This window comes from Lactiplantibacillus fabifermentans DSM 21115 (assembly GCF_000498955.2).
GTDB lineage: Bacteria > Bacillota > Bacilli > Lactobacillales > Lactobacillaceae > Lactiplantibacillus > Lactiplantibacillus fabifermentans.
The window spans coordinates 1-57671 of the sequence record NZ_AYGX02000081.1 but is presented as its reverse complement, the minus strand read 5'-3'; the positions used below and the strand labels follow the sequence as shown (position 1 = coordinate 57671).

At 46.3% G+C, this 57671-nt stretch carries 51 protein-coding genes, 1 tRNA gene and 2 pseudogenes (1 of these 54 running past the window's edge); 43 read left to right on the top strand and 11 right to left on the bottom strand.

Translation table 11 applies throughout. The annotated features are described in order from the left end of the window. From DY78_RS07580 to DY78_RS07535, 10 genes are all read left to right on the top strand, one after another. Nucleotides 1–740 carry the 3' portion of a hypothetical protein gene (locus DY78_RS07580; protein WP_024624673.1) on the top strand. The gene continues 169 nt to the left of window position 1, outside the view, so only the last 740 of its 909 coding nucleotides appear in the window; its start codon lies beyond the left edge, outside the window; its stop codon occupies nucleotides 738–740. Between the two features lie 215 nt (nucleotides 741–955). Continuing rightward, a complete protein-coding gene (gene tuf / locus DY78_RS07575) occupies nucleotides 956–2143 on the top strand; it encodes an elongation factor Tu (RefSeq protein ID WP_024624672.1) in 1188 nt (395 codons plus the stop codon). 250 nt (nucleotides 2144–2393) lie between these two features. Then, nucleotides 2394–3713: a trigger factor gene (tig, locus tag DY78_RS07570; protein ID WP_024624671.1), complete on the top strand. Its 1320-nt coding sequence runs from the start codon at nucleotides 2394–2396 to the stop codon at nucleotides 3711–3713. Between the two features lie 424 nt (nucleotides 3714–4137). After that, complete coding sequence (locus tag DY78_RS07565; protein ID WP_024624670.1) at nucleotides 4138–10224, top strand: mucin-binding protein; 6087 nt, start codon at nucleotides 4138–4140, stop codon at nucleotides 10222–10224. Between the two features lie 19 nt (nucleotides 10225–10243). After that, nucleotides 10244–10720: a DUF1390 domain-containing protein gene (locus DY78_RS07560; protein ID WP_024624669.1), complete on the top strand. Its 477-nt coding sequence runs from the start codon at nucleotides 10244–10246 to the stop codon at nucleotides 10718–10720. A gap of 140 nt (nucleotides 10721–10860) precedes the next feature. Next, nucleotides 10861–12351 carry a Mur ligase family protein gene (locus tag DY78_RS07555; RefSeq protein WP_024624668.1) on the top strand — a complete coding sequence of 497 codons (1491 nt, stop codon included), beginning with the start codon at nucleotides 10861–10863 and terminating at the stop codon, nucleotides 12349–12351. Between the two features lie 5 nt (nucleotides 12352–12356). Continuing rightward, on the top strand, nucleotides 12357–12551 hold the full coding sequence (locus DY78_RS07550) for a hypothetical protein (protein WP_024624667.1): 195 nt from the start codon (nucleotides 12357–12359) through the stop codon (nucleotides 12549–12551). 360 nt (nucleotides 12552–12911) lie between these two features. Continuing rightward, on the top strand, nucleotides 12912–14177 hold the full coding sequence (clpX, locus tag DY78_RS07545) for an ATP-dependent Clp protease ATP-binding subunit ClpX (protein ID WP_024624666.1): 1266 nt from the start codon (nucleotides 12912–12914) through the stop codon (nucleotides 14175–14177). A 153-nt stretch (nucleotides 14178–14330) separates the two neighbouring features. Next, entirely contained in the window at nucleotides 14331–14924 is a 594-nt protein-coding gene (gene yihA / locus DY78_RS07540; protein WP_024624665.1) for a ribosome biogenesis GTP-binding protein YihA/YsxC, read from the top strand. Nucleotides 14925–14926: 2 nt separating this feature from the next. Then, nucleotides 14927–15220, top strand: coding sequence for a nucleoside triphosphate pyrophosphohydrolase family protein (locus tag DY78_RS07535; RefSeq protein WP_024624664.1), 294 nt, complete (start codon nucleotides 14927–14929; stop codon nucleotides 15218–15220). A 414-nt stretch (nucleotides 15221–15634) separates the two neighbouring features. Here the strand turns inward: DY78_RS07535 and DY78_RS07530 are convergent. Beyond that, nucleotides 15635–16944: pseudogene (locus tag DY78_RS07530) on the bottom strand (MFS transporter). Nucleotides 16945–17228: 284 nt separating this feature from the next. Between DY78_RS07530 and DY78_RS07525 the strand changes: the two are divergent. The 12 genes from DY78_RS07525 (at nucleotide 17229) to DY78_RS07470 (ending at nucleotide 27498) form a co-directional block, all read left to right on the top strand. Beyond that, nucleotides 17229–17807, top strand: a complete 579-nt coding sequence (locus tag DY78_RS07525; RefSeq protein ID WP_024624663.1) for a flavodoxin family protein — start codon at nucleotides 17229–17231, stop codon at nucleotides 17805–17807. Then, nucleotides 17808–18464: an NAD(P)H-binding protein gene (locus tag DY78_RS07520; RefSeq protein ID WP_024624662.1), complete on the top strand. Its 657-nt coding sequence runs from the start codon at nucleotides 17808–17810 to the stop codon at nucleotides 18462–18464. 11 nt (nucleotides 18465–18475) lie between these two features. After that, nucleotides 18476–18883: a MerR family transcriptional regulator gene (locus tag DY78_RS07515; protein ID WP_024624661.1), complete on the top strand. Its 408-nt coding sequence runs from the start codon at nucleotides 18476–18478 to the stop codon at nucleotides 18881–18883. A 122-nt stretch (nucleotides 18884–19005) separates the two neighbouring features. Then, entirely contained in the window at nucleotides 19006–20346 is a 1341-nt protein-coding gene (locus DY78_RS07510; RefSeq protein ID WP_024624660.1) for an MFS transporter, read from the top strand. 138 nt (nucleotides 20347–20484) lie between these two features. Continuing rightward, on the top strand, nucleotides 20485–20994 hold the full coding sequence (locus tag DY78_RS07505) for a hypothetical protein (RefSeq protein ID WP_024624659.1): 510 nt from the start codon (nucleotides 20485–20487) through the stop codon (nucleotides 20992–20994). Between the two features lie 245 nt (nucleotides 20995–21239). Continuing rightward, nucleotides 21240–21452: a helix-turn-helix transcriptional regulator gene (locus tag DY78_RS07500; RefSeq protein WP_024624658.1), complete on the top strand. Its 213-nt coding sequence runs from the start codon at nucleotides 21240–21242 to the stop codon at nucleotides 21450–21452. Next, a complete protein-coding gene (locus tag DY78_RS07495; RefSeq protein ID WP_024624657.1) occupies nucleotides 21449–22087 on the top strand; it encodes a response regulator transcription factor in 639 nt (212 codons plus the stop codon). Before DY78_RS07500 ends, DY78_RS07495 begins: the two co-directional genes overlap by 4 nt. Further along, nucleotides 22077–23186 carry a sensor histidine kinase gene (locus DY78_RS07490; protein ID WP_024624656.1) on the top strand — a complete coding sequence of 370 codons (1110 nt, stop codon included), beginning with the start codon at nucleotides 22077–22079 and terminating at the stop codon, nucleotides 23184–23186. The genes DY78_RS07495 and DY78_RS07490 overlap by 11 nt, the downstream gene beginning before the upstream one ends. A 92-nt stretch (nucleotides 23187–23278) precedes the next feature. Further along, the gene (locus tag DY78_RS07485; RefSeq protein WP_024624655.1) at nucleotides 23279–24217 is read left to right on the top strand and encodes an ABC transporter ATP-binding protein; all 939 of its coding nucleotides are present in this window, start codon (nucleotides 23279–23281) and stop codon (nucleotides 24215–24217) included. Nucleotides 24218–24228: 11 nt separating this feature from the next. Further along, nucleotides 24229–25308 (top strand): ABC transporter permease, encoded by a 1080-nt coding sequence (locus DY78_RS07480; protein WP_024624654.1) that lies wholly within the window; start codon nucleotides 24229–24231, stop codon nucleotides 25306–25308. Next, on the top strand, nucleotides 25309–26451 hold the full coding sequence (locus tag DY78_RS07475) for an ABC transporter permease (RefSeq protein ID WP_024624653.1): 1143 nt from the start codon (nucleotides 25309–25311) through the stop codon (nucleotides 26449–26451). A gap of 639 nt (nucleotides 26452–27090) precedes the next feature. Next, entirely contained in the window at nucleotides 27091–27498 is a 408-nt protein-coding gene (locus DY78_RS07470; RefSeq protein ID WP_024624652.1) for an iron-sulfur cluster biosynthesis family protein, read from the top strand. Between the two features lie 51 nt (nucleotides 27499–27549). On the opposite strand, the gene DY78_RS16410 is transcribed toward DY78_RS07470, so the two are convergent. Continuing rightward, entirely contained in the window at nucleotides 27550–27717 is a 168-nt protein-coding gene (locus DY78_RS16410) for an SPJ_0845 family protein (protein WP_169817075.1), read from the bottom strand. A 543-nt stretch (nucleotides 27718–28260) separates the two neighbouring features. Here DY78_RS16410 and DY78_RS07465 point away from each other — a divergent pair. Both DY78_RS07465 and DY78_RS07460 read left to right on the top strand, forming a co-directional pair. Then, nucleotides 28261–29745, top strand: coding sequence for an ABC transporter substrate-binding protein/permease (locus DY78_RS07465; protein ID WP_024624651.1), 1485 nt, complete (start codon nucleotides 28261–28263; stop codon nucleotides 29743–29745). Continuing rightward, nucleotides 29738–30478 (top strand): amino acid ABC transporter ATP-binding protein, encoded by a 741-nt coding sequence (locus DY78_RS07460; protein ID WP_024624650.1) that lies wholly within the window; start codon nucleotides 29738–29740, stop codon nucleotides 30476–30478. The genes DY78_RS07465 and DY78_RS07460 overlap by 8 nt, the downstream gene beginning before the upstream one ends. Before the next feature lie 551 nt (nucleotides 30479–31029). Here the strand turns inward: DY78_RS07460 and DY78_RS07455 are convergent. Beyond that, complete coding sequence (locus tag DY78_RS07455) at nucleotides 31030–31647, bottom strand: L,D-transpeptidase (protein WP_024624649.1); 618 nt, start codon at nucleotides 31645–31647, stop codon at nucleotides 31030–31032. 410 nt (nucleotides 31648–32057) lie between these two features. Between DY78_RS07455 and uvrC the strand changes: the two genes are divergently transcribed. Further along, on the top strand, nucleotides 32058–33872 hold the full coding sequence (gene uvrC, locus DY78_RS07450) for an excinuclease ABC subunit UvrC (protein WP_024624648.1): 1815 nt from the start codon (nucleotides 32058–32060) through the stop codon (nucleotides 33870–33872). A 72-nt stretch (nucleotides 33873–33944) separates the two neighbouring features. On the opposite strand, the gene DY78_RS07445 is transcribed toward uvrC, so the two are convergent. The 4 genes from DY78_RS07445 to DY78_RS07430 all read right to left on the bottom strand — a co-directional run bounded on the left by DY78_RS07445 (nucleotide 33945) and on the right by DY78_RS07430 (nucleotide 39090). Next, a complete protein-coding gene (locus DY78_RS07445; protein WP_051385217.1) occupies nucleotides 33945–35267 on the bottom strand; it encodes a metallophosphoesterase family protein in 1323 nt (440 codons plus the stop codon). 161 nt (nucleotides 35268–35428) lie between these two features. Beyond that, on the bottom strand, nucleotides 35429–37393 hold the full coding sequence (locus tag DY78_RS07440) for a PTS fructose transporter subunit IIABC (RefSeq protein ID WP_024624646.1): 1965 nt from the start codon (nucleotides 37391–37393) through the stop codon (nucleotides 35429–35431). 27 nt (nucleotides 37394–37420) lie between these two features. Further along, a complete protein-coding gene (pfkB, locus tag DY78_RS07435; RefSeq protein ID WP_024624645.1) occupies nucleotides 37421–38338 on the bottom strand; it encodes a 1-phosphofructokinase in 918 nt (305 codons plus the stop codon). Beyond that, nucleotides 38335–39090, bottom strand: a complete 756-nt coding sequence (locus tag DY78_RS07430; protein WP_024624644.1) for a DeoR/GlpR family DNA-binding transcription regulator — start codon at nucleotides 39088–39090, stop codon at nucleotides 38335–38337. Before DY78_RS07430 ends, pfkB begins: the two co-directional genes overlap by 4 nt. Nucleotides 39091–40198: 1108 nt before the next feature. On the opposite strand from DY78_RS07430, the gene obgE reads away from it, so the two are divergent. After that, nucleotides 40199–41494 (top strand): GTPase ObgE, encoded by a 1296-nt coding sequence (gene obgE / locus DY78_RS07425; RefSeq protein ID WP_024624643.1) that lies wholly within the window; start codon nucleotides 40199–40201, stop codon nucleotides 41492–41494. Between the two features lie 57 nt (nucleotides 41495–41551). Here obgE and DY78_RS07420 read toward each other — a convergent pair whose 3' ends face one another. Next, on the bottom strand, nucleotides 41552–42058 hold the full coding sequence (locus tag DY78_RS07420) for a hypothetical protein (RefSeq protein ID WP_024624642.1): 507 nt from the start codon (nucleotides 42056–42058) through the stop codon (nucleotides 41552–41554). Between the two features lie 13 nt (nucleotides 42059–42071). Next, nucleotides 42072–42353, bottom strand: a complete 282-nt coding sequence (locus DY78_RS07415) for a hypothetical protein (RefSeq protein WP_024624641.1) — start codon at nucleotides 42351–42353, stop codon at nucleotides 42072–42074. A gap of 263 nt (nucleotides 42354–42616) precedes the next feature. Here DY78_RS07415 and rnz point away from each other — a divergent pair, with 263 nt between their 5' ends. The 9 genes from rnz (at nucleotide 42617) to DY78_RS07370 (ending at nucleotide 49911) form a co-directional block, all read left to right on the top strand. After that, nucleotides 42617–43552 (top strand): ribonuclease Z, encoded by a 936-nt coding sequence (rnz, locus tag DY78_RS07410; protein WP_024624640.1) that lies wholly within the window; start codon nucleotides 42617–42619, stop codon nucleotides 43550–43552. A 9-nt stretch (nucleotides 43553–43561) separates the two neighbouring features. Continuing rightward, complete coding sequence (locus tag DY78_RS07405; RefSeq protein ID WP_029778957.1) at nucleotides 43562–44356, top strand: SDR family NAD(P)-dependent oxidoreductase; 795 nt, start codon at nucleotides 43562–43564, stop codon at nucleotides 44354–44356. A gap of 12 nt (nucleotides 44357–44368) precedes the next feature. Continuing rightward, nucleotides 44369–44725: a LapA family protein gene (locus tag DY78_RS07400; RefSeq protein ID WP_024624638.1), complete on the top strand. Its 357-nt coding sequence runs from the start codon at nucleotides 44369–44371 to the stop codon at nucleotides 44723–44725. Between the two features lie 23 nt (nucleotides 44726–44748). Next, nucleotides 44749–47082 (top strand): single-stranded-DNA-specific exonuclease RecJ, encoded by a 2334-nt coding sequence (gene recJ, locus DY78_RS07395; protein WP_024624637.1) that lies wholly within the window; start codon nucleotides 44749–44751, stop codon nucleotides 47080–47082. Between the two features lie 18 nt (nucleotides 47083–47100). Continuing rightward, on the top strand, nucleotides 47101–47619 hold the full coding sequence (locus DY78_RS07390; RefSeq protein ID WP_024624636.1) for an adenine phosphoribosyltransferase: 519 nt from the start codon (nucleotides 47101–47103) through the stop codon (nucleotides 47617–47619). A 144-nt stretch (nucleotides 47620–47763) separates the two neighbouring features. Continuing rightward, entirely contained in the window at nucleotides 47764–48444 is a 681-nt protein-coding gene (locus DY78_RS07385) for an ATP-binding cassette domain-containing protein (protein WP_024624635.1), read from the top strand. A gap of 1 nt (nucleotide 48445) precedes the next feature. Further along, entirely contained in the window at nucleotides 48446–49066 is a 621-nt protein-coding gene (locus DY78_RS07380) for an ABC-2 transporter permease (protein WP_024624634.1), read from the top strand. A gap of 116 nt (nucleotides 49067–49182) precedes the next feature. Continuing rightward, nucleotides 49183–49605: a MarR family winged helix-turn-helix transcriptional regulator gene (locus DY78_RS07375; RefSeq protein WP_024624633.1), complete on the top strand. Its 423-nt coding sequence runs from the start codon at nucleotides 49183–49185 to the stop codon at nucleotides 49603–49605. 6 nt (nucleotides 49606–49611) lie between these two features. Next, a complete protein-coding gene (locus DY78_RS07370; protein ID WP_024624632.1) occupies nucleotides 49612–49911 on the top strand; it encodes a DUF2316 family protein in 300 nt (99 codons plus the stop codon). A gap of 37 nt (nucleotides 49912–49948) precedes the next feature. Here the strand turns inward: DY78_RS07370 and DY78_RS07365 are convergent, their stop codons facing one another. Further along, nucleotides 49949–50533: a winged helix-turn-helix domain-containing protein gene (locus DY78_RS07365; RefSeq protein WP_024624631.1), complete on the bottom strand. Its 585-nt coding sequence runs from the start codon at nucleotides 50531–50533 to the stop codon at nucleotides 49949–49951. Between the two features lie 116 nt (nucleotides 50534–50649). On the opposite strand from DY78_RS07365, the gene DY78_RS07360 reads away from it, so the two are divergent. The 3 genes from DY78_RS07360 to DY78_RS07350 all read left to right on the top strand — a co-directional run bounded on the left by DY78_RS07360 (nucleotide 50650) and on the right by DY78_RS07350 (nucleotide 54219). Beyond that, a complete protein-coding gene (locus tag DY78_RS07360; protein WP_024624630.1) occupies nucleotides 50650–51876 on the top strand; it encodes an MFS transporter in 1227 nt (408 codons plus the stop codon). Nucleotides 51877–51944: 68 nt separating this feature from the next. Continuing rightward, the gene (locus tag DY78_RS07355; RefSeq protein ID WP_024624629.1) at nucleotides 51945–52367 is read left to right on the top strand and encodes an Rrf2 family transcriptional regulator; all 423 of its coding nucleotides are present in this window, start codon (nucleotides 51945–51947) and stop codon (nucleotides 52365–52367) included. 100 nt (nucleotides 52368–52467) lie between these two features. After that, nucleotides 52468–54219 (top strand): thiamine pyrophosphate-dependent enzyme, encoded by a 1752-nt coding sequence (locus DY78_RS07350; RefSeq protein WP_024624628.1) that lies wholly within the window; start codon nucleotides 52468–52470, stop codon nucleotides 54217–54219. A 60-nt stretch (nucleotides 54220–54279) separates the two neighbouring features. Here DY78_RS07350 and DY78_RS07345 read toward each other — a convergent pair whose 3' ends face one another. After that, on the bottom strand, nucleotides 54280–54612 hold the full coding sequence (locus DY78_RS07345) for a heavy metal-binding domain-containing protein (RefSeq protein WP_024624627.1): 333 nt from the start codon (nucleotides 54610–54612) through the stop codon (nucleotides 54280–54282). 246 nt (nucleotides 54613–54858) lie between these two features. On the opposite strand from DY78_RS07345, the gene DY78_RS07340 reads away from it, so the two are divergent. The 5 genes and pseudogenes from DY78_RS07340 to DY78_RS15770 form a co-directional block, all read left to right on the top strand. Next, nucleotides 54859–55278: a hypothetical protein gene (locus tag DY78_RS07340; protein ID WP_024624626.1), complete on the top strand. Its 420-nt coding sequence runs from the start codon at nucleotides 54859–54861 to the stop codon at nucleotides 55276–55278. A 104-nt stretch (nucleotides 55279–55382) separates the two neighbouring features. Then, nucleotides 55383–55470: transfer RNA gene (locus DY78_RS07335), tRNA-Ser, on the top strand. A gap of 464 nt (nucleotides 55471–55934) precedes the next feature. Further along, a complete protein-coding gene (locus DY78_RS16120; RefSeq protein ID WP_156093455.1) occupies nucleotides 55935–56090 on the top strand; it encodes a hypothetical protein in 156 nt (51 codons plus the stop codon). 570 nt (nucleotides 56091–56660) lie between these two features. Further along, nucleotides 56661–57458 (top strand): hypothetical protein, encoded by a 798-nt coding sequence (locus DY78_RS07330; RefSeq protein WP_024624625.1) that lies wholly within the window; start codon nucleotides 56661–56663, stop codon nucleotides 57456–57458. Between the two features lie 18 nt (nucleotides 57459–57476). Next, nucleotides 57477–57611, top strand: a pseudogene (locus DY78_RS15770) (terminase small subunit); the annotation flags it as partial. Between the last annotated feature and the right edge of the window lie 60 nt (nucleotides 57612–57671).

Genomic DNA, 57671 nt, shown 5'->3' with positions numbered 1-57671 from the left:
CTTATGCGATGGAATTTGAGGCGGCATACCTGGCTAATGATACGGCGGCCACGTTATATTTGACGGCCGCTTTAGGGAGTCATCAACTAATTGATGCCCGTATTTTTGTGGCGCAACGGCCCAGTGGCTCATGGCAAACGACGGCGTTTGAACGCATCACGGCCGCTGAAGCGACTGCTGAGGAGACCCTGCAAGCCACGCTAACAACGACCATGCGACAATTTTATCATTTGTCAGAACTACCGGTACCGGCGCAGACTGAACGGCTGCATGCTGCCAAGCAGTTAACTTTAACGAAATATTTAACGGCGGCGCAATTTTTGCTGGTCGACCCGTTTTTGCATCAGTTGACGCGCGTAGAGGTCTTATACACCTTACACGAGTTACGAGTGACCCAGCCCGTTGATTTTATTTGGTTGGATGGAACCAAACAGACGGTCGTTCCGGCGGACTTGCCGGCGTTAGCAGCCGATGCCACTAGTCAGCAGGTAGTGGCAGTTTTGCAACAACCGTTGGCGCAACAAGATGCCAGCTTAACTGAAAATTTACAAGCATTTTTACCTTTACAATTAATGTATTTATATCCATTCTCTGAAAAGGCCATCAGCGATGCGGAACAATGGGTGCAATTAGTTGTCGCTGACCAAATGGGGGCGTTACCGGAAAAAATCTCGGCTGACCAACAAAAAATGCTTGACATTCAGCACAAAATCCAGCAACTTAACTTGGATTTGGGCTGAAAAATTGAAACAATTAGCTTTAACTTACAAAAATTCAATTTTTTGAATAATATCTGTTTACAAATCCGAGAGCACTATATATAATGTTTAAGGATTCCTAGTGATGGGTGAGCAATTTGGCCTTTTCACTAGGATGTAGTATAATATTAACTAAAGAATTGTCGGGCCATTAAGCCATGACATAATTCTTGCGAAAATCACAGGAGGTTTCATTAATGGCAAAAGAACATTATGAAAGAACAAAACCCCATGTAAACATTGGTACTATTGGCCACGTTGACCATGGGAAGACTACTTTGACAGCTGCAATCACTAAAGTGTTATCTGAAAAGGGCTTAGCACAAGCTCAAGATTTCGCTTCAATTGATGCCGCTCCTGAAGAACGTGAACGTGGTATTACTATCAACACTGCCCACGTTGAATACGAAACGGAAAAGCGTCATTACGCTCATATCGATGCCCCAGGACATGCTGACTACGTTAAGAACATGATCACTGGTGCCGCTCAAATGGACGGTGCGATCTTAGTTGTTGCCGCAACTGATGGTCCTATGCCACAAACGCGTGAACACATCCTCTTGGCTCGCCAAGTTGGTGTTGACTACATCGTTGTTTTCTTGAACAAGACTGATCTTGTTGATGATGACGAATTAGTTGACTTAGTTGAAATGGAAGTTCGTGAATTACTTTCAGAATACGATTTCCCTGGTGACGATATTCCTGTTGTCCGTGGTTCAGCTCTCAAGGCTCTTGAAGGCGATCCAGAACAAGAAAAGGTTATCTTACACTTAATGGATGTTGTTGATGAATATATCCCAACTCCAGTTCGTGATACTGACAAGCCTTTCTTAATGCCTGTTGAAGATGTCTTCTCAATCACTGGTCGTGGTACGGTTGCTTCAGGCCGTATCGACCGTGGGGTTGTTAAAGTCGGTGACGAAGTTGAAATCGTTGGTTTACATGACGACGTTTTGAAGTCAACTGTTACTGGTCTTGAAATGTTCCGTAAGACACTTGACTTAGGTGAAGCCGGCGATAACGTTGGTGCTTTGTTACGTGGTGTTAACCGCGAACAAGTTGTCCGTGGCCAAGTGCTTGCACAACCAGGTTCAATCCAAACTCACAAGAAGTTCAAGGGTGAAGTTTATATCTTGAGCAAAGAAGAAGGTGGCCGTCATACGCCATTCTTCTCAAACTATCGTCCACAATTCTACTTCCACACCACTGATATCACTGGTGTTATCGAATTGCCAGACGGTGTTGAAATGGTTATGCCTGGTGATAACGTTACATTCACTGTTGAATTGATTCAACCAGCTGCCATCGAAAAGGGTACCAAGTTCACGGTTCGTGAAGGTGGTCATACTGTCGGTGCCGGTGTTGTTTCAGAAATTGATGACTAATCTCTAACTGATTTTCATTGATTCATTTAAGAGACTTGGAAGATTTCTTCCGAGTCTCTTTTTTTAAAGTCATTCTTGCCAGTGGTATACGAAAAGTTGGCCGCTAAAATTATATAAAATTGATAATAAAAGGCCTTATCGCGCGCTTTTTTAACTGATTTGGTTTACTTTATGAAAGCGATAGGTTAAACTTAACAAGTATGCAATTGACTAGAATTGTAGAAAATATTAATGTTTCGGAGGGAATACAATGGCTGCAAAGTGGGAAAAGAAAGAAGGCAACCAAGGCGAATTAACATTCGAAATTGGTGCTGACAAGATCAAAGAAGGAATCGACAAAGCCTTCCAACGGACTAAGAAAAACTTAAACGTACCTGGTTTCCGTAAGGGTAAGGTTCCTCGTCAAATCTTCAATCAAATGTATGGTGAAGAAGCATTATACCAAGATGCTTTGAACATCGTGCTCCCAGAAGCATACGAAGAAGCGATTAAAGAAACTGAAATCGAACCAGTTGATCAACCTCAAATCGACGTTGACAGCATGGAAAAAGACCAACCTTGGGTATTAAAAGCGGTTGTTACCGTTAAGCCAGACGTTAAGTTAGGCGACTACAAGGAACTTAGTGTAACGCGTCAAAACACGCGGGTTTACGCTAAGGACGTTGACGCTGAATTAGAATCACGTCGCGAAAAGCAAGCTGAATTAGTCTTGAAAGAAGACCAACCGGCTGAAAATGGCGACACGGTTGTTATTGACTTCAAAGGTTTCGTCGATGGCGAACCATTTGAAGGCGGCGAATCAGAAAACTACTCCCTTGAATTGGGCTCAAACTCATTCATCCCTGGCTTCGAAGACCAATTAGTTGGTGTTAAAGCTGGCGAAGAAAAAGATGTTGTGGTAACTTTCCCTAAAGATTACCAAGCTGAAGATTTACAAGACAAGGAAGCTACTTTCAAGGTTACGGTTCACGAAGTTAAGACTAAGGAACTCCCTGAATTAGACGACGAATTCGCTAAGGACGTTGACGAAGATGTTGACACCCTTGAAGAATTGAAGGCAAAGATCAAGGATGAACTTAAAGAACAAAAGGAAAATGCTGCCCATGACGCCATTGAAGACGAAGCTTTAAACCAAGCTGTTGACAATGCCGAAATCCAAGCAATTCCTGATGCCATGAAAGAAGACGACATTCATCGTCAAATGGACCAATACTTGGCTAACATGCAACAACAAGGTATCGACCCTAAGACTTATTACCAATTAACTGGGACGAGCGAAGAAGATTTGCACAAGCAATTTGCTGCTGATGCTGATCGTCGTGTTAAGACTAACTTAGTCTTAGAAGCCGTCGTTGAAGCTGAAAACATCAAACCATCTAAGGATGAAATTGATGCTGAAGTTAAGGACTTAGCTGGTCAATACAACATGGAAGAAAGTGCTGTTCGCGGTGCTTTAACTGATGACATGTTGTCACATGACATTGCAATCCGCCAAGCCGTTGATTTGATTGCCAACTCAGCTAAGCAAACTGCTAAAGCTGACGACAAAAAAGATGACGACAAAGACTAATTTTAACGATTAGCACGTGAGAGACGATCACGTTTAGCCCGAATACCGGTTGCCGGTATTCGGGCTTTTTTTACTTGGGACGCGCCGCTGAATAAGCAATGCCATCCCGGCTGAAGTTGTCAGCCAATCTGATTTCGACTGTCCCGATGAGCAAGCAAACTAACTGCTCATCGGGACATTTTTAGGCGATGCTTAAAGCCGAATAAACATTCATACTATTAATAACTTCCAGCATCAATTGAACTTGGCCCTTAATCAATTTTTTATTGGCGATTAGCTTGTTATTTAAAAAAGTCTGACCATATACTTATGATTAAGGGGCTGAATTGAGTAGTAGTTATACTTTTCAGCAGCAACCGTTATTAATAAAGAATCGTAACTAACATTGCAAAAGTTAATTAGGGTTAATTTTGGAGGCATTGTTATGAGTAGGGACTATCGGAAATATGGTATTGAGGGTAAGACGCATTACAAACTTTATAAGTCCGGGAGAAATTGGGTTACGGCCGGCATCACTTTATTTTCATTAGGATTGGGCTTAACGTTTACCCAACTTGATCAAGTGAAAGCGGCGACGGCAAGTGGGGCAACGGATGCTGACAGTAGTTCGAGTGTCAGCAGCGCCGCATCGGTGACTAGTGGTCAAACGGTCGTTTTGAAAAATAGCAGTACGTCGACATCGACGAGTCAATCGAGTAGCAGTACGTCGGCAGTTGCTAGTGACGCAGGTACCGCCACCGCGACGACCAAAGCAACGCAAACGAGCAGCGCCGCTAGCGGTGACACTACCACGGCCGCTTCGGCAACGTCCAGTACTGGTACTAAAGTCGCTGTTGCAACCACCTCGACAACCTCGACAGCTAGTGTGGCCCCGACCAGTGCGACTAGTAGTAGTAGCCAAGCTAGCACCGAGGTAACCGCTAGCACTACGAGTAGCAGTAGCACGACCAAGCCGGAAGCCACAGTAACAAGTAGTGGCTCGACGACCAGTACGGTGGCAACTCCGGTTGTGAGTGCGGCCACGACTGATAATCAAGCTACTAATAATCAAATTACTGACGATCGTCAAGCTAACCCGGCAACGGTCACCGTTGATGCTTCGATGACGACTGACAGTGTGGATGCGACGACCACGTCATTACAAACGACCACGACTCCGCTGGCGTTAACGACGGCTCAAACTGCGATGGCGGCAGTTGTGGCTACTAAGCAAAAGCGGGCAAGCTTACTACGAGCCACCGCCACGAATACGGTTGAATTTGTAACTACCGGTACGATTAGTTTTCCGTATGACGAGCTCATCAAAGCGACGTCCCAACTCGCTAACGTTATTAGTGGCCCCACTTATACGGTGGCTAGTGGTGATCCGGATATTGCCATGTATGCGAAGAATGCCAATGGCGATTATTTATACGATGTTAATGACAATAAAGTCAATTTGTTGTATGCGCTATTTTCATATGGTGATCCGAACGATGACTTTGTGGGAACTTATACGGACGAGGCGGGAACGACAGTCGATATTTCAAACGTCGATTTAAGTGCAACCTTAAACGCTGGGACGTATAACTTGAGCTTGTCAGATGATGGTAAAGCTGAATTGGAAAAAGGCAGTGCGCTGCAAGATTCTAGTTTTGCGGCTACGACTGACCAATATTCATATTTGCCAACGGATGCGAGTTTTTCCGGTACTTATAGTTTCGAATTTGTCGTGACGCCGGTCGCCATCCAACTTGGCAAATCCGTGAATAGCGATACCATCGTAGTGGGCGGGGGTGAACAACAGTATAATAAGCAAGCAGTGTCCTTTTTGCCAGGGATAAATATGTTTACTTATCAAAAAGAAAAAGTCTTTATGGAAAGTGCCACTGGTAAAGTCTTGGTGGCGGTAAATCTGAACGTTAAAGCAGGCGATATGGGACTAACGGCGGATGACTTTGATATTTTTGATGCGGCTGGTAATCTGACAACTATTCAAGATGCTGGCACTTACACCGTGAAGCTAAATGCCGACGGGGTTACCGCGCTTCAAAATATGATTGGTCAAAATTATACTTTAGTGGGTTATGATGCGGATAACAATTTGGCCATCACCACGTCCTATACGGTTGATAAGGCGCCATTGAGCGTTCAAGCGAATGCGACCACGGTGGTCTACGATGGTACTGCGCACGGGACCACGGTCAGCGTCAAGAACGGGACTAATTATGATGATTTAACTTTTACGGCCGTCGCACAAGCTGACCAAACCACGCAAGCTTATACGAATGCTGGGACTTATGAGATGACGGCGACGGTATTAGATGCGGATGAGGCCGCCATTTTAGCTAAAAATTATACGGTAACGTCAACCGATGGCACGCTGGTCATTGAACAGGCGCCATTAACGGTCACCACGGCCGATGCCACCGTAACGTATGATGGTCAGGCTCACGAAACCACGGCGACAGTGACGAGTGGGACTAATTATGATAATTTAACTTTCAAGGCGGTTGCTAAAGCCGATGATGCGACAACTACATACACGGACGCGGGGTCATATACGATGACCGGCACGACTACGGCCGCAACGAGTAATTATCAAATCACTTACGTTGATGGCACATTGACTATTGAACCCGCGGCCGCGACGATTACAATTCCTAGTCAAACTTACTGGGTCGATGGGACGACTAAAAACTTAACGGCGACCGTAACGGGGACCGTCAATGGCGAGACGTTAAATTATACCTTGACGGATGGTTTGGCGACGGTTGGGAGTCAGACAGTTACCGCGACTTATGATAAAACCGATGCCGTTGATAAGAATTATGTCATTACGGTGGTCCCCGGAACTTTAACGATTGGCGATGTCACTGTCGAATACGATTATGATTATTTGGATGCATCCGGCCAGCTCGTCACGGTAGCGACCGCGACGGGGACGGCGAGTCATGATACCGACGCGACCGCAAGTGATTATTTAAGCTATACGACGACCCCATTACCAAAAACGGGTTATACGTTAGCGAGCGACAATACCGGTTTGGCGGCGAATGGCACGTTAAGTGGGACGGGTGGCGTCGTCAAGTACGTCTACTTGGCTAACACCGAAAAGGCGACGGTCACTTATTTCGACGAAACGACCCAACAAACCTTAAAGACGATTGCGTTGAGTGGTCAATACGGAACGACGGATGCTTATAATGCTGCGACCACGATTACCGACTATGAAAAAGCGGGCTATCAACTCGTTAGTTCAACTATTCCTAGTACGGGGATTAGTTACACGACGGATGGCACTAGTCAAAGTTATCAAGTCAACTTAACGCATCAAACCATGACGGTGGATGTTGATCATCCGGGAACTCCCGGTGAACCGATTGATGCGACCAATCCCAATGGACCAAAATATCCCGACGGTACGGCGGTATCTGCGCTTAAATCGACTAGGACACGGACGATTGATTATGTTTACGCCACCACGGGTCAATCAGTCTCGGCAGCGGTGACGCAAAATGTCATCTTCACGCGCACGGCGACGATTGATGAAGTTAGCGGTACCGTGACTTACGGTGCTTGGACGACTGATACAGGAACCTTTGCGGCGGTCACTTCACCAAGCGTGACTGGTTATACGGCCGATAAGACTAGTGTTGCCGCGGCCACAGTTGCTGAAGATACGCCTGACAGTACCGTGACGGTAACTTATACGCCTAATTTAGAAACAGCCACCATCACGTTTGCTGATGCGACCACTGGTGAAACGTTGGGGACCCCGACGACGATTAGCGGGGCGTATGCATCGACCAGTACTTATTCACCACAAACGACGTTGGCGACTTATTTAGCAGCTGGCTACCAATTAGATCATTCGGATGTGCCAACCACGGGGATTGTCTTCGATGAAGATGGCAGCGTCAAAGCCTATACGGTGACGTTATCGCATCATCTAACGACCGTCGATAGCGACCATCCCGGGACGCCCGGCCAACCGATTGATCCGGATAATCCCACGGGACCAAAATATCCCGCTGGCACCGCGGCCGAATCATTGACCACGGCGGTTACGCGGACGATTAATTATCAATACGCGGATACGACTAAAGGCGCCGCAGCCGCCACGGCTTTGCAAACGGTCACGTTTGACCGCACGGCGACGATTGATGATGTCACGGGCGTGGTGACGTATACCGCTTGGCAAACGACTGCTGGCGATGCTCAAGGAAATTTTGCGACGGTGGTTTCACCAACCATTACTGGATACACGGCGGACCAAGCCCAAGTCGCCAGCGCGCCAGTAACGGTGACCAGTCCGGCAGTGACTGTCACGGTGACGTATGCGGCGAATGCTGAAGCGGCGACGGTGACCTTCATTGATACCACGACCGACCAACAACTTGCTAAAATTCCGTTAACTGGGACCTATGGTGAAACGAGCCCTTATAGCCCGCAAGCGACTATTGATAAATATGTGCAAGCAGGTTATCAACTGGCTAGTTCGACCGTACCGGCAACGGGAATCGTCTTTAATCAAGATGGCGTCGAGACGGCTTATCTCATTAAGCTGGCCCATGCCACGGCAAGTGTGAGTGTTGATACTCCCGGAACGCCTGGCCAACCAATCGATGCGAACAATCCGACTGGTCCTAAATATCCAACCGGGACGACGGCCGCTGATTTGACGAAGACGATTACACGAACGATTAATTATCGTTATGCGGATGCCACTACTGCGGCGCCAGCGACGACGCAAACGGTGACCTTTACGCGGACGGCGACCATTGATGAAGTGACTGGGGCCGTGACTTATACGACTTGGACGACGCGTGATAGCGCTGCTAAAACCGGGACTTACTCGGCGGTACTGTCACCAACGTTAACTGGTTACACGACCACCCAAAAGTTAGTTAATGCGGATACGACGGTGCTGCCAACTGATGACGACCAGACGATTAATGTCTTATATACGGCTAATTCAGAAACGGCCACGGTCACCTTTGTTGACACGACTACTAATCAAGCACTTGGTGACGTGGTAACGGTGACCGGTGACTTTGGCACGGCGAGTTCTTATACCGCCCAACCAACGATTGCCAAATATGTTGCAGCTGGTTATCGGTTCGTAACATCCACGATTCCGACTACGGACATTCAGTTCACGACGGATGGTCAGCCAGTTAATTATGTCGTCTACTTGGGTCACCAAATTACCGCCATTTCAGAGAATCAACCTGGTGTGCCGAATACCCCGATTGATCCGGATAATCCGACGGGACCAAAATATCCAGCTGGAACGGATGCCCAAGCGTTGACGAAACAAGTTAAACGCGTCATCACTTATACGAATATGGACGTCCCAGCAGTCACGCAAACGGTGACCTTTGAACGGACAGCTGTCGTTGATAATGTCACGGGTCAGGTGACCTATGGGGCTTGGACGGTCGCTGGCAGCGAGACACCAACGGGGACGTATGCGCAAGTAACCTCACCTAAAGTTACCGGTTATACGGCGACTACTGCGGTCGCCGCGCAGTCGGTCACCGGCAATGATGCCGACACCCAAGTAACGGTTGCGTACCAAGCTGATGCCGAACAAGCGACAGTTACTTATATTGATGCGACGAATGATCAAGTTTTGAAGACCCAAACGTTAACCGGATTGTTTGCGGAACCGACCGCTTATCGAACTGGCACCACGATTGCGCAGTATACGGCGGCTGGCTATGTCTTAATGAAAGATACGTTCCCGACTGATGGGGCAGTCTTCCAACAAGCAGGGCAAGTTGCGGCCTATTCGGTTTACCTCGTGCATGGCAAGACCGCGGTAACCGATGCAGCGCAATTAACCCGCGTTGTGACCCAAACGATTAACTATCAAGATCAACAAGGTGCTACCTTGCAACCAGCGACTAGCCGGCAACTGACATTTAGTCGTTCCGGCATCGTTGACAAAGTGACGGGAATCGCCACGTATAGTGCTTGGCAACCAGTTACGGGCACTACCTTTACTAGCATTGAGGCGCCAAATATTACCGGCTACACAGCGGAAACATCTGCTACGACGGCGGTGACCGTCAATGCGACGAGTCAAGATGATGCTCAAACGTTGGTTTATCAAAAAGTCGGCCAACCCGTTGGCCAACCAACGACACCCGCAACTAAACCGGGTGCTGGTCAACCGACGACACCGGCAACTAAACCGATTGTTGGTCAACCAACGACGCCCGCAACTAAGCCGAGTGCCGGTCAAACGCCGGTTTCGCACCCGCAACTAGCAACGATGGTCAAGACGAGCCAAAATGATTTAATCACGCCGACGAAGGCTTCACCGCGGAAACTCGCAGCGCCGGTCAAAACGAGTCGCAATGATTTGGCGACACCAACTAAGTCAGCGCCATCCGCAACTGCGAAGACCTTACCACAAACTAATGACAATCATCAGGCGAGTCTCGTAGCCGAATTGGTGGGCTTATCATTAGCTAGCTTATTAGCCGGCTTCGGGTTGGTCACCCGCAAACGCCATGAATAAACTAGGGAAGTGAGCATTCATGACGAGAGCAATTGATTTAACACAGCAGACGTTTGGGCGCTTGACCGTGCTGAAAAAAGTGGCATGCAACCCGCTGAACGGCAATGCGCAGTGGTTGTGTCAGTGTCGTTGTGGCCGGCAGACGGTCGCGGATTCTTATGCATTACGGCATGGCAAGGTGAAAAGCTGTGGTTGCTGGGCGCGCGAAAAGAGTGCCGAAGTGATTCGGCATAATCCGAAAACCCGGGCGAGCATGGGGCATTCCAGCAACTTAGGGATTCAAAATCATCATACTGATTTACCTTCGCGAATTAAATCCAAACGGAATAAGAGCGGGGTGATTGGGGTGAGTTGGAACAAAAGTAATCAACGGTGGGTCGCCCATTTCTATTACAAAGGCCAGTACTTGTTGAACAAACAGTTTGTGCACTTTGAAGATGCGGTGGCGGCGCGCCGTGCTTACGAGCAACGCTATTTAGCGGCCAACCAGCAGTAAGTCGGTGACGAATCGCTAAAAGGTCGGTGAAAATTTAACGATTTTCGCCGACCTTTTTTAGCGTTTGCCTTTGTTAGACATCAGTAATAGTTTATGGTATAAATAGACTGACAATTTTTGCACTCGGAGGCTTGAGAAGTATGAAATTAGATGAACGTGATTTTCGCCGCTTTGACGGCAAGTTTTATCCGCAAGTGCCGACGGATTTGATCGTCGACTGTTTTGGGCATAAGCAAGTGCATTTTAGACAAACGCATGGTCATGGCGCCTTTGTGTATTTGAATGCCAAGCGGCGGCAATTCTTACATGCGCAACAATACAGTGATAGTTTTGATTTAGTCGCTTGGGTGCGGCAGCATCAAGCGCAACTCAGTTTGTTGATTACCGAAACCCCGATTCCTGAATTAAAAGACGAGTTACCGCAATTCATCGTGCCTAACGCGTGGGAGTTTTATAAAGCAGCCGCGAGCTACAGTCGCCAGCTTTATGATGGCAACGTAATTGCGATTACGGGTTCCGTTGGTAAATCGACGACTCGTTTAATGACCGTCGAATTATTGCGGGCGTTAAAACGCCACGTGAATACTAATATTGGTAATGAAAATGTGCGCCAAGTGGTGATTCCACTGTTAGCAACTACTTTACAAAATCCGGACGACTTAGTGGCGGAAATCTCAATCAACGCCTTGAACAACCGCGATGGTCGGCAAGGCGTGACGGCGCGCTACTATGCGGCCGATGCGGCCATTATTACGCAAGTTGGTGGCGCCCATTTAGCGGAATTGAGTAATGTCGACGATCCGTTGATGTTTTTAGCTGAACGCAAATCGCGCATCTTTGACGAGATGCCGGCGACGGGCCGCGCCATTTTAAATTATGATATGGAACCGCGGGTGTATCGCTACTTAGTTGACGTTGCGCACCAACATACTGACCATTTGTATGCCTACAGTTACGCAGATCAACATGCCGATGCATATGTCGTCAAGACGGAAGATTTCCGTGACCATACCGCCGTGACGATGGCGATTCTCGGCGAAACGGTGACCGCCAACTTATCGATGCCCGGTAAAGGGGTCATTTTAGATTTATTAGCGGCATGTTTAACGCTTAAATCGCTCGGGTTACCATTACCGGACGTCACTAATTTATTTATGAATTTTGAAGCGCTCAATAGTGAGTTGAAATTTTATGAAATTCCAACTAGCCATGGTAAAGTAACGATTGTCGATGACACCCACGGCTCAACGTTACATTCAGTGAATAATGTGATCTCAGTCTTCAAAGCTCGGGGCCAATTTTACGCTGGTCAAAAAGTGCTCGTGATGGAAACGGGTGAAGACTTAGGGGAAGATGCGGCCGCGTATAATTTGCGGTTTAAAGACCCCCTGTTAACGAGTCACGTCGATGCGTTGATTGGTTATCGTGACGACGCCATCAAGCCACTCGTTGATGCGGTGCAACCACAACTCAAAACCGGATTTTATCAGGAATTAGCGCCAGTGCAAGCGGCCATTGACGACTTACCGAACGACTCGTTAGTCATTATCAAGTCGTCGGATGGTCGTAAATATGGCTCAGACTTATGGACATTACCGGAGAAACTCTTACACGCCACCTCGGAGGTTTAAGCTAAATGCTACTACTCACAATTTACGGTAGTTTAAAAATGGCAATCCGTCTCGTTATTTATCTCGTGCTCGGCGGCTTAGTTATTTTTATGCGTTATCGCCATCGCAAAAAGACGCGTAAACGGATTGACAAGGGGACTGAACGTCTCATGGCCAAAACGCCCAAAGATGAAAATGGCAAATACCCGTGGGAAAAATAACCCCGGGCGGCTTGATGAAGGCGGCTTGCGGCCGGGCTTTTGATGCGAATAGCACGAAAAATAGTCGTCACTCAAAATGGTGACGGCTATTTATCTGCATCAATGCGATTAGGTGGCAGTTATAAAAATCAGTCCGAGACCGCTGGCGATGTCAAGACTGGTCGGCATGGCGGTTAGCGTTATGGTCAGTTATTAGCCGCGCGTGTTTTGATGAGTGTTGGTAAGTTTATAGACAAATCGTTTCGAGTTTTACGGTCTGCATGTTATAGTAATGGACGAAGCAACCGGGGCAATGCTGGTTTTAGCACCGGTTTTCTGTTATGATTAATCCATGTAAATACATCGATGAGGTGAGAATGAATGTTTGAAAATACCGAGACAAACGGCCCAGTTAACTGTTCATTTTGTGGTAAATCACAAGATCAAGTTAAGAAAATTGTTGCCGGCCCCGGCGTTTATATCTGTAATGAATGCATCGATTTATGTAAAGAAATTATCGATGAAGAATTTAGTGAAGAACAATCACACGAATTAACGGATATTCCAACGCCGAAGGAAATTGTAGACGAATTGGACCAATATGTTATCGGCCAAAATGAAGCCAAGCGCACTTTATCAGTAGCGGTATATAACCACTACAAGCGGGTAAAAGCCATGACTGAAAGTGACCAAGAAGACAACAACGGTCCTGAATTACAAAAGAGTAATATCAGCCTAGTTGGTCCAACTGGTTCAGGGAAGACGTTCTTAGCCCAAAGCTTAGCCCGGATTTTAGATGTGCCATTTGCGATTGCGGATGCCACGACCTTAACTGAAGCGGGTTATGTTGGTGAAGACGTTGAAAACATTTTGCTAAAACTTTTACAAAATGCGGATTACGATGTGGAACGTGCCGAAAAGGGTATCATCTACATTGATGAAATTGATAAGATCGCCAAGAAGAGCGAAAACGTTTCGATTACCCGGGACGTTTCTGGTGAAGGGGTCCAACAAGCCCTCCTTAAAATCTTGGAAGGCACGATTGCTAATGTGCCGCCGCAGGGTGGTCGGAAGCATCCCCAACAAGAATTTATTCAAATTGACACAACCAACATCTTATTTATCGTTGGTGGGGCCTTTGACGGTATCGAAGATATTGTCCGGCGTCGCTTAGGTGATAAGACAATCGGCTTCGGGACAGATACTGATGGTAAGAATGCCGTCTTAGATGACTCGAAGAGCTTGATGCAACAAGTGGTTCCAGAAGACTTGTTACAATTCGGGTTAATTCCTGAATTCATCGGCCGGTTACCAATCTTGACGGCCTTGGAACGTTTGACGGAAGACGATTTGGTACGGATTTTAACCGAACCAAAGAATGCTTTAGTTAAACAATATCAACGCTTAATCGCTTTAGATGGCGCGGAACTTGATTTCAAGGATGACGCCTTGCGCGCGATTGCCCAAGAAGCTTTAGCTCGTAATACCGGTGCCCGGGGTTTGCGGTCAATTATTGAAGATACGATGCGTGATATCATGTTTGATATTCCAAGTCGTAATGATGTCAAAAAAGTTATCATTAATCAGGCGACGGTTGAAGATCATGCCGAACCTGAATTAGTGTTAGAAGATCAAAAAGCATCATAAAAAACTAAAAATTATTTAGTGGCAATTCAGGGCCGCGGTGGCGTAAGTTTATCGCGGTCCTGTGTGCTGTTTGCATCATTTTACACCGCTAGTTATGATTGGCAAGTGTGTTAGAATGGACAAAGACTATATGATTAAGAGGGAGTTATTTAGATGGAAGTGCATAACGTCGAACTAGTGATGAGCGCCGTGGCGCCAAGCCAATACCCAACGACGGGGTATCCTGAAATTGGGTTAGCGGGTCGTTCCAATGTTGGTAAATCGTCACTTATTAACGTGTTGATCAATCGTAATAGCTATGCGCGGACGTCGAGTCAGCCGGGCAAAACGCAAACCTTGAACTTTTACAAGGTGGAAGAACAGCTGTATTTTGTCGACGTGCCAGGTTATGGTTATGCGAAAGTTTCGAAAAAGGACCGCGAAAAGTGGGGCCAAATGATCGAAACTTATTTAACGAGCCGAGATACCTTGCGTGGCGTCATTATTTTAGTGGACGCTCGGCACGCTCCTACCAAAGATGATGTGGCGATGTACGAATGGATGCGGTATTACCACATGCCATTACTGGTCGTGGCAACTAAGAGTGACAAAATTCCACGCGGTAAGTGGAATAAGCAAGAAAGCTTAATAAAAAAGACTTTGAATTTCCAAGCCAACGATGACTTTATCGCCTTTTCTGCCAAGACTAAGGAAGGTAAGGACGCCGTTTGGCAATGGATTGAAGCACATACAGTAGGGGGCAAATAACATTGGAATTTAACGAATATCAATCCTTAGCAAATCGGACCCTTTATGGGAATGAACAAGTATTAACGAACTTGTCATTGGGCTTAGCTTCAGAATCTGGACAAGTCATCGATTTAGTTAAGAAATACACCTTCCATGGTGAAAGCTTGAATAAGGACCAACTCACCAAGCAAATGGGTGACGTGTTATGGTATCTTTCCCAAGTTGCTGAATGGGCTGATATTCCTTTTGATGAAGTTGCCCAACAAAATATCGCCAAACTTAACCAAAAATACCCTAACGGTAAAAAAGGCTAAGCGATATGTCGGATAGTGGGCCGCTAGTTCAGCGGTGCTGACTATTAGCGTGGCGGTTGGTAATTTGATCAGTTTTGATTAAGTTACGCCACCTCACATATTTATGAAGTATATCAAAATATAAATCACACCTAAAAGCGAGCCCTAGAACTCAAATTTAGGTGTGATTTTTTATTTATAACAAATTTTATAAAAATGGGTTTCTACTTGAAATGCGCGTTGGCAAAATGTGACGGTGCCTACTCAGTTGAACAGAGTTATGGCACACGTACTTGTTTCAATAACTTCCTAATTCGTTCTATTGCCGGCATAAAAGGCGCACTAGTAGTTGTGTTAGCTAGTCACCTTTAAATTAACCACAGCTCTCAATAGCAGAAAATCCCAGCGAATTACGCATCGCTGGGATCGGATAAATTATTTTGAAAATGTTGCTTTGCTAGGATTTTGGATCATCAAAGCCAGTACCAAGCCGATGACTGCCAGCAAGCCAATAAACCAAAAGCCAGCGTGGATACCGGCCATGAATTGGTTTTGCTTGGCCATCAAACTTGTGGCAATCGCAGTGGCGAGGGCGCCGACGATGATACAAGTTGAGCCCCTGTCAAAATCGTGATGTGCCCGATGATGACGTGACTGATGGTACTATGCGTATTCGCCGAGAGTAGTATGAATACGCCGATTAGAATTAACAAAAATCCGCCACGGGTTAACCATTTGGCCCCATGAGTATCATAAAGTCGGCCGGCAATGGCCGCGGTAATTGCATTGGCGACACCCCCAGGTAGCATGACTAAGCCAGTGAGAGCAACCGGTAAGCCTAAACCATTGCGTAAATACAATGGCAGTAAATACATGGTTGCGAGAATCACCCCAAAGTCGAGCATCACTAAGATTGTGCCAAGCGTGAATGGCCGCTTAGCAAAAACGCGTAAGTCCAGCATGGGCCGGGGCGATTGGAGTTGTCGGTGCGCGTAGGTTCCGAGCATGACAATACCGATAATCAGCGTTACTAATACTCTGCTAGCAAGCCAGCCGTATTTGGCAGCTAGCGATGAGCCGATGACAATGCCACTAAACCCGATGGCCGAAGCGATGATGGACCACCAATCGATTGGGATATGAGTCTGCTCGTAAATATTTTCCATGGTCAAAGTACATAATAGCAACGCAATTATGAGTACTGGAATAAATAGCCAAAAAATCAGTCGCCAAGAGGCAATTGACAGTATCAGTCCGGTCACAGTCGGTCCTAACACGGGGGCTAACATGATTACCAGTGAGGCTAACCCCATAACCGTGCCTAATTTATGGGCGGGAAAGATTTGCATCGCAATTGAAAACATCATTGGTAAAATTAAACCGGTCCCAACGCCTTGAATCATCCGACCGAGCAAGACCATCGTGAAATTTGGACCAAGCGCCGAAATTAATGCGCCCACAATGAAGGTACTCAGCGCAAAGGCAATGATTTGTTTAGTTGAGCGCCAGCGGGTCAATAAGCTGGTCATTGGCATGCAAATTCCGATGATGAGCATATAACCGGTGATGAGCCATTGAACCGTACTTTGTGAAATTGAAAAGGCTTGCATCAACGAAGGTAAGGCAATATTGAGCGCTGTTTCTGAAAACATGCCGACAAACGAGCCCAGCATCAAACCTAACAGAATCAATCTGGGATGTGACACGGGGACGCTGGCAGTAGTTAAAACTTGTTCAGATTTCATGATTTCTCCTATTTTGACGTCATTAAATAAACAGTGGTAGACCTGAGCGCTCAAGAATGCTGCTGTTTGCTTGATTAGCTTAACAGAAAAGATTTTAAAATGTCAGTGAAAATTTTTGTCCCATGATAAACCCAAGCAATTCGTGCAACCGGTGCACTGGCGGTGAGGCGACGGACTAAAAGCATCGTTTAAAAATAAAAGGCATTTTTTTGAACTTTCAGCTTGCCTTGAAGTGCGCTTTAAGGTTTAAAGTATGGTCATTGAGTTGGAAAGTAGGTGTTCAAATGACGTTACCAAAAGGTCGTGGGGCCCGTTCGGATGGGGCTGACACGAATCAAAATCAGATGCCGGTGCGACGCTTGACGCCGGCTGCCACGACGTTAGTGATTTATTTTTCGCGGAGTGGTAATACCGAAGCACAAGCACAATTAGCGGCACAGACGTTAGGTGCTGATGAATATGAACTGGTTGTTCAAAATCCTTATCCGGCCAATTATGCGGCTAGTGTGAGTCGGGCAACGGCGGAACGCGAAGCAGCGACTTGGCCGGAATTACGGCTGACAGATTTGCCAGATTTACGGCAATATCAGCTGATTTTGTTGGGGCATCCGATTTGGGCGATGACCCCAGCTAATCCGATGCGGCGCTTTTTACAAGTGGCCGGGAGCCAGCTGGCCAATAAGGCGGTCGCCTCGTTTTCGACCAATGCCGGTTATGGCGCAGGTGATACCCAAACGGTCCTACAACGTTTGACCCCTAACAGTACGCAGATCTTACCGAACTACACGATTCATGATATTAATTTAGAAAATACAACTGGCGCTTTTAAGCACTGGTTACAACAGACAAAGGAGTTTTTATAAATGAGTAAAAAAGTTCTAATTTTAGCAGCAAATGGGCAAATTGCCCGGTTAGTCGAACAACGTATTTTAAACGAATCCGCTTTTAAAGATGTTGAATTAACGTTGTTTTTGCGGCAAGCCAGTCGGTTGAATGATTTGGCACATCAAGCACGGGTGACATTAGTTGATGGTGATATTACTGATGCGCAGGCCGTTGATGCGGCGATTGCCGGGCAAGATATCGTGTTTGTGGCCGTCGTTGGCCATGATACGAAAAATCGTTTAACCAATAATGTCATTGCGGGTATGCAAGCTCACGATGTGCAACGGGTGTTATTTACGAATGTACTCGGCTTATACAACGAGGTTCCTGGAGAATTTGGCCGCTGGAATGCGGAAATGATTGGTGGGGGCATGGCCCCTGCCCGTAAGTCGGATGAGTTATTAGCAGCATCTGGCTTGGATTATACGACGTTGCGGTTACCGTGGTTGAATGACCGCGATGAAGTCCAATATGTGGTGACGACTAAGACAGAAACCTACAACGGCGTGTCTGGTTCGCGTCAAAGCATTGCTGACGTGGTGTTGCAACTTATTGCGGACCCTAGCAAGTATAATCGCGATAGTATTGGGATTGCGGATCCGGCGACCCAAGGTGAAGACCGGCCAGTTTACTAGGAGGTTTTGGCATGAATATTAAAGAAGCCAGCACGCAAACGGGGGTCTCGTCCGCGGCCATTCGGTATTATGAAAAAGAGTCGTTGATTCCACCAATTGACCGGACCGAAGTCGGTAACCGCGATATTGATGAGCGTATTTTACGCCGCATTCGCTTTGTCACCCAAATGCGGGCGGCCGGGATGAGTATTGAGAGTTTACGGCGCTATATTGAATTGTTCGATGCGCAGGAAGACAATACTAAGGAACAAAAGGCGTTGTTACAAGCACAGTTAGCCGTGATGGAAGAAAAACGCGATGACTTACAGGCGGCGATTGATCACCTGAATTATAAATTGAATCATTTTTATGATCACATGGTGACGACTGAGGAAGAATTACGGGCCTTAGAACGGCAGCATGTCGACAAAATGGAATAATTGTTAACGTCGATTGAAAAATCGGCGTTTTTTTTGAAAAAAAGTGCTTTTTTCGCTTGCCTTGAAGTGCAGATGAAGGTCTAAACTACTTTTATTCACTTGAAAGAAAGAGGTATTTAACAATGAACAAAGCAAAACGCTGGGATTGGATTTTATTAATTATCTTATTCAGCTATTTCATGATTTTGTTAGACAATTCGATTATTTTTACGGGGACCGTCAAAATTGCGCAAGATTTGAGTTTGAATCAGCAGACCTTATCATGGGTCAGCAGCGCCTATTCACTGACGTTTGGCGGGTTCTTATTATTGGGAGGCCGCGCGGGGGATTTATTTGGTCGGCGGCGGGTCTTTGAAGTTGGTTTGGTGATCTTCGGGTTAGGTTCCTTATTAGTCGGCGCGGCCATCAATGCGCCAATGATTATTGCCGCCCGGGCTTTTCAAGGCGTTGGTTCAGCCATCTTGGCGCCCACGACGTTAGCCATTTTGATGGATACGTATACCGGTCCAGCCCGCGTGCGGGCGATTGCTTATTATGGTGCGATGGCCGGCATCGGCGCTAGTGTGAGTTTGGTGATTGGTGGGGTGTTTGCGAGCCTGTTAACTTGGCGGGCCGGCTTTTTCATCAATGTGCCCATCAGTATTTGGATGTTCTACTTGTCACGGCGGCATTTAGTTGCTGATGCTGGTCAAAGCGGACAATTGGATTGGTTCGGAACCTTGACATCATTAATTGGGATGAGTGCGTTGGTTTATAGCATTGTGGGCACTTGGGCCCAACTACCAGCCTTCGTCATCGCCGTCTTATTCTTAGCGGTTTTCATTTATCAAGAAAAACGTAGTGACGCGCCGATTATGCCGTTACGCTTGTTCACCGACCGTGAGCGGATTGGGGCGTACTTAGGCCGATTCTTGTATTTAGGAGCGATGCTCGGCTTTTGGTTCATTACACCGCAATTAATGCAAAATCAACTTGGTTTCAGTGCTTTAATGGCTGGAGTCGCCTTCTTCCCGTTGACTATCGTGAACTTCATCGTAGCCCTACAAGTCGCTCGTTTAACCGCTAAGTGGGGCAACGGGGGCTTGCTAGTAATGGGTATCGGATTAACCTTAGTTGGTATGTTTTGGATGAGTCGTTTCACACCAGCGACCGGGTACTGGCTCGGGATTGCGTTACCGATGGTCGTAATTGGTCTTGGTCAAGGGCTAGCGCTCAGTCCATTTACGGCAGCGGGGGTCGCTCACACGCAAGGCGCTGATGCTGGCGCCGCTTCGGGAGTCGTGAATGTCATGCATCAAATCGGTGGCTCGGTGGGGTTATCAATTTTGGTGACGACTCAAAGTCTGTTTAAGTCTCAAGTGATTGGGTTTCAACACGCGTTGTTAGTTGGGACCGGATTGTTGCTAATTGCTTTATTAGCAGCCATCTTCTTAATTATGCCGGGTGAACGGCAACATCAATAATTCAAAGATTAGTCGGTGGGGACGGTTACCACTGGCTTTTTTGCTGCCAATTTTTGATTGTGTTCGGCGAGAACGTGTTATATACTCTGGATGTAAGATATATATGACACTGATGAATATGCAAATGGGGGAATCAAGATGCAACGGTGGCAACTTTGGTTAATTACGATGATGGCCGATTATGATTATAAGGCCGGGCTAGATGAACGGGAACAACAAATGCGCAATCAGCAGTTGGCTTTTTCGGCCGCCATGTTGCGGGTGCTGTTTTCCATCGCATTATTAATTAGTTTATGGTCGGACAGTCAAATGCAAACGCACTTAGCGTGGCCGGTGAGTTTGACAACGATGTTTTTGTGGTTTACCGCGAGTTTACCGTCGATTTTTAATCGCCGCGTCTATCAACGGCAAGGTTTTACCCAAACTATCGAGGTTGCGGATGATCAAGAATATCAACATGTCGTGCATACGGCAGTGCTGCGGTGTGCCTTAGTCGTGCCCGCTGACATTATTGCGCTATTACTCGGATTAATGGCTTTTTCTAACGGGGCAGCGGCGGAACTCGTCACGGCTTGTGCCACGGTCAGTCTTCTTTTCCATCTTGGAACCGTGCCGAGCGTGATTATACGGCTAAAAGTAGTCGCTTGAAACCGCGGTAATGGCGATATTCAAAGCTGATTACCATGAAATGTTGGTCAATTGCAAGTTAATTGGCTTTACCAGCGGACTATAAATGATTGACAGTTACCACGGTACTCGTAATACTAGACTTGGTAAGCGGCTGAGATAATAATTTCTCGTGACCATCGGGGTGGGTAGTGGCTACCTGGTGGACTGATTAGCGAAAATTACGCTAAGGGATTGTTTTAGTAGCGCAATAAGAAGGGGTGCTTATGAATCGCGTACGGCAATATCGATTGGCAGCGGGCTGGTCACAATTACAATTAGGGCGTCAAGTCGGTGTGACCCGGCAGACGATTAATTTAATTGAAAATCAAAAGTATAATCCGACCTTACAGTTGTGCATTGGGATTGCCACGGCATTGGGGACGGACTTGAACACGTTGTTTTGGCAAGTGACAGATGAAACTGAGGGAACGGTATGATTAAGACACTGTTAGTGGACGACAGCCAGCTGATTACGAGTGGCTTACAAATTATTTTGAATAACGATGCCGATATTACGGTAGTCGGCATGTTTGCCGACGCGCCCGCGGCGATTCAGTATTGTCAAAATCAACCGGTTGACGTGGTTTTGATGGACGTGCGGCTACCCGGCATGGACGGGGTGACAGCGACGAAAACTCTGGTGCAAATACCGGGACTGAAAGTCATTATTTTAACGACCTTTGATGAGGACGATTATATCGTGCAGGGCATTCAAAATGGGGCCGCGGGCTATTTGCTCAAAACGACCCCTCCTGACCAGATCATTGCGGGCATCAAAGCGGTTGATCAGCAGCAAAGTGTGTTGTCGGCGCCAGTGATGACCAAGGCGGCCCAACAACTTACCCGGCATCCGGTGACCGCCGACTTATCAGCGTTGACGGCCCGAGAACAGGAGTTGACACAACTGGTGGCGCAAGGGCTGACGAATAAGCAAATTTCGCAAACCTTGTTTTTAAGTGAAGGGACTGTCAATAACAGTCTGTCGACGATTTTACACAAATTAGACTTGAGTCATCGCACCCAACTCGCCATTTATTATTTAACGGGACAGGTGCACCGTGATGACTGTTAACCGGCTAATCATTAGTGTTGCAACGTTGGTGGCCTTGATCAGTATTGCCATTCAGCAACAGGCGGTTCGGCCGCTTGCCTGGCTATTAGCGAGTGGCTTGCTCTTCATTAGTGGTCAATTGGGGATGTTAAGTTGGCCCCGCTACCATTGGTGGCTAGGTGGGGGCCTGTTGATGATTCAAATTGGGCTGAGCGTCATCAATTCGCTGAATTGGTGGTTATTGCCGTTAGCTGCCTGGAGTTTAATGACGTTAGCACCTAGTCGTTGGTGGCTCGGGGGTAGTTTTACCGTGGTCACATTACTAGGTGTTGGCGGCTTATCAACGCCGATGCGGCTGTGGTATGTCGGTTGGAGCTTGGCGGTGGCGGCCTTAGCCTGGAATAATTATCGGCAACGCCAACAGCGTGCGAAATTGTTAGCCCAGCTCGACGCACTGCGCGTTGCTAAAAATCATTATACCGCGCTGTTTCAACAAGGCGTCGTCAATGCAGCGGCGCGTGAAGCGCAAGCGACCGCTACCGAGCGACAACGGCTAGTCCATGAAATTCATGACGAACTGGGACATCAGCTGACGGGGAGCTTGATGCAACTACAAGCAGCTAAAATTAGTTACCGTACCGATGCCCAGCAGGGTGAACAGCTACTAGACCAAGCCACCACGGTCGTGCGGGCTGGTATCGAAAACATTCGGCAGATTTTGCACACCGAGCAATTAGCACGCGAAACGGTCAATGTTGACCAGTTGCAGGGCACCTTGCAACGGTTTACCGATGCCTATCAAATTCAGACTAATTTACAATATAGTGGCGACTTGACGGCGATCGCACCGGCGCAGTGGCAAGTATTGGCAGCGAATTTACAAGAGATTTTGACCAATACGTTAAAGTATGCGGACGCCCGCACGGTTACGGCGACGTTGCGGGTTTACCCGCAATTTATTCGCTTGACGGTCCACAATGACGGCCAAGGCGCGCCGCATTATCATCCGGGGTTAGGCTTAACTGGGATGGTCGACCGCACGGCTAACATAGGTGGTCAAGTGCTCGTTGATGGTGCGAGTGGTTTTACGGTCACGACTAAGTTGCCCCGTCATACATGAGAAATCTCACGTCTAATTAATGAGGAATTGCACTGGGTGGCAATTCCGTTTTTTTATACAATTAAATCATTAAATCAGAGGGGGACGTCAAGATGACAACTGGATTAGTCGTGACGGGCTTAACGAAAAAATTTGGCACACAAGTTGCGGTCGACAATGTGAGTTTTACGGTCGCGCCGGGCACGGTTTTAGGCCTGTTGGGGCCGAATGGTGCTGGCAAAAGTACCACGATCAATATGATTACTGGGTTATTGAATAAAACGAGCGGTCGGGTGGAATTGTTTGGTGAAAACTTAACTCCGACCAATACCGCGATTCGCCGCCGATTTGGCGTGGTACCACAAGAATTGGCTATTTTTGATGATTTATCAGCGGCCGAAAACGTGCGCTATTTTGGCGGCTTGTATGGCTTACGCGGTACGGCCTTAAAAACCGCTGTTACCCGGGCGTTAGCGGTAGTTGACTTGACTGACCATGCAAACCAGCGGCCGGCAACTTTTTCCGGTGGGATGCAACGGCGGTTGAATATTGCGATGGCGATTGTCCATCAACCGGATTTGTTGTTTATGGATGAACCCACTGTCGGTATCGACCCACAATCACGTAACTATATTTTGACGGCGATTGAAAAAATGCGGGCCAATGGGATGACCGTGGTGTATACGAGTCACTATATGGAAGAAGTGGAGCGGCTGGCGGATAACATCGTCATTATTGACCATGGGCAAGTCATTGCGCATGGGACGGAGGCCGAATTAGTCAATCTCGTGACGGATGCCAAGCAAGTGACGATTGTCGTCAATCACGCCGACCAGCTTGAATTAGCGGCCATTACGGCGATTGCCGGCGTGCAACAAGCGACGCTGCACGAGCAAAATCTGCAATTAGTCTTGGATGTTGCCAGCAATCCGCTGAATCAAGTCTTAATGACGTTGATTGATCAAGGGGTCGCCGTCGACAGTATCGACCAACCGAAACTTGATTTAGAGACGGTCTTTTTAAACTTGACCGGGCGCAATTTGCGCGATTAGGGGTGAACAAGATGATAACAGTGATTAAGCGCATTTTATTACAAGATTTGCGGCTAAAATCAAATTATATTTATTTCTTGATCATGCCGGTGAGTTTAATGGTCATTTTAGGTCTCGTGTTGCAAAGTGTCTTTGCGACGCAACTCGATGCGACCGTTAATCCGGTACATGTCCAATATGTGGTCAAAGATGCGCAACAGGCTAAGCTCGTCAAGCAATTGGTAACAAAAACCAAAGTGGCTCATCTCGACTTTACGCCGCGTGCTTCAACAAAAGTGGCCCAGGCGTATGTGCGTAATCACGCGAATACGGCGGCCGTGACCATTGAACAAGCGCACATCCAAGTGGCCACGGCTAAAAACTTGAATGACTATCAAAATGCACTGTTGAAGGGGACGTTAGCTGAGCTGGCACAAACGTTAGGCTTAGTCAAAACGGCCATTCATTATCAACGGCCGATTGTGACGGTTAAGTCAGCCGAGTTGGTCACCGTCAATCGGGCCCAAGTGCAACGATCCGCGACCTCATTTCAATATTATGCGTTAGCGATGATGGGGATGTTCATGTTGTATTTTGCTGAAATTGGGTTAGACATGTTCGGCAAAGCCCGGCGACAACAGACTTTGGCCCGTGAATTGCTCACACCAATTTCGAAAGGCCAGCTCTTAAATGCGACGGTGGCTGGACATCTGCTGTATGGCTTACTCGTTATTGCAGTCTTGATGGGCATTACGGCCGGGCTCTTTCAGATGCCATGGCTACGCGCCTTACCATTCGCGTTTGCCAACTTCGCCAGCTTAATGGCCTTGTTTTTAGTACTGGGCTTAGCATTAGAAACGGTTGCCGCGCAATTAGGTGAAGGTGTTATGCAAATTGTGATTCAATTAGTGGCGTTTCTTGGTGGTGGTTACTTTCCAACGAGTACGACGATGATGGCTTTTTCACCACTTGGGTGGGTGATGGGGCCATTGCGTTCAGCGCTGTGGACGAGTAATCCGTTGAATTGGTCGGGCGTTTGGTTGAGTTTAAGTGTGACCGCCGGATTACTAGGTCTTATCAATGTGGTCATGCGGCGACGGGAGGTGTTTTAAATGCAAGCAAGTTTATGGTTAATTCGTGAACGAATTATCATGTGGAAGAACCATCCATGGCAAGTGCTCTTTTTATTAGCCATTCCATTTTTGAGTGTCGGGTTGTATTTATACACCTCAACATCGACGACGCAAAATACGTTGACAGTCGGCGTGGTTGACCACGATGATAGTGCGGCTAGTCGTTTACTGGCCACGAATTTACGACGGCGGGTGACGGTCCAAACGTTGACGACTAAAAAGACCCAGCAACAAGCTTTAGTGCAGCAATCGGTCACCGCCATCGTGACGATTCCGGCGGGCTATCAGCGACAAATTACGAACGGTCAGCACCCCGCTGTGACGGTCGCCTCGATTCAACATGGCGCGTTATTAACGACCGTTAAAAATATGGTCAAAGCGGCGGCGGTCAATGTGTTGCAACTGCAGGCGATGACTAATAAAACCGCGGATTTGCAGCAAGTCGGCCAGACGTTGCAACAACAAACGCCGACCTTGAAAATTAAGCAAATCGACCAGCAAGCCTCGGCCCATACGCTGACCATCCAAATTATTGGCTTTTTATTGATGATGTTATTGTACCAAGCGAATACTTTTGGCACGCGGAGTCTACAACGTGAACGGCGTAATCAAACTTATCAACGGACGATGCTCGCCCCGCTAAGTCCCGCCAATTATTTCATTGGCACCGCTGGCTTTGCGATGTTAGCAATGGTCGTTGAAATTGGCTTAGCCATTACCGTGATGGTTGGCGTTTTTAAAATTGATGTCGGCATGGGGATTTTACCGCTGTTTGCCGTCTTGTGTTGGTTTGGACTGCTAGCGGTTTTATGGTCGTTAGCCATTGGGGTCTTAGCACCAAGCACGGGGATGGCCAATGGGATTCAAGTGTTGCTGATCACGGTGACGAGCTTGTTATCCGGCTGCTTAATCCAGTTATCGGTTATGCCCGCGGTGATGCAAAAGGTCGCCATGGTCACACCTCAATATTGGATTTTACAAGCGTTGCAGCAACTTCAAAATGGCACAATTACTAGTCGCTTCTGGGGGCAATTAGCGATGGTCGGCTTATTCGGACTACTATTCTTTAGTTTGGCTGTCTTCGGCTTTATGCGCCGCCAACATCAGGAAATCTTTGATTAGGTTTCAATCAAGATTGGTCAATTTGAAATTGTCGTTGTGAGTCCGTAGTAATTCCAGTAGCCGTGGCGACCGGTTCGAGCCAAAAAGCGGTCTCGAACCTCACTTTGAAGCTTGGCACAGTTCACCAATCTTCAAAGATGTCGGTGGTGTAAGTCCGGCAAAAGCAGCCGCACTAACGCCACTTGCACGGCAACTTCCATTGCTACGGACTCACAACTGAATTGATTTTGCTTTAAGAATTGGTTGGTCGGAGATGCTAGTTGTAGATTCACCAATGTATGGAAAAATCCTGCTAAATTCAGCTTATATACTAAAAACATCCAGCTGCACATTCGAATGTAGCTAGATGTTTTTGGTTATGGATGATAATCCTAAAACTAGCTGTGAGCCAGCCAACTTGAGAAAAGAATCTTCAAAGTTATTGGTAGTGTGAGCTCAGCGTGAATTTTTGCAAGTGGGCTACTACGCATTTATTATTAAGTGTTGGCAGTTGGGCTAATGTCGTCGCTAGTCAGACCATTTGGTAAACTATTAACTTTTTGTAAGCATCTTAATTGCAATTAACTTAGTAATGGGCTATATTTAACCATGTAGAAAAGAGTTGTGCACAATTGGTTAGAAGAGAAAGGGTGCTGGATCATGAAGATTAACATTAAAGATGACGCGCAAGCTTATTTAGCAGATAAGATTCCTGCTGGGAGTCGGGTAATTTTGACCGTCGATGACGGGTCGAATAAATATTCGAGTTTAGGTGGGAGTTGTGCCATTGGAAATAAATTCCAACTTGTTATTTTAAATGCTGCTGATCCGGATTACACGACGCCATTGGAAAACAACGCTGGGTATGATATGGCGACTGCGCCGGCTGATGCGACCTTCTTAGGAAATGGTCTCAATATTTCACGCTGGCACAACGCCTTAGCTTTAAAGGATGATAGCGGCATGTTAGATGGCGCGTTGTCTGTTGTTGATTGGCGTGACGTTAGTCCGGAAACGGAAGCGGAACGTCGCGAAAAGATGCAAACCATCGGGACGAAGATTTGCTAAAGTCCGTTAAAAAACGTGGTCACGATTAATTTCGTGACCACGTTTTTTTGACTATTTTTTGTCGTCTTTAGCTGGTTTTTGTTTAGCAGTACGGTTGGCATGTTCGTCAATGGTGTCTTGGACGGCCTTAGTCGTTAACTTGTCCTTGTCATCCGGACCAATCGCAAACTTATCAAATAATTTGTCTAAGTTATCTTGACGTTGAACTTTTAAACTCATGCAATCATTCCTTTCGATTACCGCTAATCATAGCAAATTTTTCTTGGTTTGTCAGTAATTTGTCAGCCGCCCGGTGCCACTTGGTGATGCGCCGTGGGGCAGACCTGGCGCCAAAGGGCGGTCGCCAGGGCGCTTTTTGGCCCGGCTACAACCCATTGCCGGTCTAAAAAGTCGGCCCCAATAACTAGTCGGAAAATCGCCGACTAGTTATTGCGACACGGCGCACCACCAAGTGGCCCCGGGCTAAACGTGACTTTAATTATGAACAGGCGGGAAGGATGGTTAGTGGTGGTGTGGGTCGGCTGAGTAAAATTTGTTGATTAGATTAGAATACTGGATAAATTGGGTGATTTTATAATCATTTTGTTAAGAAATAACGGCTGTACTGAATTTGAATTAACTTGTTTATGCAAAATAAAGCGCTTAAAAACTGTATAATCCACTTATTTATGCATAAAATAAAGGATTTTTCAAAAATACTTGCATAAATAATCATATGCGTCTATACTCTATTCTTGTAAAAAGAAAATAAGGAGCGCGCTTATGAAGAAAAAAATCGGGTTGTTGCTAGTCATCGTGGTTGCGCTAGTATTGACGTTCGTGCCGTTAGGGCAGACGAATACGCAATCGGCTCAAGCAGCAGATAATTCATTAGAAAAGATTCAGAAAAAAGGGGTCTTGGTGATGGGGACTTCACCAGACTACCCGCCATATGAATTCCAGGCGACCGTCAATGGTAAGAGTGCCATTGTTGGGATGGATGTTTATATTGGGCAACAAGTGGCCAAGGATCTTGGGGTCAAGTTAAAGGTCAAATCAATGTCCTTTGATTCATTGTTAGTGGCGTTACAAACTGGGAAAATCGATATGATTATTTCTGGGATGAACCCCACGCCAGCGCGGCGGAAAAATGTGTCGTTCACTAAGGCTTATTACCAAGGTGGTTATGACATTGTCATCAACAAGACGGATAAGAATAAATACAAAAACAAAGATTCCTTTGGTGGCGGTACGTTAGGTGCTCAAACGGGGACAACGCAATACAATGCTGCCAAGAACCAAACTAAGAATACGAGTGTTAAAGGGATGACCTCCCAATCTGATTTAATTTTGGCCTTACAAAGTCATAAAATTGATGGGGTTGCCATGGAAAAGCCATCTGCGGAAGCTTATGTTGCTAACAACAAGCAATTAGCTGCAATTCCAGCGGGCTTTAGTATGAGTTCTTCAGCCACCAAATCCGCGATTGCTTTCCGGAAAGGGTCGACTAGCTTAGTTAACAAAGTCAACAAGACCGTTGATAAGATTAAAAAAGAAAACTTAGTCAAAAAGGAATATTTGCCAAAAGCTGGGAAATATTTGAAGACTAATACGGTTAATACGTCAATGTTCCATTATTGGAAGGCGTTCTTAACCGGGATTGAATATACTTTAATTATTACCGTTTGTTCCGTCTTCTTTGGGTTCATCATTGGGATTTTATTAGCCTTAGCGCGGATGGCCAAAGGGAACATCTTCAAAAACTTATTACGTTGGATTTCAACGGCCTACGTCGAATTCATTCGGGGAACGCCAATGATGGTTCAAGTCATGTTCGTTTACTTCGGTTTAGGGATTTTTGTCAATTTACCAGCGTTAACTTCTGGGATTATTGCGATTTCCTTGAACTCCGGGGCGTATGTTGCTGAATATATTCGTGGTGGGATTAATTCCGTTAACATTGGTCAAACTGAAGCTGCTCGTAGTTTAGGGATGTCCAATGGTGAAACGATGCGTTACGTGGTCTTACCACAAGCATTGAAGAATATCTGGCCATCATTAGGGAACGAATTTATTACTTTGATCAAGGATAGTTCAATCGTCTCAATTATCGGGGTTACTGAATTGATCTATCAAAGTAACATCGTCCGTTCTGACACTTACCGTGGGGTGGCCCCAATCGTGGTCATCATGGTCTTGTACTTCATCTTGACTTTCACGGCATCACGGATTTTGAACCACTTCGAAAGGAAGATGCAACATGACTAAACCAGTAATTGAAGTTAGTGCCTTAGCCAAAAGCTTCGGCGATAATCACGTCTTAAAAGACATCACCGAAAAAGTTGAACCTGGCCAAGTTATCGTGGTCATCGGTCCTTCCGGTGGTGGGAAGAGTACCTTTATTCGGTGCTTGAACTTGCTCGAAACGCCAACAAGTGGGAAAGTCGCCTTCGAAGGGCAAGACTTGACGACGTTGGACCAAAAGAGTGTCAACAAATTACGGGAAAAGATGGGCATGGTGTTCCAAGGCTTTAACTTATTCCCAAATATGACGGTCTTAGAAAACATCAAGTTAGCGCCGATGAAAGTTAAACATGTCGACGATGCCACGGCCACTAAGCGCGCCCATGAGTTATTACAACGGGTTGGCTTAGACGACCACGCCGATGCCTTCCCAACGAGTTTGTCCGGTGGGCAAGCGCAACGGGTTGCCATTGCACGGGCCTTGGCGATGGACCCGAAAGTGATGTTGTTTGATGAACCAACTTCGGCCTTGGATCCTGAAATGGTCGGTGAAGTCTTGAACATCATGCAAGAATTAGCCAAAGAAGGTATGACCATGGTCGTGGTTACCCACGAAATGGGCTTTGCCAAATCCGTTGGGGACCGCATCTGGTTCATGGCGGATGGCTACATTCAAGAAAACAACACCCCCGAACAATTCTTTGCACATCCTGAAACGGACCGGGCCAAAGACTTCTTATCAAAGATTTTAATGTAATCACTAAGGACCACGCTCATTGTCAGCGTGGTCCTTTATTCTATCTAAAAGCTGGTGAGTCAGTGATGGTATGTGGATACTTCCCGCTGCCGACTGACCGTAATTCCAGCCGCCATGGGGACCGGTCCAAGCCTGAAGGGCGGTCTTGGACCTCGCTTTTGAGCATAAAGAACAAGTCTCAAAAGGCGTCCGTGGTGTAAACGGGATATACAGCCCAATCCCGTTAACGCCACTCGCATGGCGGCTTCCATTACGGTCAGCCGGCAGCTAAATTGATTTTTAAATCATAATAAGGCGAGGTTATTTTTGCAGATAGCACTATTGATGTTGCTTATAAATTATGCTCGGTATTTTGTGGCTGTTTTTAATTGTTGAGTAAGAATTCCTAAATTGATTAGTGACCGTTCAAACGTTAACCAGTTCAGTATATTAGCGCACTGCGGTCAGTATCGGGCGAGTTTTGTCCTCAATGAATTGTCACGACATAAAAGGTGGATACCACCGTAATTAGTTACGTTGGTACCCACCTTGAATATAATTATTTTGATTTTTTAGTTAATAACCACTTTGGTACCATAGCGAATGTTTTCGTAGACCCATTTAGAGTCGGCCACGCTCAGATGGACACAACCATGTGAAGATGGCTTTTTGCCTAAATCGGCGGCGTCTGATTTGATGAAGTGACCTTGAGCGTCGACCGGCGTAGAGTGGAATAAATATTCACCGTGATTCAGCCAGGAAACCCAGTAATAGGCGCCTTCGCTGACCGAGGCACTGTAAAAATATTTCCCGCGTTCGGCTTGAACGTGATACGTTCCACGGGGTGTTTTACGGTCAGCGGTTTGGACCCCGGTGGAAGCATACATGGTGTATAAGACGTGCTGTTTATTCATCAAGTACATCCGTTGTTTTTCCAAGGAAACGTGAATCCATAAGTTCGGATATTTTTTGACGCTTGGATAAGCAACTGTTTCTGAAGATTTGCGCCAGTTAATGGGCGTGCGCATGACCGACGCCTTAGCGTGTTTTTTGGTCGTGGTGCGACTAGTCGCAATGGCGCGTTGCTTGGCGGCCGCCGTCTTATGAGTTACCGCGACTGTAATTACGGCCAAGATAGCGACTAGTAAGATGATGCTAGCGGTTAAGACTAATTTTTTATTGCGTCTCATTGAAGCTCACCCTTAGTGTGATAAAAATGGTTGCGGATACCGTCCGCGGTTAAGGTAATTATTGCGGTTGCTTTCAAATTCAAGACTCCCCCTATGTTTGAATGAAAAACTTGCTGCAACTTCTGTTATAGCCTTCTGAAAATGAAAATACAATAGTTATCGGCAATAAAAGCGAAAAAACAGCAAATATCAGCTGCTTCGTGCCTGGCAATGGTTTGGAAAAATAACATAAATAAAATTATAATTGAGGAAATTATGAAAACTTTCACGCTAAAGATATCGTGACCGGACTCAATATTGCTGGGCCGCTTATTTTATATAACTATCCTTATGCAAACGGGCAGATTGCTTGTCACGCTTGACTTCCGGCGGTATACTGATAAGGCTATATCAGGAAAGGAAGGCGCGCAATGGCATCGGCACATATTGAACATAAATTAGCGTTATTACCAGATTTACCGGGTTGCTATTTGATGAAAAATTTGAATAGTCAGATTATTTACGTCGGTAAAGCCAAGAACTTGAAAAACCGGGTCCGGTCATACTTTAAGAGTAGCCATACCGGGAAAACCGCGCGCTTAGTTTCAGAGATCGCGGATTTTGAATTTATCGTCACGTCGACTGACAAGGAAGCTTTCTTGTTAGAAATCACGCTGATTCAAAAACACCAACCTTATTTCAACATTAAGTTAAAAAAGGGGACCGGTTATCCGTACATTAAAATTACCAACGAACGGGACCCGCAGATTTTGATTGTGAGTGACGTCCGCAAAGATGGGGGCTATTACTTTGGCCCGTATCCCAACGTTTATGCGGCGCAAGAAACCGTCAACTTCATTCAAAAAGTTTATCCATTACGACGCTGTCACGGCTTTCAAAATCGACCGTGCTTGTATTATCATATGGGGCAATGCTTAGGCGCCTGTTTTAAAACGGTGCCCACGGCCGAATACGATGCGCAAATTAAACGCATCAAGTCCTTTTTGAACGGTCATGTGGAAACGGTTAAGAAACAACTCAATAAGCGGATGGAAACGGCGGCCGCCGATTTGGAATTTGAACGGGCGGCCGAATTACGTGATCAATTGACGTATATTGAAATGACCGTTGAAAAACAAAAAATTATTTCCAATGATAATACACCGCGCGATTTATTCAACTTTTATTTGGATAAGGGCTGGTTGTCGATTCAAGTCTTCTTCATTCGGCAAGCGCGGTTGATGAAACGGGAAAAGCGGTTGTTCCCAATCGTTTCGACGGCCCAAGAAGAAATGACCAGTTTTATTTTGCAATTTTACAATCGTAAAAATAATGTGTTACCACGCGAAGTCCTAGTTCCTGACGGCTTAGATAAAGAAGTGCTCAGTGATATTTTGGGAATCCCGGTGCGGACGCCGCAACGCGGACAGAAGCGGGACTTGCTCGACATGGCGGAAAAAAACGCTCGCATCGTCTTAGAAGAAAAGTTCCGGTTGTTGGAACTCGATGAACGCAAGACGACGGGGGCCATGAAAGAAATCACCGACGCCTTGGGGATTCCTGAAGGTCATAAAATTGAAGCCTTTGACCACTCGCATATTCAAGGGGCCGACCTCGTCTCGGCGATGGTCGTCTTTACGGATGGTCAGCCGAATAAAAAACTTTATCGTAAATATAAATTACGGACGGTGGATCATGCCGATGAAGCGGCCTCGACGCGTGAAGTGATTCGGCGACGGTACACGCGCTTGCTGAAAGAGCACGCCGCCTTACCAGATTTGATTCTAATGGATGGTGGGGACATTCAGTTGGATGCCGCCAAAGATGTCTTAGAAAACGAATTAGGGCTAAATACGCCGGTCGCGGCGATGGTGAAAAATGACCATCATAAGACGGCGGATTTGTTAAAGTCCGCTGGTGATGCGCATTTGAATTTGGACCCTAAGAGTCAAGGGTTCTACTTGTTGCAACGGATTCAAGATGAAGTCCATCGCTTTGCCATTGAATTTCATCGGCAAGTGCATACCAAGCATTCGCTCAGTTCGCGGCTGGATGAAATTCCGGGGGTTGGTCCCAAAACCCGCAATAAATTATTGCGGAAGTTCGGGTCAATGACTAAGATTGCGGCCGCTCCGGTTGAAGATATTCAAAAATTGGGTATCGCTAAAAATGTGGCGCAAACGATTAAGTTTTCGTTAGCCGGTGGTGGTGTGACGCCGAAGCATTATCAAAAAGGTGCGACATAAAGATTTCAATAACAAACAACCCGTCCCGGCAATGCATTTTCAAAATGCATTGCTGGGACGGGCTGTTTTTAGTTAACGAGTGCGCCCGTGCCAGTCAAGATTGTTTTTTAAGGCTTCAGTTTGCAGAATGAAGTGACGTAGGGGCGTATTTTTAGGCATGGCCTGCCAGGCTTTAATCGCTTCAGTTTGGGCGGGGGCCGTCCCGCGGAACATGGCCAGGTTAGCTTGTGCCATGCCAGTAGATAACAGCTTGATTTTAGCTGTCGAATATTTCGTTTCGTAGCGGTCTTCGTATAGGCTGCTCATGGCGGCATTGTAACCAGCGTCATAAACGACGGCATGGTCGTATTGGCGATAGGCCGCTGCCGCTTTTGCCCCTTGCTGCTTTTTGATATAGGCACTGACGTTTAAGCGGGTCGCGTGATACTGCGCTTGGCCCGAGTTTTGATTAATCGTCAAGGTACCATAATAGTGGGGGCTCATAATCAGGGCACCACTAGCAATATCCGTCAGCTGCACTTGGTTGACGGTCTGATGCTTAATACTTTGGGCGTGGATATGACCGCTTAAAGTCAGGCGCAAGTTCGCCTTGCTAAAGGTGTCCCGGACGTCATCAGCGTAGCCAATCGTGTAATCTTGATGGATACTCGTGTGGTCCATCAAATTGTGATGCATGACCGGAATCAAAGTGGCGTGCGCCTTTTTAGCAGCCCGGCCCATTTTCGCAATCCAGTCCAGCGTGCCCGCGGTAAAGCCACCACCAACCGTGGAACTACCTTGTTGGTAATTACTCTTGTAGATGGCGGAGTCGAGCATTAATAACCAGGTGTGCTGGCCAGGTTTAACGAGATAGCTGAGGGAGCTCGTATCTTTTTCAACTGCCTGACCATAGCCGGCTTGCTGGTAAATTTGTTTGAATTGACTAGGGCTGACTGCACTAGTAGTGGCTTGATGCTTACCTTTAAATGACCGCGTTAACGGATTATTGATGTCGTGATTGCCGGGGACGACATAGACGCGAATATGTTGGGCGGTGAGCCGTTTCAACTGTTGCGCCACGTATTCATGACTCGCTTTTTCACCGTTATTAGTAATGTCACCACTGACGATGACCATATCAGGTTTCGTCGTCAGTGCTTGGGCGATAAACGCTTTAAAGATGGTGGCACTGTACTTTAAATCGGCGCCGGCATCGTTGGCCGCGTACGTTTTAAAAGCAGTCCCGTTGTCATGCAAACTGGGGGCAATGACGTGATCGTCACTGATGACCATGGCCGTCAAAGTCGATTTGGTACTTGGCTGTTTAGTGGTGGCGGTTGCTGACCGACAACCGGCGAGGGTGAGAAGGGCTAACAGCGCGGCGAGCCCGGCCCAACGTTGATAAGTAAGTTTCAAAACAATCGTCTCATTTCGTCTAATAATTATATTTATATTATAACCATTGAACCACTGGATTGAACGCTAGATTGGGTTATTTTTGCCAGCCGGCTAAAAATTAGGGCAAAAAAAGATCGCGACTCATTACTGAGTCGCGATCTTTTTAGTATTTATGGTCATTAAGCTTTTTTAGCTGGTTTCCAAATTCCTAAGATAACCCCGGCGATCACGGCCCCAATGACCGTTGCGCCAACGTAACCCCAGATGTTAGTAGCGAGTAAGGCTACCCATAAACCACCATGAGGAGCGGGAACGGAAACGTTCCATAATTGGGTCAAACCACCAGCGATGGCCGCCCCAACGACACTCGAACCAATGACGTGCAATGGATCAGCTGTGGCGAATGGAATTGCACCTTCAGTAATGAAGGAAATTCCAAGTAACCAGTTAGAAATCCCAGCTTTGCGTTCGTCGTCGGTGAACTTCTTTGGCCAGAAAGCCGTGGCGATGGCGGTTGCCAATGGTGGGACCATCCCACCAGCCATAACGGCGGCCATTAAGTTCCCATCTTGCGTAGCGGTAAAGGCACCGGTAGCGAACACGTAAGCGGCTTTGTTGAAAGGACCACCCATATCGATAGACATCATCCCACCGAGGACTAACCCTAAGAGGACGGCGTTACCAGTACCCATTGAGTTCAAGAAGTGGGTAATCCATTGGTTAATAACTGAGAAGATTGGGTTAACGATGAAGAACATTAAAGCGGCAACGATTAACAAGCCCAAGATAGGGTAGATTAACATTGGCTTCATCCCTTCAAGGGATTGTGGCATGTTCTTAGTCCATTTCTTCATCCAAACAGTGATGTAACCAGCTAAGAAACCAGCAACTAAACCACCTAAGAAACCAGCAGGACTCTTGGCATTAGCTGCGATGGAAGCTGTATAAGCACCACCGTAAGCGCCGGTGTAAACCGTCGCCATGAAACCACCAACGAACCCAGGCATTAAGGCAGGGCGATCACCGATTGATTCGGCAATGTAAGCGGCTAAGACGGGTACCATGAAGGCGAAGGCCATGTTCCCAGCTTGGTTGAAGAAGGTGAAGGCTAAACTCTTATCGCCAACGAATTGTTCGATGACAAACGAGAGGGCCATTAAAATCCCACCACCAACAACGAATGGTAACATGTGTGAAATCCCGTTCATTAAGTCTTTGTAGATTTCACTCCAAACACCGCCGTTAGCGCTGCTGCCTTCGTCAGTGTCGGCAGAACCGCCGTCAGCATCGTGATAAACGGGCGCTTTGCCGTCTAAGACTTCACTGATTAATTCTTCAGATTTGTTGATTCCGTCAGTAACGGGGCGGTTAACTAATGGTTTGCCATCGAAACGGGCCATTTTGACTTTCTTGTCGGCCGCAATGACGACCCCTTTAGCCCGAGCGATTTCATCGGCAGTCAATAAATGTTTGACCCCTTCAGAACCGTTCGTTTCGATTTTGATGTCAACGCCCATCGCTTCAGCTTGCTTGATTAACGCAGCTTCGGCCATGTAAGTGTGGGCAATCCCATTCGGACAAGCCGTAACCCCAACAATGTAAGGGCGTTGTTCGTCAGCCGGTGCTTGAGCCGCCGCGGCGGCTTTTTCAGCGCGCGCCGCTTCGTCTTTAGCATCTTTTGCTTCTTTAGCAGCTTGGGCGTCAGCGAAGAGTTGTTGGACTTCGTCTGGCGTTTGCGCGTTCTTCAACTTGCCGACCAACTCAGGGTCGATGAGTAAGCTGGAGAGGGCGGCGAGGGCCGCCAAGTGGGTGTTATTCGCACCTTCAGGAGCCGCAATCATAAAGAAGAGGTGGACAGGTTGACCATCTAAGGCGTTAAAATCAACCCCCGCTTTACTTTTTGCGAATAAGACGGTCGCGCGTTGAACGGCTTTGTCTTTGGCATGGGGCATGGCGATACCGTCACCAATCCCAGTCGTGGATTCAGCTTCACGCTTGATGATGTCTTGTTTGTAGAGGGCTTCGTCATTAATAACGCCTTGTTCGGCATATTTATGAACTAATTCATCAATGGCTTCGTCCTTGGTCGTGGCTTGCATGTCCATGATCATGACATCTTTTAATAATAGTTCGCGGATATCCATGTTGTTAATACAGTCCTTTCCGAATTGCTAGTTTGTTAATTTTTCAATCTTAATTAATGGCAAAATTTCATCGATTTTAGCACGGGTTGCAATGTCTTCAGAGAAGGCGGTTGCGGAACCACAAGCCAAACCGTAACGGAAACTTTCAACGGCGTCATGCGTCTTAGCGAAAGTCCCGACGAACCCACCAATCATGGAATCACCAGCCCCAACGGAGTTGATCACGTGACCTTTAGGCGCTGGGCTGAAGTAAACATCGTCTGGGGTAATCAAGAGACCACCGTCGCCAGCCATTGAAATCAAGACGTGTTGCGCACCTTCACTTAACATTCGTTGGCCAGCCGCAATGATGTCAGCTTGACTGTTGAAAGTCGTGTCGTAATAGGCCGCTAATTCGTGATTGTTTGGTTTAACGACTAAGGGGTTACTTGGTAAAGTCTTTTTCAATGCTTCGCCAGTGGTGTCAATGACGAAATTAGCACCCGCCGCTTTGACTTTTTGAATAATGTCGTAGTAGAACGTGTCGGGTAGGCTTGGTGCCAAACTCCCAGACATCACGACAACATCATCAGGGGTTAAGTTGGCGAGTTCTTCATAGAACTTGTCAACTTCGGCCGCGGTAATATCGGGGCCCGCCCCATTTAATTCGGTTTCTTCATCCGCATGAATTTTGACGTTGATGCGCGTGTTGTCGGCAATTTCAGTGAAGTGACTCGTTAAGCCTTTTGCTTTTAAAGCGTCACTGACGAAAGTACCGGTGAAACCACCTAAGAAACCTAAAGCGACGTTGGGTTGTTCCAAATCGTTTAAGATTTGCGAAACATTGATGCCTTTGCCGCCGGGTAAATTAGCGGTGTGGGCGAGACGATTGACACTGCCCAATTCCATGTGGGGCAGTTGTACCACGTAGTCAATCGATGGATTGACGGTGATCGTGTAAATCATGACTTTACCTCCTGAATAGTGGTTAATGGTTGATATTGTTCGGCCAAAGTTGGGGTTAACTGATCGGTAACGATCGTCGCACTCGCGAGATCGCCGACCCGTGCAAATGAAACGTGGTCGAATTTAGTGTAATCGGCTAAAATGAAGCTTTCTTCACTTTGCGCAATCGCGGTTTTTTTCACGACCGCTTCGTCGGGGTCTGGGGTGGTTAACCCAAACTTCGGATGGACACCGTTGATTCCCAAGAAAACCTTATTGAACCGATATTCCTGTAACGATTTAACGGCTTCCGGTCCGATGACGGCTTTGGTGGTGCCTTTCAAATTGCCACCAAGTAAATAGGTTTTGATGCCCATATCGGCCAACGCCGAAGCGTGGACGACACCGTTGGTCACGACCCGCAAGTTGTAGCCGGGGTTCAAGTGATGAATCATCGCCAGCGTCGAGGTTCCGGCGTCTAAGTAGATGACATCATCAACTTGAATGTTGGCAACAGCTTGCTGCGCAATGCGGTCTTTAGCGTCCACATTGCGGGAAACTTTATCGTTCATGGCTGGTTCTTCTTGGAGCGAGTTCATATACTTCGCACCCCCATGGACGCGGAGCAGTTCACCTTGTTCTTCCAACTGTTGCAAATCACGGCGAGCCGTCGATTCCGAACAATTCGTTTTCGAACAAATGTCCTTGATTTTAATAATGCCCTTGAAACGGATCGTATTTAAAATGTACTGTTGACGTTCTTCTGTAAGCACTTTCAAATCCCTCCGAAGAATAATATACACGCTCACCAATCAAAACGCAACAAAAACCTTCAAAAAAACGTCAAAATAATTCATAATCTGTCATTGAACCCGTCATAAAAAGTTGAGGGTAGCATGTAAAGCGGGGGATTGTCGCTGCCAGCTGACCGTAATTCCAGCCGCCATGGGGACCGGTCCAAGCCTGAGGGGCGGTCTTGGACCTCGCTTTTGAGCCTACAACCCAAGTCTCAAAAGGCGTCCGTGGTGTAAACGGGATACAGCCCAATCCCGTTAACGCCACCCGCATGGCGGCTTCCATTACGGTCAGCTAGCAGCTATATTGATGTTAAATAATAAATAGCGACTATTGTGCATTGCATCATTGCCAATTTTGGGAAGTAGGTGTGATTTACGGTTAACACAGTGGTGGATTTTATTGATTTGTTACCATTAATGATTTTGAAAACGCTCAAGCGTTGAGATTATGGCTCAACATTGTTGATTACATAGTAATGGATAACGGATTTTGATGAGGTTACTGTTATGATTGGGCGTAAATAACCGGTCAATGTGATAATAAATTTCTCTTTTGACGTTTGAATTGGTAAAAGGACTGCTTTCTATTCATAATACTGACCGCTTTTGATGGTTTTTAAGCACACATGATGACTAAAACGGTCATCGGATGATTGAATGCAGTCAAATCCATGACTGTTTAAGTGAAATTATTGATTGTTTTAATGAATCGGCTGGGCTTTTTGTCAAGTAGAAACTATTTAGCTCGTCGGGACTAGGTTGCGCGCCGTGTCGCAAAGAGTGGTCGGGGGGCTGTCCGACCACTCTTTGGGGCCGTCTTTTAAGATCGGCAGTGGGTTATCGCCGGGATTAAAAGCGCCCTGGGGACCGCACTTTGGCCCCAGGTCTGCCCCACGGCGCACAACCTAGTCCCGACGAGCGGCAATCAAACAATAAATCTCAGGTCACAAAAACCAACGAAAGAACCAGTAATACCGGCGGATACTTTGACGTGGTCGCTCAACATTTGTATACTAGGTCAGGTATCTAATTTCGCACGAACCATTTCGTAGATAAATAATATAGAAGAAACAGGAGAAAAAACATGTTTGTTGATCAAGTTAAAGTAGACGTGAAAGCCGGTAACGGTGGTAACGGCATGGTGGCTTTCCGGCGTGAAAAGTTCGTGCCGAACGGTGGCCCAGCCGGCGGTGACGGCGGTCGCGGTGGGAGTATTGTTTTGCAAGCCGATGAAGGGTTGCGGACTTTGATGGATTTCCGCTATACGCGTAAATTTAAAGCCGATAACGGTGGCAACGGGATGATTAAGCAGATGACTGGTCGTTCCGCCAAAGATAAGATTATCAATGTGCCACTCGGGACGGTCGTTACTGATGCCGACACTGGTGAGTTGATTGGTGATATTACTGAAAAGAATCAAAAATTAGTGATTGCTAAAGGTGGCCGGGGTGGCCGGGGCAATATTCATTTTGCCAGTCCGAAGAACCCGGCTCCAGAAATTGCTGAAAATGGGGAACCCGGCATTGAATTAACCATCCGAATGGAATTAAAAGTGTTGGCTGATGTCGGTCTCGTTGGTTTTCCATCGGTTGGTAAATCAACGTTATTGTCCGTCGTAACGAGTGCTAAACCCAAAATTGCGGCTTACCACTTTACGACGTTAGTCCCGAACTTAGGGATGGTACGCTTAGATGACGGTCGCGACTTTGTTATGGCCGATTTACCCGGTTTGATTGAAGGGGCCGCTAACGGGGTTGGGTTAGGAATCCAATTCTTACGGCATATTGAACGGACCCGCGTTATCTTGCATTTAATTGATATGAGTGGTGTGGAAGAAAATGATCCGTATGAAGATTATTTGAAAATCAACCATGAATTGACGAGCTATGATCCTGATTTGTTAAAACGGCCACAAATTGTCGTCGCAACGAAGATGGATATGCCCGATGCTGCTGACAATTTGGCGAAATTTGAGGCGAAATTGAAAGATGACGATACGTTGCCAACCACGCCAGACATTTACCCAATTTCGTCAATTACGCAAAAAGGGTTGAAAGCCTTATTGGCACAAACTGCTGACTTACTCGATGTCACGCCACAATTCCCAGTTAAGGGTGTCGATGACGTTGAACATCGTGACTACACGACTGAAGCTAATCAGGACTTTACGATTGATAATCCAGAACCTGGGTTGTTCGTGCTTTCTGGTGAAAAGTTGGAACGTTTATTCAAGATGACCAATTTGGACCACGAAGAAAGCTTGATGCGTTTCGCCCGTCAATTACGGGGGATGGGTGTCGACGACGGCTTGCGAGCTGCCGGCGCCAAGAACGACGATACGATTCAAATTTTAGATTATTCTTTCCAATTTATGGATTAGTGATTAAACAAAACGCGCCAATCAGTGATGAGCACTCGTCACTGATTGGCGCGTTTTTTAATGGGATGGCTGATGAAAATGGTGATAACAGTCATAACCAATGTAAAAGATTAGCGTGGCGATAAAATAGCCGGCCGTTTGCCACCAGGAAAAAGGTTGGAAAACGGCGTGGACCGGCTGGTTTTGCCAACCAACATTGATAAAGAGACTGAAGAGTTCCAAAAAGATCGCGCTGGCAAGTGCCAAGCAAAGCCAGTTAATCCAGACACGGCGAAAGGCTAGTCGCAGTCCCATACTGGCGAAGAGTGGTTTTAACTGGGTTCGATAAGTTTGCATGATGCTCGCCAAAATAACGACTAAATCTAAGGCCAGAATCGGCCATAACCCAGCTTGAAACCATTTAGATGTCGCGGCCGCCACAATTAAGCTGAGAACTAAGTAAGTATCTAACCATCGCCAATATAAGCGGGCGTGGCGCTTGATTTCGATGATTTGGTTGGTCGAAAACGTTAGGGGAACGCCATACTGACAGCGCGCCCATAAATTAATTAGTGCAATTGACAAACGACTCACTTCCTTAACCTAATAGCATCCGTTGTTCGTTCAGCCGATAACCGAAGAGCGGTTCAGCTTTTGTAGTGGTTTGTACGAACAAGTTGATTTGCCCACTGACTTGTTGCGTGCGGGTCGTAAACTGGTCTAATAACATCGGCTGACTGTTTTTGACGGGTTTTAAAATTAGCTGGTTAGCGGTTAGTTCCAAGCTTTGAATGGGCACTAGTGTGTGGTCATGTTCCCAATAAAGCGGGAGCTGGCGGTCTAAATCCGCCGTTGAGAGGTTAAAATCGATTAAACGCATTTCAAAAACTTCCTTATTAACGGTGATAAAATTTCCGTACTATTAATTACTCATTTGAATGATACAATTAAGTGTGTGGAATTACAAAGTATTTATGAGTAAGGACTGTGGTTGCCAGTAAATGGTAATAACTGACGCAGTAGTAGTTGCGGCCAGGGCAGTCCCAAATTGGCACGATGTAAGCCCAAGACTAATGATTGTTTCCGGACGCGATTTTCGGTAAAATGGTTAGCAGACTGGATAGATAAGGACGAACAAAAAATATGCAACTAGAATTTTTAGGTACCGGTGCCGGCTCACCGGGGAAGTTTCGTAATGTGACGAGTACGGCCTTACGATTGTTAGATGAACGTAACGAAGTTTGGTTATTTGACGTTGGCGAAGGGACGCAACATCAAATCTTACGGACGACGTTAAAACCGCGCAAAATCACCAAAATTTTCATTACCCATTTACACGGCGACCACATTTTTGGGTTGCCGGGCTTTTTGAGCTCACGATCATTCCAAGGTGGCGACGAACCGTTGACGGTTTATGGGCCAACCGGGATTCGGGATTTTGTGATGACGGCGATGCGCGTTTCGGGCACCCATTTGTCATATCCCTTGAAATTTGAAGAATTGGGCCAAGATGGCGTGATTTTTGAAGATGACACCTTCAAAGTTTCGTTTGAACACTTAGACCACCGCATCGAGTGTGTCGGCTATCGCGTTGAAGAAGCTGACCATCCGGGTGAATTGCAAGCGGATAAATTAAAAGCACTGAACATTCCGAGTGGTCCCGTTTATGGGCAATTAAAAGCGGGTCAAACGGTCACCTTACCGGATGGTCGCACGATTAATGGCCAAGATTTCATTGCTGCGCCGCAAGCTGGTCGCACCGTGGCCATTTTGGGTGATACGCGCCGGACGCCGCATGCGATTAGTTTAGCGCGTAACGCTGATGTGCTCGTCCATGAAAGTACGTTTGGCAAAGATGAAGGCAAGCTCGCTCATAATTATTATCATTCAACGAGTACCCAAGCAGCGCAAGTCGCGAAACAAGCGGGCGTACATCAATTGTTATTGACGCATATTTCCGCACGTTATACGGGTAAATTAAGTAAAGAATTACAAAAGCAAGCGCAAACGGTCTTTAAAAATACGAAAGTTGTGCGTGATTTTGATTTAATTGACATTCCATTACCGCAGAAAGCCTAGGTGAAGCTAATGAAGACGGATTTAACGGGACAAACGGTCTTAGTTACCGGGGCGTCCAGCGGGTTAGGCGAACAACTCGCCTTGGCCGCCGCCGCTCAGGGCGCTAACGTCGTGGTGGCGGCGCGCCGCCATGACCGTTTAACGGCTGTGGCGGACCAATGCCGGATTTTATCGCAAGCCCAAGCACTGGCGATAAAATGTGATATTAGTAAAGTTGGTGACGTCGATCACGTCTTCACTACGATTGAAGACGTTTTTGGCCGGTTAGATGTCGTCATTAACGCGGCCGGTTTTGGCTATATGGCGGCTGCGACGGCGATAGATCAGGCGTTGGTTACCAAAATGTTTCATGTGAACACGCTCGGCGTGATGTACGTGAGTCAACGGGCGGCGCAAGTGATGGTTAAGGCCGGTCACGGTGAAATCGTCAATATTGCGTCGATGGCCGGGAAAATTGCAACGCCGAAATCGTCAGTTTATGCGGCTACCAAAGCGGCTTTAATTGCGTATGACAATGCCTTACGGTTAGAATTAAAACCAGCTGGCATCAATGTTTTAACGGTTAATCCGGGTCCCATCAAGACCGACTTTTTCAAAACCGCCGATCCGTCGGGAAACTATTTAGCTTCGGTTGACCGCATTGCGTTGAATTCGGTGAAATTTGCAGCACTAATTATTAGTAAATTAGGTCACAACCGGCGTGAAATCAACCGGCCGTGGGTGATGTCGGCCGCCAACCTTGGCTACCAAGCAGCGCCTAAGCTCGGGGACTTTTTGGCGGGGACGGTCTTTAACTTTAAGTAGGGGGACGAATTTATGAAAAATCAGTGGCGATTAGTCAGTGCATTAGTGATTGTGTTAGTCATTGTGGTATTTGCGATTTTAAATGTGGAACCAGTCCGGGTTAATTTCGGAATTGCGGCGGTCCATTGGCCACTTATTTTAGTCATCGTGATTACGCTCATCTTAGGGGTTGTGATTGCCGTGTTGATGGCGACGGTCAATTCCGCTAAAGAACGCAATGAACACGAAAAAGCGTTGGCGGATGCCCAAGCAAAAATTGACAAATTAACGGCTGAAAACAAAAGTTTAACGTTACGTTTGAATAATAAAGGGAAACAAAATCGCGATTCCGCGGCGGCGGCAACGGCGCCAGTGGCTTCGAGTAAATAATCGGTGTTGAAAGGAAGGATGGCATGTTAGCGGCCAAAAAGAAATGGGTCATGAAGACGGCGGCTGAAGATACTGCGCAAGTCGACGCCTTGGCAAAAGCGGTCACGGTTCCGCCCTTAGTGGCCAAGTTATTAATTGAACGAGGGCTGACAACGCCCGATGCGGCCGCGGCCTTTTTACATGCCGACCAACAACCGCTTTTAGATCCGTTGGCGATGCATGATATGGAAAAAGCCGTCGACCGGATTCAAGAAGCCATCGTTGCTGGTGATCAGATTACGATTTACGGTGATTACGATGCCGATGGGTTGACGAGTACGTCAATCATGTATGAAGCTTTAGACCAAATTGGTGCTAATGTGAATTACTATATTCCCGACCGGTTCAAGGATGGCTATGGTCCCAACCAAGCTGCTTTTGATAAATTAATTGCTAATGGGACTAAGTTATTTGTGACCGTCGATAACGGGGTTGCCGGTAACGCTGTGATTGATAATGTGATGGCCCAAGGAATTGACGTGGTCGTCACTGATCACCATGAGATGCCCGCAGAATTACCAAACGCGTATGCTATCGTGCATCCGCGACATCCGGAAGGTCACTATCCGTTTGGCGACTTATCGGGTGCCGGGGTCGCTTTTAAAGTGGCGACCGCGTTATTAGAAGAAGTGCCGGAAGAATTGATGGACTTAGCGGCCATTGGGACGGTCGCCGATTTGGTTTCCTTAACCGGTGAAAATCGGACCATTGTGACGTTAGGGCTAAAAGTCTTACGGCAAACGGCTCGTCCCGGGTTGGCGGCGCTGATTAAGGCCGCCAGCCTAGAACCGGACCAATTGGACGAAGTCAGCATTGGCTTTGGGATTGCGCCGCGGCTGAATGCGTTAGGGCGATTGCAGTCGGCGCAAAGTGGCGTTGAATTGTTGACGACCTTTGATGACGAACGGGCTCAGGAACTGGCAACGACGGTCAATTCATTGAATGAAAAACGCCAAGGGTTAGTGCGCGATATTTCGGCAGCGGCGCTAACCCAAGCGCAAACGCCGGAAAATCAAGCCCGCCAAACTTTAGTGATTACGGGTAAAGATTGGCATGAAGGGGTCTTAGGCATTGTGGCGAGCCATGTGGTTGAATCCACGGGTAAGCCGACGCTCGTGTTGAATGAAGCGGATGACGGTCGGCTCAAAGGGAGTGGCCGGAGTATTGAGGCCTATAACTTGTTTGCTGCCATCGACCCCGTTCGTAATGAAATGGTGGCATTTGGTGGTCACCATATGGCGGTCGGTTTAACGGTGATGCGTGACCAGTTGGATACGCTAAAAACGGCCATGGAAACTGCGGCGACTGAGCAAAACTTGGCTGACAATGCACAACCTATCTTACAATTAGATGGAGAGCTGCCGTTAGCGGAGGCCTCGTTAGCGACGCTCGACGCGATTAAGCAATTATCACCGTTTGGGACCGATAATCCGGCACCGTTATTTGAGTTAAAACCAACCGACGTCCCGCAAGCACGACAGATTGGTTCCGACCAACAACATTTGAAATTGCAATTGAGTGATGGTCAAGCGACTGTCGATGCGATTGCGTTTTCGATGGGGGCGGCGGCACCGGCTATCCAAGCGAGCCCGCATGATGTGGCGGTAGTCGGCGAACTTAGTTCCAATACTTGGCGCGACCGTACGACGCCACAAATCATGGTCAAAGATATTGCGATTACGGGCGCGCAGGTAATCGATGCGCGCACGCAACATCTAACCGCCCAAAACTTCAGTACACCGGGCGTTTACTTGTTTTTTCATCAAAATTTGATGAAGAAGCTCGCCACTTATGTGCAACCAACATCGCAAGCGATTTTAGTGAGTGATCAGACGACGGATTTGAGTCAGATTCCGACTGATCAACCGGTATTTATTGTCGATTGTCCGGATACGTTAGCCGACTTAACGGCGGTGTTGACAGCCTTACCACTCAATCAATTGACTTTATATTTGTATCAACGCAATTCGGTTTATTTGGCCGGGATGCCTAGTCGTGAGCAGTTTGGCAAGCTGTTTAAATTCACGGCGGCCCATCATGATGTGGACATTCATCATCAATTATCGCAAGTCGCCGCGCATTTGCATTTAGACCGAAATTTGCTTATTTTCATGATTCAGGTGTTTTTTGAGGTCGGATTTGTTAAAATAAATGATGGTGTCATGAATGGCGTTTCGAATCCGCAAAAAGCAGATTTACATCACGCCCCTAGTTATCAGTTACGCGAGCAACAAATCGTGGCTGAAGAAACGCTTTTGTATAGTAAATCGGCAGCTTTACAAGTTTGGATTAAGAATCAAGCTGCCGCTAAGAATTGAAGGAGCTGTTATTAAGCAATGGCATTAGACTTAACAAAATATATCGCAAGTATTCCGGACTATCCGGAACCCGGCATTATCTTTCGGGATATCTCACCATTAATGGCGGACGGTGAAGCTTACCGTGAAGCTACCGACAAAATCGTTAAATTCGCACGTGATAAACATGTTGATATGATTGTCGGACCCGAAGCGCGGGGCTTTATCGTGGGCTGTCCAGTCGCTTATGAATTAGGCGTTGGTTTTGCGCCTGCTCGTAAGAAAGGGAAGTTACCACGGGCCACGGTCAAAGCGACTTACGATTTGGAATACGGCCAATCAGCCCTTTACTTACACAAAGACGCCATTAAACCCGGCCAAAATGTGTTAGTGACCGATGACTTGTTAGCGACTGGTGGGACGATTTCTGCCACGATTGAACTCGTTAGAGAACTCGGTGGGAACGTCGTTGGGACGGCCTTCTTAGTCGAATTAAAAGACTTACATGGTCGTGACAAGATTAAAGGTTGCGACATTTTGAGTTTGATGGAATTTTAAAACTTAATTTGAATAATAAATTAGCTTTGGTTAACCATTTCGGTTGAATCAAAGCTTTTTTTAGTTGTGAGTACTTCAATTAACCTTTATATGCCAGCTGTGTATATAATGAAGATAAATTATTCATTAGATGGAGGTGTCGCGATGAGTCAGCCATTAGTCATGACGACTGAGCTAACTAAAGCTTGGCCAACTTTAGCTTTTGGGCCAGTGTCATTAACGATTGCATCCGGTGAGATTGTGGCGTTGATTGGTGAAAATGGGGCGGGGAAGACCACATTACTGAATCTATTAACGGGAGTGGTCCAACCGCAACATGGACAAGTGTCCTTTGCCACCGGTCACCCGACCTTTGGGATTGTGCCAGATACGTGTCCGTTTCCGGAAGAGCTGACGGCACGGGAAGTCGGACAATTACTCGCCACGGTGTACCCGCAGTGGCACTTGACCACCTACCTGAAATATTTAGACCAGTTACGCGTTGCAGCGACGCAACCATTAAAGACGCTATCGAAAGGGAATCGGGCCAAAGTTGTGTTTGCCACCGCTTTGGCCCATGATGCGGAGTTGTTGATTTTTGATGAGATGACGGCCGGGTTAGATCCGCTGGTACGCCAGACAATTTTACAGTTAGCCCAAGAATACGTGCAAACGCATCCTGCGGCAATGCTGATGACGACGCATATTTTGGAAGATGTTACCCAAGTGGCGACGCGGGCTTTAATTATGGCGCATGGTCAAATCGTGTGGCAACAAGCCGGTCCGATGCCATCATTAGCAGCGTTACGGCAACAGTTACTGCGGGCAGAAACGGAGGGCGATTAGCATGACAGCTTTATTTTGGCGCGATTTACTCGTTTTAAAACATAAATTACAGACGAAACAAATGTTGGTGGTCGGGGTCGCGTTTATTTTAGCCATTATGTTGAATACGCAATTGACATTAGTCGCCATGATCTTCATTCCATTTATGTTGAGCTTTTCGTTGATGACATTCCCATTTTCGGCCGATACCCATGATAGTTTTACGGTCTACTTGTTACGCAATGGTCGGTCGGTGCGGCAGTTAGTTCTGGCCCGATATTTATTTGAGGGTGCGATGATTGGGGCTGGCACTGGGCTAGGCTGGCTGGGGATTAGTTTAAAGTTCAAGCGGTTTGATTGGCGCTTGTTGGCTGGATTGCTCGGCTTAAGCTTGGTTTATTTAGTAGTGATGGTGCCATTATGTTATTGGTTTGGCATCAATGGCGGTTCGATGGTGGTATTTCTGATTCTGCTGGGGATGATTTTCATTCGCCAGCAACCCACGCTGATACGACAAGCTTGGCAACAAGTCCAACGGCACCCGGGACTGAGTGGCCTCATGATTGTGCTGGGTTATACGTTAGTTGGTACAGTTTCAGCTTGGATGGCATGTCGGGGCTTCAAGCATCGGTATTTGTTCTAGCTTGGTGGTGGTCGTTTCGTTAACTACCATTGTTAGTTGGATAGTTGTTGGTAAAACAGTTGTAATTGAAACTGTTTTGATTTAAAATGAATCGAAACAACTTAAGAGGTGATGAGATGCAACAAGGTGATACAACGAGCCATTGGTTATACCAAGCTAATCAAACGCAACAAGTTTATTTGAACACGCAGCTTAAACAACTCGGGTTAACACCGGATCAAGCGCGGGTTCTGGACTTTATCGCGGCGCACCCGCAAACTAATCAGCGGGCGGTTAGTGAGTATTTGAGTCGACAAGCAGCCAGCACTTCGAATTTAATTAAAGGCTTGCGGCAACGTGGTTGGGTTGACCAGCACTTGTCACCAACGAGCGAGCGGGAACGCCAATTGGTCTTGACGAGTAGCGGGGAAGCCTTGACGATACAAATCGCGGCGGCGTTTAACGCGTTACAACAACAAGTTGCCGCCGCGTTAAGTTCGACTGAAAGTCAGCAATTAACCAAACTACTACAAAAACTAACGATTCAATTGAGAGGATGAGGGTCCATGTCATTAACGACTGCCGAACAACAAGCAACACGTCAAGAATTACAAGCGAACTTTACCTTAACCGGCTTAGATTTAGCCACCGTAGCGACTGCGTTACAAACAACGCCGGCACATGTTCAAGCTGTCTTGGACTTGGAGGTTCAAGCGATTGAAGAACCATGGATTTTGCGAAATTATTTGGCCGAAGTTTTACGTAAACAACATGTTGAAGGCGTGCCTTACACGCGGTTATCCGGGTCACCGCGCCGCTTCTGGTTTTTGAACCAAGCGCGAATTGCGCGGGGCAACTTGGCCTAAAGCATGAAAAAAGCGTCCATCCTTGGACGTTTTTTTGTTACCATTTCTCAATCAGTAAGTTGACGGTTTGCTTATCAGTGGCAGCCGAGTCAGGATCATTTTTCTCAGCGTTCGCGAGCAGATGGAGTAGGTCGCTACGGAGCTGTTGTTCGCCTGCCGCGGACAGCTTTAAATCACTGAAGGCCGAAAACGTGGTCATTTGTTCAGCCGGCAGTTGGGCTTCAACTTGAGTTTCCAGTGCGGTTAAGAATTGTTGTTGATGGAAGAGTAGTAATTGCATCAATTCTGTCAAATGTTCCTGCGTCCAGGTGGAAGAAATATTGTTTAGGGCCGGAAATTGCGCGAGTTCGGCTTGCATGGCGGTATTTTGTTCATGCGTAAAATTGTAGCTGGAATAGTAGTACTCATCTAAATTTTTGACTTTAACTTGTTTGACGACGGTCAGCAAATCTGCTGCGACCAACTTGTTAATTGTGTAATACAACTGATTGATTGGGATATCGGTCGCCTGTGCAATTTGTTTCGGCGTTAAGCCGGTTTGGTCAGTCGTCGCGCGGATGACGGCGAGGACTTTTTCATCGGCCATTAACTTTGCTAACTGTGACCGGATTGATTTTGCCATATTTTTCACCTCGTTGTTAGCTTAGCTAATTGACAGAATTAAATCAACCAATTATACTTTATCTATCATTTAAATAAATTTAAGCGATAAAATTTAATTTTAATAAGTGATCAGTGATGCGAGCATTATGGCAAAATCGGACGTTTTTGACCTTAACAGGGGCGGATTTTTTTGAAACGTTGGGGATTAGTTTATTCAATATTGTGTTGCTAACTTACGCCAAAACTTTTACGGATGCGAAAGTTTTGATTTCGATTGTTTCGGTTGCCACCGTCTTGCCGGGTGTCTTCGGCATGTTCACCGGACGTTTGGCTGATCAGTTGGTTGCTAAACACCGTTGGTTGATTGGCACGAAGTTTTTACAGGCGGTCTTATACGTCCTATTAGCACAACTCATTACTGTCCACACGCGCGCGGTTTTTATGGTGGTGGTTGTAATCAATGTCTTTTCAGACATTCTGGGTGGTTTTAGTTCGAATTTACGGATGCCAATGTTGCAAGCCAAGGTGCCGACGACTATTCGTGAAGAGGCGATTGGGGTGAATCAAGGGGTGTCGACCTTTATGCAAATTATTGGGCAGGCCATTGGGGTTGCACTGATAGGCATGACCGGGGATTATCAATTAGCAGGTTACGTCAATGCGGGGACGTTCCTACTAGCCGGGTTAGTGTTATTGAGTGGTCAACGCAGTATTATCGTAGTAATAAACCGAGCGACCACGCAGCCAACTTGGCGCCGCCTGTTGGCACAAATTAAGACGGCCTTTGAAGCCAGCGTTGGCGTCAATGTGGTGGCTTTATTCGGCAATATCATGCTCATCAACGCGGTGGGAGCGAGTATTGATGCCATTATTAATTTGTTTTTACTCAGTCAGGGGACTCGCTTACCAATAAGTTTTAGTGTCGCGGTACTGATTACGAATACGATTTTTATCATTGGTATGATTTTAGGTAGTGTGTTACATATGGGGATTTTTGAAAGTTGGTCTTATCAACGCTTTGTGTGGATTACGATTGTGACGGTCACCGGTATTTATTTGAATTTGATGACGTGGCAAAATTATTGGTTGGTCGTATTTGGCATGGGAATTGCCGGCTTTTGTATGGGTCAAGTAAATCCCAAGTTGAATGCGAGTTTGTTGCGGGTCGCGGATGCTGAGATTGTGGGCAGCTTGCAAGGACTATTGACGTCGCTATCGGCGATTTCATTACCAATTGGTAGCATTGGGATTGTTTTAGTTTACAATGTCGTTTCAAGTGACGCGGCGTATTGGCTTTCAATCGTGCTATTGATGATGTCGGGTAGTTGCTTGTTGATTCCAACCCGTCAAGCCCGCGCTTAAAAACTGGCTAAATTTGCTAGATGTGCTATCATTAAACACAACAAGATAATTAAAGTGAGGTGAGTAAGATGGCAAATACCCAGTTGAGCGATGCCACGCATATTTTAGCGTATATTGCGTTGCATCAAAATGATGATTTGAAAAGCGAACGGATTGCTAGCAGCCTAAATACGGATCCCACGATGGTACGCCGATTGATGGGAAAAATGCGTAAGGCTGGATTATTGGTATCTACAAGAGGAATTGCTAAGCCGGAGTTAGCGTGTCAACCCGATCATATATCATTACGCGATATTTTTGTCGCCGTCAGCACGCGGCGCGATTTATTGAGTGTTGACCGGGATACGTCGCAAACTTGTCCGGTTGGCAGTGTGATTCCGACCGTGATGAGTGGCTATTATCGTGAGATTCAGAGTAGTGCGGAAGGGCGAATGGCCAAAATTACGCTACAAGACGTCATCAATGATATTGAACTATTACAAGCGACTTGATTTTGGGCACTGGTAACAAAATGGTTGACAGTTACCGGTGCTAGTTTTATATTATAGATGTGCTTAAAAAATACACAACAAATTCAGGAGATGTTACATAATGACAAAAATGACAGCAGGACGAGCTTTAGCTCAAGTATTAACCGCGTGGAACGTGGATCATTTATATGGGATTACGGCCGATTCAATTAATAACACCGTCGATGGCTTGTATGCTGAACGTGAAAACTTGAAGTATATTCAAGTTCGCCACGAAGAAGTGGGTGCGTTAGCCGCTGCGGCCGATGCCAAGTTGACCGGCAAGATTGGGGTTAGTTTCGGTTCAGCCGGTCCTGGCGCCGTGCACTTATTAAATGGGTTGTATGATGCAAAGATGGACCGGGTTCCAGTGTTAGCCTTAGTTGGTCAATCGGCCACTGGCGTGATGAATACGAACTTTTTCCAAGAAATGAATCAAGATCCAATGTTTGTGGATGTCGCAACGTTCCATAAACAAGTCACGAATGCTGAACAAATTCCGTATGTGGTCGATGAAGCCATTCGCTCGGCGTATGCGACTCATTCCGTATCAGTGGTCATTTTGCCGGATGATTTGTCGGGCCAAGAAATTGATTTTGACGGGTTCAAGACCGCTAATTTGACGCATGTGACGACTAAACCGGTCTTAGATGCCGCGGCCGTTAACACCGTCGCTGAACAACTGGCCGCTGCCAACCAGCCCATCATGTGGGTCGGTCAAGGTGCGCGGGCTAGTCGGGAAGCGGTCGTCAAAGTTGCCGAACAATTTAACTTGCCCGTTTTGAGCACGGCACCAGCGACTGGGACCATGCCAACGGACCATCCGTTATTTATGGGTTCTCGCGGTCGGTTAGGAACGAAGCCCGCTTTTGAAGTGTCACAAGCGGCTGATTTAGTCTTGTTTGTCGGGACTAACTTCCCATTTGCCCGCTATTTACCAGCTGGCGTCAAGTTTATTCAAGTGAATAACAATTTGGCAGATTTAGGCAAACAACATGACGCCGATATGACGGTCTTAGCGGATGCCGGTGATTTCTTAACGGCGTTGGCCGTAACTGGGGTCACTCGCCCAGTCACTAACTTTGTCACAGCTGCCAAACAAGATAAAGCCAATTGGGATACTTGGTTAGCTAAATTAGCCGCCGATGACCATGATGGGTTAGCGGCTGAAGGGGTCATGGCCGCAATTAAAGCAGCATCAGATGAAGATGCCGTCTTCGGTTTGGATGTCGGGAATAATACAGAATGGGCGATTCGCCAATTACCATTCAATCGTGACCAACGTTTTGCAATGTCGGCTTGGTACGGCACGATGGGCTTTGGTTTACCAGCCGGGTTAGCCGGTAAGCTCAGCAATCCTGATAAGCAAGTTTGGAGCATCTCGGGTGATGGTGGTTTTGCCATGGTGATGCCGGATATTTTGACGGAAGTGAAGTATCAGTTGCCAGTTGTTAACGTCGTTTTGGAGAACAAAGCACTGGGATTCATCGCCCATGAAAAGATTCAAGCCGGCCAAGCACCATATGGTATTGATTTGGTTGGCGCTGACTGGGCCGGTATGGCTGAAAATATGGGCGCCATCGGTTTAAAGGCGACAAACTTGGCAGAATTAAAGGTTGCTATGGCCAAAATCAAGCAGTTACAAGCTGACGGTAATCAATTGCCAATCGTTTTAGATGCGAAGATTAAGAATGTGGATCCGATTGATACGAGTTTCGTGCCGGTGGACCCGGACAGTTTCGATGCCGATACCATTAAAGCGTACCGTGAACAATACAACGTTTCGGGGAGTGACCAGCCAGCTTTGAGTAATTTATTGAAAGACTTAGCTTAGTCGCTGTCAAAAAGGCGTACTAACAATTTATTGTTAGCACGCCTTTTTTGTATATTACAATTATTCAGTTGGCGTCGTGTATTTAACGGCAGTGCCATAAGCGGCCACCGATTGCATATCGTCACTAATCGAGCTCGAGTCGAAGCGCATCATGACCACCGCGTCGGCACCCATGGCTTCGGCATTCGTCCGTAAACGATCAACCGCTACGTTCCGCGATTCATCTAACATTTTGGTATAGTCTTTGATTTCGCCACCAACCAACCCTTTCAAACCCGCGCCAATGTTGCGCATTAAGTTTTTAGATTGAGTAGTTAAGCCGAAGACTTCCCCTAAGACTTCATAGGTTTGACCCGGAATCTGTTCCGTGGTCGTGACTAAAATTTTTGACATGAGTTGCTCCTTTTTATTGGTCAAATTTGATAACCATAGGATAGCATAAGCCCGGTAAAAAGTTGTCTGATATGCACGATTGGTCCATTTGAATGAGTTAACGTTTATCAAAATAAGCTAAGCAACGTTAAGGTCGACTTAAGTTCATTGGGACCCGGTTAAGTTTTAAGTTAACGGTTGACCTGGGACGGGTTTCATATCATATAGTAAGGGTGAAGCAAAAATCAATCCTTGGAGGCCCTGGACATGCGACTATTTCAACAACAAAAGTTAACTCAAGTTTCCGCACCGGTTACTGGCACCCCAATCGACGTGCAAACGTTACCCGCACGCGCGATTACGGGCCAAGCATTGTTGGCGATGCAACCAACAGCAGCGCCGGTCTATGCGCCCGTGAATGGCGAAGTCCGTGCAATCACGGTGACAAGTATCCGCCTGCGAGGATTGAATGAACAAGATTATTGGTTACAATTGACCTCGGAAAGTGGTCAAGCCCACTTCGATTGGCAAGTCCGCGTCGGCGATACGGTATCACCGATTGCAGTACTCGGAACGTTGAGCGCCAATGCGATTAATGCCAGCACGGTCATTTGCAATGTATCAAAATCGAAAACGCCGCGGCATTCGAAATTGACTAGTCGGCTGTTGGCGGTGGTGGGGTATTAGTTTTCCATAGTAAATCGTTGATTAACGTGGTACTAGCGTCGGGATATTTTTGAATAAATATTTGTTCTTAAGGCGAATTATGCTATACTGTTTAAGTACCACATGGAGAGTTGGCAGAGTGGTAATGCACCGGACTCGAAATCCGGCGAACCGGCTAATACCGGCGCGCAGGTTCAAATCCTGTACTCTCCTTAAATTACGTAACAAATACCATTTGTGAGCCTCGCTAATCGTTGAATTAGCGGGGTTTTCATTTTCATTGAACGTTCAAAATCGTTACAAATTGACATAATGGTGCACTTTTTGGTGCACTTTGACGAATTTACGAGTCAATTTGGTGTCCTTTTACCCTCAAAAAGTGCACCAAATTAAAATTTAAATCGTCCGATTGCTCGTGCCAGTAGTGGTTTAGAGATATTACCAACACACTTCCGATGGTGTGGCTAGTGTAATACCTTTCGAGCCACGTTGAACAAAATGATTAATTAGTAATGAGTACAGCCTTTCGGGTAATACATTGACAACGTGTTATCAAAGCCTTTGTAGCACTAACCTTATTTAATAACACCAAAAGTGCGCCATTAGTTTACTTGTCAGCCATAAATTATTCATTAACGACGCTTGAAGGCGAAATGTAAGTTAATAAAGGTGATTGGATGAAATGGGGCAATGGCTGGTTGATGGGAATGTTGTTTGTATGTGGATGGGTATGGGGAAGAATGACGATTGAATTAGCGGAAGATACTATTAATAAGATTGTTGATGGCTTAATTACACGAGGATATAAATTTGCTAGAGGCGGATCTGAATAAGAACTGAGAAATATGAAACCATTGTTGACTTATTATCAATTGTTAGAAAACCATCTTGATGTCGAATTATCAGAGGTTGATAGTGATGTGCCATTGTCACAATATGAGCTTAGCTTATACTCATTACTTGGAGATCGGATGCAATCTAAAGAAATAATGGAGTTATTAGTAATATTCTCAACCGGTATAAAGAAACTTGTATGGTGCATTTGAAGAATAACGCCGGCACAAAGTTATCAAGAAACTGTACTTAATCGATGGTAAGTTTGCATGACTACAGTTAGCAGATTTTTATCAGGTTGACGAAAAGAGGATTTGACGGGATAACGTCAAGTAATTGATGAAATATCAATCATGATGTTTGGCACTGATGCCTTAAATTGCATGTCCAAAACGAGCTGAATGGGTGTCCAAAAATATCCGAATAGATGTATTACTATAGTCGTGTGAGATATGTTGATGCGATAGGAAAGCTATTCTTTCATTTCAGAATACAATATTGGTGGACTCCTTCAGGGTCCTAGCAGTGATGCTGGGGTTTTGTTATGCTTAAATTCTGGAGGGATGAATGTGAAGCAGTATTGTAAACAGTTGTTAATTGTTGTTGGAATCATATCAGTATTTTTGATTGCTAGATTAGTATTCTCAATTTCTGGTATGACAAGATTAGGCCCGTCAGATTGGATCCAGTTGGTGGCATCGGTGATGTCAGTATTTGCATTTGGGGGACTATTACTCCAAATTTATATCCAGAATATGCAGCGAAAGACTGAAAAAAGGCCACATTTAAACTTGTCGTTTAAAAGTTATGTACAAGCAGGCGATGTTGCAGTTTCAAAATCTAATAGCTGGGATTTTGAGAAATATTATAAGAGCATGGCCATTGTGAATACGGTAGACAATTCTGTTGCAATTGATGTACTTTTTGTTGCTACTTATGAAAGCAAAGAGGAAAAGGTAATTAAAGATTACCTTTTTCTAGCTGGGCTTGGAAAAAAGGTTTATTCTCTAGATTTTAAACACGGACGAGATTTTCAAAAACTTGAAATCTATTTCAGGAGCTCAGTAGAGGAATTGGGGAAAGTGACTTTTAAATTATCTGATTTTAATGTTGCGATTCCTCAGTATACTTGGGGTAGAAAATTAAAAAGAGAATATAGACATGTTTTAGATGAAACTAGTAAGAATCTTTTAGATAATAAGAGTGACTTTTCAATATACGAATTTGACGAAAGTGATTTAAAAGGTGCGTCTGTATACAATGCCGAAATGCGTAAGCGACATTTTGTTAACGATTCAAAGACGGAAGCAATTAATTACTATTTGTATGGAAATTCTGTTGGAAAAAATTCGGATAATAAAAAGTAATGGAAGGAGGTCTGAGTGATACAGAAACTAACAGTAAAACAGCAAAAATTTGCTGATGAATATATTATTAGTGGCAATACAACGCAGGCCGCCTTAAAGGCCAGGTACTCAAAGAAGAGTACCCGTTTTGTTGACTACGAAAACCTCACAAAGCACAATGGCTCCTATGTCAAGATTTTAGACAAATAAATGCGAATAGTCAGCGTCATAATT

Excerpts from the sequence above, each read along its gene's own strand:
- tuf (WP_024624672.1), top strand. The coding sequence starts at position 956 with ATGGCAAAAGAACATTATGAAAGAACAAAACCCCATGTAAACATTGGT.
- tig (WP_024624671.1), top strand. The coding sequence starts at position 2,394 with ATGGCTGCAAAGTGGGAAAAGAAAGAAGGCAACCAAGGCGAATTAACA.
- DY78_RS07565 (WP_024624670.1), top strand. The coding sequence starts at position 4,138 with ATGAGTAGGGACTATCGGAAATATGGTATTGAGGGTAAGACGCATTAC.
- DY78_RS07560 (WP_024624669.1), top strand. The coding sequence starts at position 10,244 with ATGACGAGAGCAATTGATTTAACACAGCAGACGTTTGGGCGCTTGACC.
- DY78_RS07555 (WP_024624668.1), top strand. The coding sequence starts at position 10,861 with ATGAAATTAGATGAACGTGATTTTCGCCGCTTTGACGGCAAGTTTTAT.
- DY78_RS07550 (WP_024624667.1), top strand. The coding sequence starts at position 12,357 with ATGCTACTACTCACAATTTACGGTAGTTTAAAAATGGCAATCCGTCTC.
- clpX (WP_024624666.1), top strand. The coding sequence starts at position 12,912 with ATGTTTGAAAATACCGAGACAAACGGCCCAGTTAACTGTTCATTTTGT.
- yihA (WP_024624665.1), top strand. The coding sequence starts at position 14,331 with ATGGAAGTGCATAACGTCGAACTAGTGATGAGCGCCGTGGCGCCAAGC.
- DY78_RS07525 (WP_024624663.1), top strand. The coding sequence starts at position 17,229 with ATGACGTTACCAAAAGGTCGTGGGGCCCGTTCGGATGGGGCTGACACG.
- DY78_RS07520 (WP_024624662.1), top strand. The coding sequence starts at position 17,808 with ATGAGTAAAAAAGTTCTAATTTTAGCAGCAAATGGGCAAATTGCCCGG.
- DY78_RS07515 (WP_024624661.1), top strand. The coding sequence starts at position 18,476 with ATGAATATTAAAGAAGCCAGCACGCAAACGGGGGTCTCGTCCGCGGCC.
- DY78_RS07510 (WP_024624660.1), top strand. The coding sequence starts at position 19,006 with ATGAACAAAGCAAAACGCTGGGATTGGATTTTATTAATTATCTTATTC.
- DY78_RS07505 (WP_024624659.1), top strand. The coding sequence starts at position 20,485 with ATGCAACGGTGGCAACTTTGGTTAATTACGATGATGGCCGATTATGAT.
- DY78_RS07500 (WP_024624658.1), top strand. The coding sequence starts at position 21,240 with ATGAATCGCGTACGGCAATATCGATTGGCAGCGGGCTGGTCACAATTA.
- DY78_RS07495 (WP_024624657.1), top strand. The coding sequence starts at position 21,449 with ATGATTAAGACACTGTTAGTGGACGACAGCCAGCTGATTACGAGTGGC.
- DY78_RS07490 (WP_024624656.1), top strand. The coding sequence starts at position 22,077 with ATGACTGTTAACCGGCTAATCATTAGTGTTGCAACGTTGGTGGCCTTG.
- DY78_RS07485 (WP_024624655.1), top strand. The coding sequence starts at position 23,279 with ATGACAACTGGATTAGTCGTGACGGGCTTAACGAAAAAATTTGGCACA.
- DY78_RS07480 (WP_024624654.1), top strand. The coding sequence starts at position 24,229 with ATGATAACAGTGATTAAGCGCATTTTATTACAAGATTTGCGGCTAAAA.
- DY78_RS07475 (WP_024624653.1), top strand. The coding sequence starts at position 25,309 with ATGCAAGCAAGTTTATGGTTAATTCGTGAACGAATTATCATGTGGAAG.
- DY78_RS07470 (WP_024624652.1), top strand. The coding sequence starts at position 27,091 with ATGAAGATTAACATTAAAGATGACGCGCAAGCTTATTTAGCAGATAAG.
- DY78_RS16410 (WP_169817075.1), bottom strand. The coding sequence starts at position 27,717 with ATGAGTTTAAAAGTTCAACGTCAAGATAACTTAGACAAATTATTTGAT.
- DY78_RS07465 (WP_024624651.1), top strand. The coding sequence starts at position 28,261 with ATGAAGAAAAAAATCGGGTTGTTGCTAGTCATCGTGGTTGCGCTAGTA.
- DY78_RS07460 (WP_024624650.1), top strand. The coding sequence starts at position 29,738 with ATGACTAAACCAGTAATTGAAGTTAGTGCCTTAGCCAAAAGCTTCGGC.
- DY78_RS07455 (WP_024624649.1), bottom strand. The coding sequence starts at position 31,647 with ATGAGACGCAATAAAAAATTAGTCTTAACCGCTAGCATCATCTTACTA.
- uvrC (WP_024624648.1), top strand. The coding sequence starts at position 32,058 with ATGGCATCGGCACATATTGAACATAAATTAGCGTTATTACCAGATTTA.
- DY78_RS07440 (WP_024624646.1), bottom strand. The coding sequence starts at position 37,393 with ATGGATATCCGCGAACTATTATTAAAAGATGTCATGATCATGGACATG.
- pfkB (WP_024624645.1), bottom strand. The coding sequence starts at position 38,338 with ATGATTTACACGATCACCGTCAATCCATCGATTGACTACGTGGTACAA.
- obgE (WP_024624643.1), top strand. The coding sequence starts at position 40,199 with ATGTTTGTTGATCAAGTTAAAGTAGACGTGAAAGCCGGTAACGGTGGT.
- DY78_RS07415 (WP_024624641.1), bottom strand. The coding sequence starts at position 42,353 with ATGCGTTTAATCGATTTTAACCTCTCAACGGCGGATTTAGACCGCCAG.
- rnz (WP_024624640.1), top strand. The coding sequence starts at position 42,617 with ATGCAACTAGAATTTTTAGGTACCGGTGCCGGCTCACCGGGGAAGTTT.
- DY78_RS07405 (WP_029778957.1), top strand. The coding sequence starts at position 43,562 with ATGAAGACGGATTTAACGGGACAAACGGTCTTAGTTACCGGGGCGTCC.
- DY78_RS07400 (WP_024624638.1), top strand. The coding sequence starts at position 44,369 with ATGAAAAATCAGTGGCGATTAGTCAGTGCATTAGTGATTGTGTTAGTC.
- recJ (WP_024624637.1), top strand. The coding sequence starts at position 44,749 with ATGTTAGCGGCCAAAAAGAAATGGGTCATGAAGACGGCGGCTGAAGAT.
- DY78_RS07390 (WP_024624636.1), top strand. The coding sequence starts at position 47,101 with ATGGCATTAGACTTAACAAAATATATCGCAAGTATTCCGGACTATCCG.
- DY78_RS07385 (WP_024624635.1), top strand. The coding sequence starts at position 47,764 with ATGAGTCAGCCATTAGTCATGACGACTGAGCTAACTAAAGCTTGGCCA.
- DY78_RS07380 (WP_024624634.1), top strand. The coding sequence starts at position 48,446 with ATGACAGCTTTATTTTGGCGCGATTTACTCGTTTTAAAACATAAATTA.
- DY78_RS07375 (WP_024624633.1), top strand. The coding sequence starts at position 49,183 with ATGCAACAAGGTGATACAACGAGCCATTGGTTATACCAAGCTAATCAA.
- DY78_RS07370 (WP_024624632.1), top strand. The coding sequence starts at position 49,612 with ATGTCATTAACGACTGCCGAACAACAAGCAACACGTCAAGAATTACAA.
- DY78_RS07365 (WP_024624631.1), bottom strand. The coding sequence starts at position 50,533 with ATGGCAAAATCAATCCGGTCACAGTTAGCAAAGTTAATGGCCGATGAA.
- DY78_RS07360 (WP_024624630.1), top strand. The coding sequence starts at position 50,650 with ATGCGAGCATTATGGCAAAATCGGACGTTTTTGACCTTAACAGGGGCG.
- DY78_RS07355 (WP_024624629.1), top strand. The coding sequence starts at position 51,945 with ATGGCAAATACCCAGTTGAGCGATGCCACGCATATTTTAGCGTATATT.
- DY78_RS07350 (WP_024624628.1), top strand. The coding sequence starts at position 52,468 with ATGACAAAAATGACAGCAGGACGAGCTTTAGCTCAAGTATTAACCGCG.
- DY78_RS07345 (WP_024624627.1), bottom strand. The coding sequence starts at position 54,612 with ATGTCAAAAATTTTAGTCACGACCACGGAACAGATTCCGGGTCAAACC.
- DY78_RS07340 (WP_024624626.1), top strand. The coding sequence starts at position 54,859 with ATGCGACTATTTCAACAACAAAAGTTAACTCAAGTTTCCGCACCGGTT.
- DY78_RS16120 (WP_156093455.1), top strand. The coding sequence starts at position 55,935 with ATGAAATGGGGCAATGGCTGGTTGATGGGAATGTTGTTTGTATGTGGA.